The following is a 57,671-nucleotide window of genomic DNA, read 5'->3' on the forward strand; positions in this document are numbered from 1 at the left end:
GGGAAGAGGCTGTATATACGTTAGCCAAGCAGAATATAGATACAGAGGGCGAGCAAAGTAAAGCCCTGGAAATGATGAGTAAAATTAATGCCAAAACCCGTGCGGCACGCGGTCACATGCCCGTATGGTACTACTACACCGATCCGGTGACGATTACCGGGGAGAACTGGTTTAACTTCCAGTACACGACTTCGCTTGCTGGATATGCGATGGATGACTGGATTCGCCATCATGAGGACAATCACCGTGAGGAACAACAGCGGTTGTCCTATGCAGCTAAAATTGCCAATGTTGGAGCGATTAACTCCGGGCAAATCAGCTCCGACCCTGAAAACATCGGGGCGGTCGCATGGACGTATCAAGCGGAAAAAGGCAATAACGGCACGAACGGCACTGGCGGCGGTAAAAATGTTCCGCTCTTTAACGGCTGGCGCGGCATGAGCGGTGAGGCTGATCTCGGATTGTTCGGTGCGCTCAAAACATTAAGTGCTGATATTGCGATTGATCCTATTTTTGGATTGACGGGCTACGGTGCAGAGGTGAGCAAAAGCGGCAACGTGTATACGATCAAGCCACTGGACGGCCTGTTCAAGCGGGTCAATCTGATCACGGAAAAACTGTATATCGAGCTGGAAAAGGACCAATATACAGAAGCCAAGTTGGCAACATCCAAGGATTATGTATGGTTCCAACTGAAAAATCAAACGCCGGGCCAAGCCCATTCCACGTACGTTACATTTGACGGTTTGAAGAAAGGAACGTATCTGGTTAAAGTAGGCGGTCAATCGCAAGGAAAGTTTAATGCGTATGCGACCACCAACAAACTTAAATTGGAGATTGGTACAGCATCCTCCTATACGATAGAGCTGACACCGACCACACCTGATCCGAACAAAGCACCTATCGTGGATGCTGGCAAAGATTCGAAGGTAAAGCTGCCGGATCAGATCATTCTGAAAGGCACGGCTACGGATGATGGACTTCCACAAGGTAAGGTGACGAGCGAGTGGAGTCTGGTCGAAGGACCACAGGACGCGAAGGTCACATTCAGTAACAAAACATCGCTGCGCACGAAGGTGGACGTTTCCGAGCCAGGAACGTATGTGTTCAAGCTGACAGCCAGCGATTCTCAGTTGTCAGCGGAGGCCAAAGTAACGGTGGTAGCTGAACCGGCGGCTCCGTTACTTGAACAGCTTGCAGTTTACAAGTTTGATGAAACAAGCGGTTCTGTAGTTGCGGATTCATCGGACAGTGGCAATGATGCTGCCGTGAAGGGAACGGCTGCATGGGCTGCGGGTAAAACAGGCAATGCTGTCAGCCTGAACGGCAAGGACAGCTATGTGCAGCTTCCGGCGGGTATTGTCAGTCGGACACAGCAATTGACTGTATCCGGCTGGGTCAAAGCGAACAGCCTGAGCGATTATGTGCGGATTTTTGACTTTGGCTCCGGGACGAATGAATATATGTTCCTGACGCCTAAAGCAGGAAATACCATGCTGTTTGCCATTACCAACCAAGGCAACGGGCAGGGACAGGAGCAGACGATTGAAGGCCCTGTACTGCCAACAGGCGTATGGAAGCATGTTGCGGTCACGCTTTCGGGTTCCACAGGTATTTTATACGTGGATGGAAAAGAAGTGGGACGCAATACCAACCTGACCTTGAATCCTACCAGTCTGGGTCAGACCAAAAATAATTTCATCGGCAAATCTCAGTACCCTGATCCGTACTTCAATGGTCTGGTGGATGAATTCCGTATCTACAGCCGTGCTTTGAATGCAACCGAGGTGGCAGGACTGGCCTCTGGTACAGCACAGAATCTGGCGGCAACTGAGAAAATCACCGCGTTAAAAGAAGTAAACGTGACGACTCGTGCGGGTGAAAAACCCGAACTGCCAAGCGTCGTGGAAGCTACGTATGGAGAAGGCTTCACCAAATGGGTGGCTGTGGAATGGGAGGATATAGACCCTGCACAATATGCTGCTCCAGGTTCGTTTGAGTTGAAGGGTAAAGTAGAAGGGACAGAGTTAAAGGCAATTGCGAAGGTAACTGTGATTGAGGCAGGGACTGCGGCTCCATCGGTAACACCGGTTAGCCCGGAAACTTCAGTAACCCCGTCAACTACGACATCCCCGGTAACATCTGCCTTACCGCCTCGGCCTGTCAGCTCCGCTAAATCAGCGGGGGTATCCTGAATGGGAGGCAACAACGCATAGTCATGACTAACCTTTCCCATCGTCACTTTCCTCCTAATAAAGGGGAGAGTGGCGGTGGGTATCCTTGCATTTGAGGTGCAAATCCGCGAACAAAAAGGTGAATGGGGGAAAAAGTATGAGCAAGATTACATTTCTGGGTGCAGGCAGTACGGTATTTGCTAAAAATGTGCTTGGCGATTGTATGTTGACGCCTGCTTTGCAGGGCTTTGAACTGGCGTTGTTCGATATTGACCCTGTAAGGCTAAAAGATTCAGAAAATATTTTATCCAATTTAAAAAAAACAACAGGGAGTACCTGTGTGATTCGCTCCTACACTGACAGCAAGGAAGCACTGCGTGGGGCGACCTATGTGGTAAACGCCATCCAGGTAGGCGGCTATGATCCGTGTACAATTACGGATTTTGAAATTCCTAAAAAATACGGCCTGCGCCAAACGATTGCCGATACGGTTGGTATTGGCGGTATTTTCCGCAATTTACGTACGATTCCGGTGATGCTCGATTTTGCGGCAGATGTGTGCGAGGTGTGCCCGGATGCATGGTTTCTCAACTACACGAATCCGATGGCAGTGCTAACGAATGTGATGAACGTTTATGGCGGTGTCCGTACGGTAGGGCTGTGTCATAGCGTGCAGGCGTGTATACCGGAGCTGTTTAAAAGCCTCGGGCTGGAGCAGGAAGGTGTAAAGGCAAAAATCGCAGGCATCAATCATATGGCGTGGCTGCTCGAAGTGAGCAAGGACGGTGTGGATTTGTATCCTGAGATTAAAAAACGAGCCGCCGCTAAGCAACAGGAAAAGCATCATGATATGGTGCGCTTTGAAATGATGCTAAAATTCGGCTATTACATTACGGAATCGTCCGAGCATAATGCGGAGTATCATCCGTATTTTATCAAACGGGCATACCCTGAGCTGATCGAGCGCTTCAATATTCCTTTGGATGAATACCCGCGTCGCTGTGTGAGCCAGATTGCACGATGGGAAACGATGCGTGAAGAGCTTTTGGGTAATCAGGATCTGCGTCATGAACGGTCAAACGAGTATGCCTCTTATATATTTGAGGCGATTGAAACGGATCAGCCTTTTGCCATTGGCGGCAATGTGATGAACACAGGCTTAATTACCAATCTGCCGAAGGAAGCCTGTGTGGAGGTACCTTGTCTGGTGAATCGTAACGGGGTTACGCCAACCTTTGTCGGGGAATTGCCACCCCAATGCGCTGCGCTGAACCGGACGAATATTAATACCCAGCTGTTAACGATTGAAGCTGCAATCACCGGGAAAAAGGAGCACATTTATCATGCTGCTATGTTGGACCCGCACACGTCCGCAGAGCTGTCCATGGATGATATCGTTTCTCTGTGTGATGACCTAATTGCAGCCCACGGGACATGGCTCCCAGCCTATGTGTAAGGGAGGCAGATGAATGGGAGGCCGTGGTCGTCAAAAGTTCGCCGGGATTCCTACAATCCGTGGGAAATTCATTGTACTGACGCTGGTACTCACCGTCATTCCGATGGTGGTGCTGACCTTTACCTTTTACCGGATCGCGGCCCATTCCCTTGGTGAGAAGTCGGAAGCGCTGGCTATGCAGTCCCGGCAAATGAGTGAAAATTACGTCAATGCGACGCTCTCCGACTTGAATGATCTGACCAATGCCATTCTCAGCAATCCTGATGTGCAGTCTACGCTGGAGACCAAGCCGGAAGATGATTATGAATATTTACGGAACGATGAAACACTCAGTATGGTTGTCCGTACGCAAACCCAGACCAAGCCGTATATCACGTCCTCTCTCATATATGCCGCCAATGGCGGGCTCAAGCATTCTCTCTATCAGGGGAATGTTTCGGTCCGTTTTGGCGGCCTTCCTACATTAGAGGAAGCACGTGTGTACTATCGCCGCCTACTCGCCGAACGGCCCATGATGTGGATGGCACATTCGCCGTTTGAATCAGGACGCGGGATGGCGGAGGATCGCATCTATGTGGGGAAACTGCTCCGAAAAACGACTGGAGATTATGCACCACTCGGATTTTTGCTGCTGGAAATCGACAAGGCCAGTCTGTTTCGGGGGCTTGCTTTTCATGAAACAGATGGCAATACCCAGATGTGGGTGCTGGATCAGGAGGGCGAGCCTGTATACCGATTGCCGGAGCAGGGTGTCGCGGATCAAGCGCTATTGCGGCAGATTGCCAAATCGGCTGTGGATAGGCCTGTGCTTACGAAGGACTGGAGAACATGGAACGGCCGCCAGACGATGATCTCTTACGGCCCGTTAAATGAAGGACAATGGACGCTGCTGCAAAAAGTTGATCAGTCCGTGCTGTTCGAGGATGCGCGGAAAATCGGCGCCTGGACCATCTGGACTTTTTTGATTGCATTGATGCTGGGCTGGATGCTGTCTTATCGGCTGAGTGACACGATTCGTCGCCCCCTGCTTCAATTGAGCCGATTAATGGCGGTCGATGGGAGTGTGAGCGCTACAGGCTCAGCCCAAGCTTTCGAAGCTCCTACTTCCGTTGTTTTTAATCCTAAGGATGAGGTAGGGCAGATCGGGGAGCGTTTTCTTCATATGATGCAAAAAAATCATGAACTGTACGGTCAGGTCTACGAAGCATTGCTGTCGCGTAAGCAAGCGGAGTTCCGCGCGCTTCAGGCGCAGATTAATCCGCATTTTTTGTACAACACGCTAGAATCACTGAAGGGAATGGCATTGGCGAATGGGCAACGCGATATGGCAGAGGTAATCGGTGCCTTCGGTAAATGCTTTCGCATTTCGCTAAGTTATGGCCGAGAGCAAATCAGTTTGGGACAGGAAGTCGAGCATGTAAGCGCCTATGTGAAGGTGCAGCAGTTCAGGTTTAGGAATTCGTTCGAGTGGATTTGCGAGGTAGAGGAGGATATTTGCGGATTTTATGTACCCAAACTAATCCTCCAGCCGCTCGTCGAAAATGCTATTTATCACGGCTTAAAAGGGCGCACCGACCGTGGCTATATCATGTTATCCGGTACAAGGGAAGGGGATATGTTGCGTTTGACGGTCAGTGATGATGGGGGCGGTATTGGAGTCGAGCGTCTGAACGATATCCGGAAGTCGCTGGATGCGGAACGGGGGAGTGCTATTGGCTTTGGGCTGCGCAATGTGCATGAACGTCTTCGGCATTATGGTCCGCAATATGGACTGTCCGTGACAAGCGAGCCGGGTCAGTACACCTCGGTTACCTTACTGGCACCCATTCGAACCGAATAAGAAAGGGGAGATGGCATGTACCGGCTGCTGATTGTGGACGACGAATATCATATTCGGGAAGGACTGAAGCTGATGGTGGCGGAAAGTGGCCTGTCAGTGGAAGTCAGTGATGTGGCGGAGGACGGCACAACGGCATTACGTTTGTATACGGAGCAGCGACCGGACATGATTTTACTGGATATTAATTTACCGGATATGAGTGGACTGGACGTAGCAAAAACCATTCGGGAAAAGGATCAGCGGACCCCGTTATTATTTCTAACAGGGTACGAATCTATGACATATATTCGTCAGGCAGTTTCGCTTCAAGCGGTCGATTATTTGCTCAAGCCGGTGACCAGCGGGGATTTGGAAGCGGCTTTGAGCCGGGCTGAGGATCGCATTGCGCAATGGCGAAGAAGCGAGGAGGAAGCCATTCACCGCCATCGTTCATTGGAGCCATTGTACAGGGAGCATCTACTGCTGGATTTGCTCCAGCAGCGGCGTCCTGCAGCCGAGGTCATTCGGGAGATGGACGGGCTGGGATTTTTCGGCGAGACGAGTGGACCACCTTATACCGTACTGTGCTGCGAGCTGGAGGAGTCGTCGCAGCAGGAGGCAACCGCCACTAGCAAGCCACACGGTTCCATGCATAAAAGCAGCCATGTATTCGCCGGACTGACGGGGGAGGCTGCGGCAGCAGCCGGGGCGAAGGCGCATGGTGCGGCGGTTTCCCGCGATCGGCGTGTTGTGCTGCTGGCGGCAGCATCTTGCAGGGCGGCGGAACGGACGGCACAGCAGATTCGGCAGGCCGTGCAGGAACGATTGAGCCAGGGCGTGTCCATCGGGATTAGCCGTCCCGTACAACGGATGGAGCAACTTCCCGAAGCGTATGAGGAAGCTGTGCAAGCGGCAGAGCATCGGGGGTGGGTGGGCTATAGCCAGATCATCCCCTATGAGAGTATTCAGGCGGCCGAGCCGAACAGCAGTCAATTACTGGAGAAGGAACTGCTAATGATTACGGAAATTCGAGCAGGCAATGATGCTGCCGTACATGCGATTTTACAGGAATGGTCAGGACAGTTGGCAGGGTTGCCCGTCAAGCAGGTGAAAATGATTGTCACTCAGCTCGTGCTGTTCGTCATGCGGATCGTTCAGAGTGATGCATCTGTAGGACAAACGTCCATGCAGGAGCAGGACCCGTTGTTGGAGCTGTCCCGATTACGGCATGGACCCGAGATGATTGATTATGTATCGCGCTATTTTGTCCGAGTGGGTCGTCATGTCCGAGAATCACGTGAGAAGGGGATTCCACGCAAATTCCAACGGGCCAAGGAATGGATTCGAGAGCATCTTCAGGAGGATGGTGGGCTGAACCGTCTTGCAGAGTACATGAATATGAGCCCCAAATATTTGAGTGCCCGTTTCAAGCAAGTTACAGGTGAAAGCTTCGCCGACTACCAGACGCGTGTTCGCTTTGAGCGAGCCCGAGAACTGCTGCTGGACGCGAATCGCAAGGTGGCGGAGGTAGCGGAGGTTGTGGGATTCACAGATACCAACTATTTTAGCATTGCCTTTAAAAAGCATACCGGACTGACCCCGACGGAGTTTCGTAAAACATTTTTGTAAACGCGCTGTTAAAAAAATCATACCAAAACAAAGAGAGTCTGGAGTCGTTGGGTGGTCGGCTCTGGGCTCTCGGCGCATAATAGGCTTGTAAGGAGAAACCAGTTCAGGAAGGGGCCGGTTGATTTGCTGAAACGAAGGTTACGGACATGGATGGCTCTCGTGATGACGGCGATGTTGACAGGACTGACGGCTTGCAGTGGTAACGCTGGCGAACCGGCTAATCCCAATGCGGTCGAACTCAAGTTCATGTACTGGGGAAGCAATGACGAGAAGCAGGCGATGGAAAAAATGATTCAAAGCTTTAATGCTTCCCACCCGAACATCCGGGTGAAGGGCGAGCATGTCCCTGGTGACTACACGACGAAAATTAACACGTTAATGGCTGCCAATCAGCTTCCTGATATCGCCTACCTGGGCGATTCCCTCACGATGAAATGGGCAAGTGAAGGCAGACTCCTGGATTTATCCTCTTATTATGACGAATATCCCGAATTAAAAAACAAGCTCAAATCCTCCTATCTCTACAGCGAACCCGGCAAGTCTATCGGAAATTACACCGCATTGGAAGTGATGCAGTTATTTTACAACAAGGAGTTGTTTACAGAAGCAGGGGTACCCGTTCCTCCGGCTGATCCTCAAAAAGCGTGGACATGGGATGAATTTCTGGAAATTGCCAAAAAGCTGACCAAGGATCAGAGCGGCAAGCATCCGGGAGACAGTGGATTTGATCCGAAAAATATTGTGCAATACGGCTTTGCCTTTGGCAATGACCGCAGCTCCTGGGGGCCGCTTTTAGCGAGCAACGGTGGAGGTTTGACTGACAAAACGGGCAAGAAGTACACCCTGAACAGTCCTGAGTCGGTGGAGGTTTTTCAGAAGTTGCAGGATCTGGTTTTCAAGGAGCATGTTTCTCCTGATTTGATCCAGCAGCAGGACATGCCGTCCAATACGATTCGGCTTCAGACAAGAAAGGTCGCAATGGTTGTGGACGGGACATGGTCCCTGCTCGATTTTTCGAACAACAAGCAGCTGCAATGGAGTATCGGCGTTCTGCCGAAGCTAAAAGAGCCCAAAACGATGATTGTTGCGGGAGCCACGGTCATTTTCCAGAGCACCAAGCACCCGAAGGAAGCGCTCGAATTTTATTTGTACCATAACAATCCCGAAAAGGTGGATCTGTTCAAGTCTGGTCTTTGGATGCCTATCGAGGAAAAATATTATACCGATGAGCAGGCCATCCAGTCATGGACAAATAATGCCGCACATCCACCGGAATTTCAAAAGGCTGGCATTGAGTATGCCAGAGATTATGCGATCAAGCCGTCAACTTCGACCCTTCGCAACTGGCCTGATATCGGTTCCAAGCTGACCCCAGGGCTGGATCTGATTTGGACGAACAAGAAGACGCCGCAGCAGGCGCTGGATGAACTGGAGCCCATCATTCAGCCATTGCTTCAAGGAGTATACCCGGATGAATAATGCGGCGGGACAGCTGCGAAAGGAGAACAGCCCATGAAGCGACCAAAATCAGGAATGATGCGCATGGAGCGAAACTGGGGTCTGCTATTCGCGCTTCCTGCCATCTTCGGATTAATGATATTTACAATTGGACCGATTGCGGCCTCGTTCGTATTCAGCTTAACCGATTGGACGATTGGCGGACAGATGACCTTTATCGGATTGGACAATTACCGAACCATTTTGACCGAGGATGCTACCTTTTCCCAATCCATGTTCGTGACCACATATTATGCACTGGGTAGCGTACCTCTAGGCTTGGCGGCAGCTTTTATCATTGCGCTGTTATTAAATCAAAAGGTGAAGGGTTTGTCGGTGTTCCGTACGATTTATTATTTACCTACCATTGTACCGAGTATTGCCAACACGATGCTGTGGCTGTGGATGTTCAACCCGGATTTTGGTCTGTTAAATTCGCTGCTGGAGAGCGTTGGACTGCCGGGGAGCAAATGGATTTATGACGAGAGCACTGCAATACCCTCGCTGATCATGATGAGCACCTGGGGGATCGGGAACACGGTCATTATCTTTTTGGCGGGACTTCAGTCGGTTCCCACCCATCTGTATGAAGCAGCTGAGGTAGACGGCGGCAATAGGTGGCACAAATTTTTTCACATTACCATTCCTTCGATGACACCAACTATTTTCTTCAATCTGGTCATGTCTTTAATCAGCACCTTTCAGGCATTCAATCAGGCGTATGTTATGACCAACGGAGGGCCTAACAATTCAACCCTGTTCTATGTGTTCTACTTGTGGCGTACGGCCTTTACGGAGACTAAAATCGGCTACGCCTCAGCGCTGGCCTGGATCTTATTTTTCGTCATCATGGTCCTAACGGTTCTGATTTTCTCCACATCCAAAAAGTGGGTCCACTATGAAGGAGGGGAACGTTCATGAATCAGGTCACTTCTTCTGTCAATCCTTCAGAAACACCGCAACATCCGCTTCCACAGCCTGAACGCTCCCGAAGTCCTGCTACCGCCACCCGTTCCAAACCATTCCCAATCAGCCGTATTGTACTGTATGTCGTTTTAATTATAGGTAGTGTTTTAATGCTGTTGCCATTTGTATGGCTCATTCGTAGCTCTCTGATGGGGACATCCCAAATTTTCGTGTTCCCGCCAGAGTGGATACCCTCTCCTTTTCAATGGAGCAATTACCCGGAAGCGCTGACTTCAGTACCGTTCGGCAGGTATTTTATGAATACGTTCATCATTGAGGTATGTGTGCTGGCAGGAGTGATGTTGACCTCGATTGTATCGGCGTTTACTTTTGCCCGCCTACGCTGGCCTGGACGTAATCTGATCTTTTCTCTGCTGATCGGGTCGATGATGCTGCCTTACGCGGTGACGCTAATTCCCACTTTCGTGATGTGGCGTGAGCTGGGCGGTCTGAATACATTTCTGCCGCTGATTGTTCCTGCATGGTTCGGTGGAGGGGCGTTTAACATCTTTTTGATGCGACAATTCATGCTGACGATTCCACGCGATTTGGACGAAGCGGCTTATATGGACGGAGGTACGCCTCTGACTGTACTATGGCGCGTCATTATTCCTTTATCTTCGCCTGCATTAATCGTGATCGGAATATTTACATTTATTGATGTGTGGAACGATTTTTTGGGCCCGATTATTTACTTAAGTGACGAAAAGCATTTTACGCTAGCGCTGGGGCTGGCGACTTTCCGGGGATTGAACAATACCAACTGGCCTTACCTGATGGCGGCTTCCAGCACGATTTTGGCTCCCATCGTCCTGATATTTTTTATCGGACAGCGCTATTTTATCGAAGGCATCACATTGACAGGGATAAAAGGCTAAAAGGAAGCTGAGACGCGCTGGTGTGCTTGAAAAAGAGACGGAGAATTGGGTGCAGGACTTACGGGAAAGCGGCAGCGAGAAGAGCATACATGTGTTCAAAAGCAAGTGGAGAGTATGTTCTAAGGCATATGCCCTGAAAAGAGATGTGGAATAAGGAGGCGTACGAGTGAAAGAGGAAGAGAGTCAAAAGACAAAACCGTTACAGGGTGTTCCTGGCAGACTGGCCCGGTTACGCTCGGAATTCCCGGCTCTAGGGATAGATGCACTGCTTATTACACATGGGCCTAATCGAAGATATATGACCGGATTTACAGGCTCCGCTGGAATTGCACTTGTTACGCAGGAAGAGGCTTTTTTAGTGACGGATTTCCGCTATATGATGCAGGCAACAGATCAGGCAGTGGAATATTCAGTGATTCGGCATGAGGCGCAAATCTTCCAAACCGTGGCCGATCTCACAAGTAAATTGGGTGTCCACAGACTGGGTTTGGAGAGCGGGCATGTTTCACTTCAACAGTCGGGACAGCTACAAGCCGCGCTGGGCTCGTTGGAGTACGTACAAACGGAGGATGTCATTGAACGGCTGCGCGATGTGAAAGACGAAGAAGAGATTCGCACCATTAGCGAAGCTGCGCGTATTACCGATGCCGCCTTCACGGAGGTGCTGAATTGTATTCAGCCTGGGGTTACAGAGCGGCGGATTGCGGCAGAGCTGGAATATCAGCTTCGGCTCGCAGGCGCGGAATCAGGCGGTTTTGCGTTCATTGTCGCTTCAGGTGAGCGTTCGGCGCTGCCGCACGGACTGGCCAGTGACAAGGAAATTGGTCAGAACGAGTTCGTCACAATGGATTTTGGCGCAAATGTGCGTGGTTATCTATCCGATATCACGCGTACCGTATTCGTAGGCCAGCCTTCAGAACGACATGAGAAATTGTATGCCATTGTGCTGGAAGCAAATATGAAGACGATTGCAGGACTTCGTCCCGGCTTAAGCGGTCGGGAGGGAGACAGTCTGGGGCGGGATGTGATTGCTTCTTACGGCTATAGGGAGCAGTTCGGTCACGGGCTGGGCCACGGTTTTGGTCTGGAAATTCACGAGCAGGTACGGCTGTCCCGCGAAAGCAAGTCGGTGCTCGTACCGGGTCACGTCATTACCGTGGAACCGGGAATTTATATCCCAGGCTTCGGCGGGGTTCGCATTGAGGACGATGTGCTGATCACAGATGACGGTGTCAAGGTACTGACCTCTTCGCCTAAGGAACTGCTTTTATTATAAAACGCAGTGGCGTTATAGGTAACTGTCCATAGTTTGCAAGTCATTCAAAAATGAGATGGAGGGATCGAATGAACACGCATAAAAGGCACACCAAAATATGGCTGACTGCGCTGGCGGCTTCTCTCATTGTGGCTTTGACACCAGCTATTCCGGGTCAACAGGCTTATGCCGAGGCGGAGTCGGATGTAAAAGTCATCGACATCTTTAGTCGGACGGTGAACGATTATGGTATAGATCTGGTTGATTGGCAAGGATATCTGGCGAACCCGTATGTGAAGCTAAAAGTGAAGCCGCCAGCGGATGCCGCTTTTCCGTTAACGGTTACGTTAAATGCGCAGGGCACGTCCCGGCTGATGATGGATTTGCCTAGTACGTTGTCGGCGCAAGGTGCAAGCAAAACGCTGACTTTTGCCAATGCACAGGAGGAAAAAGATTTTCGGCTAGCCATCCATCCTGACCGGATTGGAGGAAACGGTGAAATAGAGAACTATACGCTGTCTATGTCCGTTGCCGGAAATGATGGTCACACGACCACTCAGTCCATTCCAATTCGCGTGTTGGATCAGGACGATAATGAAGAGCCCACAGTCCCTCTCCATTTTGATTACCGCTTCGATACGATCAAGCCTTATTTCAATGATGCGGCTACCAAAAAAGCCGCAGAACTGGCGGTAAAGGACTGGTTCTATTTCTTTGATCTGGCTCCTTTCGATGAGGTTCCTGCCAACGCGGAGGTAAACCATCTGCCAGGAGACGATTGGCAAAATGAAATACAGGTGACAAATGACAAACCCTACAAAGGCATGTGGGTGTTTATGAGAGGGCTGAACGGGCCTTATTCTACGGGCTTTCCAGCCACGAACGGCAATTATCATACACGTAACGGTGTGACCGTCCCGGGGAACCTGAACCGTTCCTATAGTTTGATTCTGGATTTCTATGATGATGCGATTCCATTCACATCCGTAGATGATGAAGAATGGTATCAATCCGATCTGTCCAAGGTGACGGATGTGCATGGGCTGATCATGCATGAATTCGGTCATGCCATTGTGTTCAGCGACACATTCCCGGGTGTCAAAGCGTTGAAGGAAGCGGCGGGCAATGACCCGGATATTATGGCTTATCAGCACAGACCGACTGCATTGGACGACAGCTATCATCTCTCCGGAGAGCTTGCAGAAGTCGACCGATTGAGCGGTCAAAATGGAGGCTGGCGCCATCTGTTCCCGACCCGGCGCTGGATGAACACGAAGCTTTCGCTGCTGGTAGCAGAAAAAGCAGGCTGGCCGCTGCGTAAGGACCTGACTCCTTTCCTCGCGCCAGAAATCATGACGAAGGAATTGCCAGCACCCGTCAAAGGTAAAGCGTACACGGCCAAGCTGGAGGCCAAGGGAGGCGTTCCGTTTTACGATTGGACGGTGACAGGCGGTCAACTGCCCGCAGGGTTCACACTGGACCGCTTTACAGGAATGATTAGCGGAACAGCAGGCAGCGGAGCAGGCAACAAGACGTATACGTTCACCGTACAGTTGCGGGATTATGATGAGCTGAGCAAGCCTGTGAAACAAAGCTTTACGCTCAAGCTGTAAAGAATACCTCACAAACAGATTAAAACGGTCGAAGGGAGGGAAGCGAATGAAACATGATGCCGCGGATCTGGTCATTGTAGGCGGCGGAATCATCGGTACAGCCATCGCTTATTATGCGGCTAAGTCCGGTATGAAGGTCGTGCTGGCTGAGCGAGGGGAGATTGCTGGAGGCACTTCGTCCCGTTGTGATGGGAATATATTGGCAATCGATAAAGAGCCCGGGTTTGACAGTCGAATGTCGTTGGTATCGCAGGAGCTGGTGGCAGAGCTGGCTAGGGAACTGGACGATGAGTTTGAGTATCGTGCGCCTGGCAGTATTCTGGTCTGTGAAAACGATCAGGAGATGCAAGCGGCTGAGCAGTGGGTAGCCCGCCAGCAGCAGGAAGGACTTCCGTTTCGCATGCTGGATCATCAGGATTTGCGAGAGGAATGGCCGCATTTAGCCAAAGATTTGCCGGGCGGGCTGGAATGTGCGACAGATTCCACTGTGAATCCGGTATTGATGACGTATGCACTGGCCGAGGCCGCGCGTCGGATGGGGGCCAAGTTATTACCGCGTATGCCGATACAGTCCATCCTTCAGGACGAAAGGGGGAACGTTCGCGGGGTGGAGACGCCTACTGGCGTTATCCATGCAGGTGCAGTGGTATTGGCGGCAGGTGTGTGGACACGCAGCATCGGTCATTCACTCGGCTTGGACCTTCCGATCATGCCGCGCAAAGGACATATACTGGTGTCTGCTCGGATGCCTTCCATTGGGAACCGCAAGGTAATGGAGTTCGGCTATCTGATGAGCAAGTTTGGCGGTCAGCGGAGTGTGGATGAGCTTTATGAAAAATACGGTGTAGCGCTGGTGTTCGAGCCAACCGCATCCCAAAACATTCTGATCGGCAGCAGCCGTCAGTTTGTCGGTATGGACACACGTGTCGATCAGCAAGTGATTCGCTTAATCGCCCGCAGAGCCATTCGTTTTTTTCCTGCTTTAGCCAATGCCCCGCTGATGCGGGCGTATACCGGCTTGCGTCCATGGACACCTGATCATTTGCCAATTGTATCAGCGGTGGACGAAGTACCGGGGTTGTTTATCGCTTCTGGCCATGAGGGGGATGGCATTAGTCTTGCGGCGGTTACGGGTAAGCTGGTGACCGAAATGGTACGCGGTGAATCCACTTGTATTCCGGTGGAGCCGCTGCGATATGACCGATTTGGGGAGGCTTTTACCAGCCACGAGGTTCACGGGGAGGTAACCGGATGAGTGTACCGGGCAGAATTACTACCATTGATACCCATACGGGAGGCAATCCGACGCGGACGGTCATTCACGGTGCGCCTAAGCTGGTAGGTCGTACGATGCTGGAAAAAATGACTTATATGGCAGCACATCATGATGATTTTCGCCGTCTGCTGATGTTCGAGCCGCGAGGGCATGAGGTGATGTCGGGCTGCATTTTAACAGAACCTTGTCATCCAGATGCAGATATGGGTGTGGTCTTTATAGAGACTGGCGGCTATTTACCGATGTGCGGTCACGATACGATTGGAGTATGTACGGCGCTGATGGAAGGCGGGCTGATTGCTGCGGATAAAAAATCGATATTACTGGACACTCCGGCAGGCCCGGTTCAAGTGCGGCTGGAGGTGGATGCGGGCAAGGTGCGACAAGTAACGTTCACAAACATCCCTTCTTTTGTGTACCGCCGTGAGGTTGAGGTCCAGGTAGAGGATATCGGTCAAGTCACGTTGGATATTGCGTATGGAGGCAACTTTTACGGCATTGTAGAGGCGGCTTCCATCGGTCTTGCACTGGAGCAGAGCAATGGGGCAAGAATTGTACGAACAGCAGTGCAGATTCGGGAGGCAGTGAATGCTGTTGTTAAGGTAGTACATCCTGAAAATCCGGTTATTCAAGGATTGACGCATATTGAATTCTACGGGGAGCCTGTGGCTCCACAGGCCGATTGCCGCAATGTCGTCGTCATCCCACCGGGAGGTATCGATCGTTCTCCTTGTGGCACAGGAACCTCGGCCAAGGTAGCGGTGCTGCACGCCAAGGGAAAACTGGGCTTAAATGAGCCGTTTGTACATGAAAGTATCACAGGTTCCATGTTTCGGGCTGAAATCGTGGGCGAGACGCAGATAGGTCCTTATCCGGCAGTCATTCCACAAATTACAGGCTCGGCTTGGGTGACGGGACATCATCAATTTGTGTTGGACCCCGAGGACCCGCTTAAAGAAGGTTTTTTGCTGATGTGAGCATTTTACATCATTCCCGAATGCTGAATATGAAAATAAAGATGGGAAAGGGTTGGTGAGCATATGGCACGTTTTGAAGGTGTATATGTGGCCTTGGTTACACCGTTCACGGCAGAGCTGGAGGTAGACCATAAGCGTCTGACCGAGCTGTGCGAGCATCTGATTGCAAGCGGCATTAGCGGACTGGTTCCTACGGGATCGCTGGGAGAATATGCGGCTTTGTCCCCGGAGGAACGGTCGCAGGTTGTGCACACCGTAATTGACGCTGCGGCAGGGCGTGTCCCGGTTGTTGTCGGCTCGGCGGCTCCGTCCACCAAACAGGCGGTGCATTGGATTCAGCATGCGAAGGATGCCGGGGCAGCGGGTGTCATGGCACTGCCGCCCATTAATTACAATCCACTGCCTCACGAAGTAACGGCCCATTATGAAGCATTGTCAGAGGTGGGCTTGCCGATCATTGCGTATAACAACCCTCATGATTACAAGGTTGACTTGACTCCAGATATTCTTGCGGACTTGTCGCGAGTTGAAAATATCGTAGCAGTCAAGGAATTTTCCGGTGATGTACGGCGTATTCACGCTATTTTGGACCAGACAGAGCTGGAGGTCATGGTCGGAGTAGATAATCTGGCGATGGAGGGGGCATTATTCGGCGCGACAGGCTGGATTTCGGGGGTACCTAATGCGCTGCCCAAGGAAGGGGTAGAGCTGTTCCGACTTGCGCAGGCGGGAAATATGGCGGAAGCGTCCGCGTTGTATCGCAGGCTGCTGCCGCTGTTCCACTATGATGCCAGCCCGCAATTGGTACAGTCCATCAAATATATGATGGAGCTGGCTGGATTTCCGGTCGGTCCGACACGTCCGCCCAGACTTGCGCTGCCGCAGGCGGATTATGACCGCATTCGCGAAGCATTTGAGGTGGCGGTTCGTCCAAGCGAAGTTTCATCCTGAATGGAGGTGAAGACGATGGAGAGCCGAAATTGGATCGGCGGTGAGTGGCAGAACCCTTCAGGCGAGGAAATGGTGGTTCACAATCCTTCGGCCTTGAAGGAGGAGGTCGGAGTCGTCCATTTTTCAGAAACGGGCGATATTACACAGGCCGGGGATGCGGCACGGCTGGCTCAGGCGGGTTGGGCCGCGTTAAGTCCCGCAGCACGGGGAGTTTATCTGTTCAAAGCAGCCGGGTTACTAGAGGCAGCATTACCTGAATTGGCTGAGCTGGCTAGCCGTGAGATGGGCAAGCCGATTACCGAGATGCGCGGAGAGGTCATGCGAGGTGTCCATCTGCTCCGATACTACGCGGCAGAGGGCGTACGATCCATCGGTACAGTCATTCCTTCGAATGAGCCGGGAGTGCTCCAATACACGAAGCGCATTCCGCTGGGTGTAACGGCAGTCATTACGCCGTGGAATTTTCCGGTAGCTATTCCGCTATGGAAAATCGCCCCTGCACTCTTGTGCGGAAACACGGTCATCTGGAAGCCTGCCGAACATGCTTCATTAACTGCAGTACGGGTCGCCGAGCTATTCGAGGCGGTGCAGCTTCCGCCCGGCGTGCTGAACTTAGTCATTGGGCAAGGTAACCGTATTGGCGATGCCTTACTGGAGCATCCGGTACTGGATGCGGTCAGCTTCACGGGTTCTACTGCTACAGGTTTGGGCATTGCGGGACGGTGCGCACGCCGTAATATCAAGTACCAGACCGAGATGGGCGGTAAAAATGCCGCTGTGGTGCTGAAGGACGCGGATGTGGCGCAAGCAGTAGCGATGATTGTTAGCGGAGCTTTCCGTTCAGCCGGGCAAAAATGCACGGCCACCAGCCGGGTAATTGTGGAACAGTCTGTCTATGAGACGTTCACGGAAGCCTTACGCCAAGCGGTGGAAAAAATACAGATCGCTCCGGCGCTTGACCCCGGTGCGTATCTTGGACCTGTGGCATCGGCAAGTCAGTATGAGAAGGTCATGTCCTATGTATCACTCGCCCGCCGGGAAGCCGATATTTTAGCCGAAGGTGGAGCCGCCGCCGGGACGGATAACGGATATTATGTGCGTCCGATGGTGGTGACTGGACTTGATTCGTCCCATCCATTGATTCAGGAGGAGATTTTTGGACCTGTGATGGGGGTAATGCAGGCGGACGACTTCGAGGATGCGATTCGACTGTGCAATGATTCTATTTATGGATTAAGTGCCTCTCTATTCACCCGCGATTTGCGGTTGGCTCACCGGTTTCTGGATGAGGCGAACGCCGGTATGGTCCGGGTTAATCAGGAGACGGCTGGTGTCGAATACCAGGCTCCGTTCGGCGGTCTGAAGCAATCCAGTTCACATACCCGGGAACAGGGCCAGGCGGCGCTGGATTTTTATTCAGCGATTAAAACCTGCGCGATCAGCTATGAGTAAGCGGGCGACGGGACGAAGTGAGACGGTTGAGAGCGCATCAGGTCATTTGCTCGTATGTCGCTGTGAAGAAGTGAGTATCGCACAGATGGAGCAGGCCTGCCGCATGGGCGTGGACACCGTGCGCCAGCTTAAAATGGCTACGCGGGTGACGATGGGGGCATGTCAGGGCAGGGTATGCCGACAATTGGTGGAGTCATGGTTTTACAATCAGGTTCCTGCTGCCCGCCGGGAGGCGGAGCTGTTATCACAAAGGCCCCCCGTACGTCCCGTAACGTTCGGGCAGCTGGCAGAGGGAGGTTCCTTATGAGCCGCATGCGTATTGTAAATCACCCTATTTTGGGACCAAAGCCGGAACGTCGGCAGGTATCTTTCATTTTTGACGGTCGTCCTATGCAGGGATTGGCCGGAGAGCCATTGGCAGCAGCGCTGCTGGCCAGCGGTGTCCGTTTGCTGAGAAGGCATGAGGAATCCGGTACGGCCAGAGGTGTATACTGCGCCATTGGGCATTGTAACGAATGCCGCCTGACGGTTCATCCGTTTGGTACCGTCCGTTCCTGCCTGACCAAGCTGGAGGAAGGTATGGTGGTGGAAACCGGACGGCAACTTTCGAATGAAATCACAGGGAGAATTGTGACATGAATGAAATGGCGCATCTCATCGTCATTGGGGCGGGTCCCGCCGGATTGTCCGCAGCGGTATCGGCTGCTGAGCAAGGATTGCCAGTCACGGTACTGGATGAGTTTACAGAGCCGGGTGGACGCATGCCCGGGCAATATCATGAGGAAGGCAGTCAAGGCTGGTGGGTTGGAAAACACGTTTCGGATGAGCTGATTACCCGTTGCAGGGAACTTGGGGTGGACATTCGCTGCGGCGTTTCCGTACATGGTATGGAATATACAACGACGTGGGAAATTTCCACTTCCTGTGGATTGTTCACTGCGGATTATGTATTGCTGGCGACTGGAGCTGCTGAAATTCCCGTTCCGCTGGATGGCTGGACGCTGCCGGGCGTGATGTCCATCGGGGCCGCGCAGGTGATGACCAACGTTCATTACGTTAAGCCAGGAGAGCGAGGCATCATAGTGGGCATGAACGTATTGTCGATGGCGATTGCCCGCGAGCTGTCTGTCGCCGGGGTGAAGGTGGCGGCGATTACACTGCCGTGCGCTAATCCGCTGGCTGGTGCGGCGGCAGATCCGACAGCCTCCGCGAAGCTGCTGCTTCAGCTGTCGGGGCTGGCCCCTGCCGCCTGGATGCGTGCAGGCGGCAGGCTCGCAGCTGCGATGCGGATGGAGAAACTCATCGCGTGCTGCTATCCCCACAAAGGCTTCCGTCTGTGGGATATCCCGATCCGGTTGCGGACGGCGGTGCTGTCCGTCAACGGGCAGGACCGGGTCGAATCTGTGACCCTGATCCACGTTAAACCGGACGGCTCGCCTATTCCCGGCAGCGAGCGCGTCGAACCCGCCGACTTCGTGGCGTTGAGCGGCGGCTTGTACCCGCTCGCTGAGCTGGCGGCGGTAGCCGGGTGCAAGTTCGTGTACAGCCCTGAGCTAGGTGGGCATGTTCCACTGCATGGTGAGCGAATGGAAACCTCGCTCAAAGGGCTGTACGTTGCCGGCAATATTACCGGCATCGAAAGCGGGCTGGTCGCGATGGCCCAAGGTCGATTAGCCGCCGCTTCCATGCTCCATGCCGCTGGACTCGGCGGAGCAGGCGGGGAACAGCGGGTGCAGGAGGCGATCTGTGAGGTCCATTTTGCACGCAAGCATGCGCTGATTCAGTTTCATCCCGGCATTACAGAGGCGAGAACGCAGCTGTACCAGCAGTGGGGGCAAACCTCTGGCAGCGGCGCGTAACGGCTCATTGTGTTTGATATGCATTTTTTTATCCCAAATTCGCCTTAAAGGAGGAACGGAAAGTGACTCTTAAAGCAAAAGCCCATATGAAAGCAAGGCCGTTCGCACTGAATGAGGTGGTATTGGCTGAAGGTCCCTTCAAACAGGCGATGGAGCTGAACCGATCTTATCTGTTGGAGCTTCAACCAGACCGCCTGCTGGCGCGTTTTCGGGAATATGCCGGACTTACGCCCAAAGCGCCTCAGTATGAAGGCTGGGAAGCGATGACTATTTCCGGTCATACACTGGGACATTACTTGTCCGCTTGCTCCATGATGTATGCTTCAACGGGCGATGAGCGTTTTAAAGAAATTGCTCATTACATTACGGATGAACTAGCCGTTTGTCAGGCGGCGCATGGTGACGGATATGTATCCGGTATTCCAGGGGGGAAGGAACTTTTTGAAGAGGTGTCTGCTGGAAATATTCGCTCGAAGGGCTTTGACCTGAACGGTGCCTGGGCACCCTTGTATACACTGCACAAGTTATTCGCTGGCCTGCGGGATGCGCATCATTTGACAGGCTGTGATAAGGCATTAGATGTAGAGCGCAAGCTGGCGGACTGGCTCGAAGGAATTATGAAGCCGATGAGCGATGAGCAGCTCCAGCAGATGATGTTTTGCGAATATGGAGGCATGAATGAGGTATTGGCCGATTTGTATGCGGATACCGGGGAAGAGCGCTACTTGTGGCTGGCTGAATGCTTCTGGCACAAGCTGGTGCTGGACCCGCTTAGCTCGCAGGAAGACTGTTTGCAGGGCATTCACGCCAATACACAGATTCCGAAGCTGATCGGGCTTGCCAAGGAATATGAGCTGACCAATGATACGAAACGCCGGGCAACGGTGGAGTTTTTTTGGGAGCGGGTGGTGGATCATCATTCGTATGTCATTGGCGGGAATAGCTTTGGAGAATATTTTGGCGCGCCAGATGGCTTGAATGATCGCATCGGGCCTCATACGACGGAGACGTGCAATACCTATAACATGCTTAAGCTGACCAATCATCTGTTTCAATGGAATGCTTCCGCCAAGGAAGCGGACTTTTATGAGCGAGGTCTATTCAATCATATTTTGGCTTCGCAGGACCCGGTTCACGGGGGCGTAACGTATTTTCTGTCGCTGGCGATGGGTGGGCACAAGCATTTTGAAAGCAAATTTGATGATTTCACGTGCTGTGTCGGCACAGGGATGGAAAACCATGCGAGCTACGGCAGCGGCATTTATTTTCACGATCACGATAAGCTGTATGTCAATCAGTTCATTGCCTCCACGCTGGAATGGAAGGACACAGGTGTTACGTTAAATCAAAATACTTCCTATCCAGAGACAGATCATACGACGCTGGAGATTCAATGCGATCAACCTGCCTCATTTATGCTGCTCATCCGTTATCCATATTGGGCTGAAAAAGGAATTACCATTCGTGTAAATGGCAAGGAGCAATCGGTTGTATCGGAACCGGGCAGCTTTGTCTCCATCGCCAGAACGTGGATTGACGGTGACGTTGTAGAGGTGACGATTCCGATGTCGCTGAGACTGGAGCAGATGCCAGATAACCCGGATCGGGCGGCTATCATGTATGGACCGTTGGTGCTGGCAGGAGACCTTGGACCCTTAGAAGATCATAAAGCCAAGGATTTCCTGTACACACCGGTATTCATCCCCCAAACGGAAAAGCTGGATGCCTGGATACAGCCCGTGGAAGACAAGACCAATACGTTTCGTACCTTGAATGCAGGGCATCCCCGGGATGTGGAATTGTCTCCTCTGTATAAAATGCATGACCGTACGTATTCCGTATACTGGGACATTTTTACCAAGGAAGCGTGGCAGGAGGCGGAACAGGAATACACAGCGGCACGCGAAAAGCTGGCGATTCTGGAGCAGTGCACGATTGATTTTGCCCAACCCGGAGAAATGCAGCCGGAGCGAGATCATAACTTCCAGGGAGATGCTTCGACTCGCACCGGATATGTGAATAACCGACCTTACCGGAATGCGGGAATTGACGGCTGGTTTTCTTTTGATCTGAATACAGATCCGTCTGCTCCGATGCTGTTGGTCATTACCTACACAGCTACACTGGAAATGCCTAACTGCGGTTTTGATATTTTGATTAACGGTCATCCGCTTGAGCATTTTAGTGAAGGTTTTGATGAGGCCGATAAGTTTTACAACGTTAATACTGCTATTCCGGCTGCATATCTGGAGGGTAAGGATCAAGCGACAGTAACCTTCAAGGCCAAGCCGGGACAGCGTATCCGCAGATTGTTTGGGCTGAGGATGGTCAACAAGGACGTATATGAGCAACGCTATCAAGCTGGAAGTTCAGGTATACATGAATGATCTTTGAAATGTTTCGTGAGAGAAAAGTAACGTTTGATTTTTAGTCCGGTATGATTTATGATGTAAGAAATATTGGATGATGCTGGAATAATCCATATGGTGGTATGAGCTGATATATTCATAGTTTTGTTGCGCGTGAAGCACACGGGCTGTTTCTTCCTTCATAGGGAGAGGCAGCCCTTTTTTGTTGATATTTTGCGGAAATATAAACTTTTTTAAAGAGTCAGTTCTATGATTTAGGGGGAGGGATTGCTCAATAGAGTCTATTTGTTAGGAATGCTTTGTATTAGAAGTTTTTCTTATAGATTTTGTAATAGGGAAACTCTATAATATATAAGTTGTATCCAGTATTTTCCGAAAGTGGGGATGCGATAAGTTTATGAGATTAGAGATGATATACATAGTTTAAAGTTTAAGCTGACAAAGGGGATAGAGAGATGAGTATGAAAAAATGGATGTTGAGTTTGACCGCAGTCACGTTGCTATGGGGCGCGACAAGTACGATTCCAACGACGGAGGCAGCAAGCAGCACCAAACCGATTGAAGTCTTGTTAAACGCGAAAAAAATACAGTTTCCAGATGCTAAACCTTTTCAGGATAGCAACGATTATGTGATGGTTCCGATTCGTTTTGTATCCGAGGCATTGGGGGCTAAGGTTGGCTGGGAGAAAACAGACGGCCAGTTGGCTGTGTCGATTAAAAATGATGCACATGCTGTTAACATGACAGTGGGTCAAAACACCGCTACCGTGGATGGGCAGACCAAAACGTATGAAACGAAGATTATTTTGAAGCAAAACCGTACTTTTGTGCCGCTGCGGTTGGTAAGTGAAGGCCTGGGGCAGACGGTGGAGTGGGATAAGATCAGCCGCTGGGTCTGGATTGGGAAGAAGGAAATTACTGCGCTGGAGGATACAGGGCATCAGGCGGTAAGTATCGAGCCGTATAAAAAGGCGTTCGGCACAATGCCTGGTCTTCTAAACAATGTTGTTGGTCAGCCGTATGACAAAGTGGTGATCTTTAAACTGTCCGACTTGCCTATTAAGTTGTTGCGCGATATTTATTCAGTCGAGCCTTATACGAGTCCAAAGGGAGTTCCATACCTGAAAGTGCGGGCCAAAACAAAATCTACGGCAGGCAGCCTTTTTTACTTGACTAAAAACAAGGATGTGCGCCTTCGCCCTGCACTAGATGAATTGACGCAAGACAATGGAGACGGTACAAAGATGCTCTATTACAAAATATATTCGTATGCTGACGCTAACCTTTATGGCAACAAGGATTATAAAACTTTTAAGCTGCAAGACATTGAGTACATTGGTTTTGATCTTGCATCGAGAGACTACATCCCAATAATGGTTAACCCGTGGAAAGGTAATTAAGAAATGGGGAAAACTGAACGCATTCTGGCCGTATTGCTGGTGGGGGTACTGCTTTTGTTGCAGCTCCCGCCTTTTTCTTTCCCTATCGATAAGGCGGCAGCCGATACAGAAATTACTCCGCTGTCCTACTATGCAGACAAGAATAATCGTTACTTTGTCGGTATGATGTATTTCGATATGTGGAAGAATATCGCAGGGACGTGGGTCACAAACGGTGGTAAACAGCCTGGAAAAGGGATGCATGGTGAGGCTACTTTTACTTACAAATTTAGTTTCCCGGGTAGAAAAATAAAAAGTGTTGAAGCATCACTTTATAAACCTAATGATGAGAACAACAAACTAAACCCTGACTATATCAAATATTTTGAGAAATCTCGTTCTGATAGCTATGAAGAATACGTACGTTACATAAGTAAAGGCACAGTGAAGGACGATATTCGTTCCTACCAAATACAGGGGGTTGGAACGGACTCCACCATTATTCCGATTACAGTAAACATGATGCTTAATGCGGAAGTCATAGCCAAAGATATTAAGGAAGAGAGTTGCCCTACCTGTGCCAAAGAGGTAGAAGCCTGGCGTATCTTTCAGCCCATCCTATTCAAGATCGAACTGGAGAGCAGTCTAATCGTCAAGCATTTTACCACTGATGGAAAATCACTTAACAACGTATTTTCACCAATAGAAGATGAACTAAAAGCTGATCAACTGTATGATTTTACCCCGCCAACCAACCCGAAATATGAGTATGTGGGTTATAAGAAAAGCACGACCGGTAAACCGCCAAGCGGAGATATTTTGCCGGGAATTGTACCCGGATTTACCTATGACGGTTCTTTTGAGCAGTTTACCGCTTATTTGTATTACAAAGAAGCTCAGGGCTGTCCTAAGCCTGGAGAAAGTCAAGAGGGAGCACCCTCAGATTGCCAAGATAATGAACAGCCAACAAAAGGTGTTGTCTGCTCCCGCCCCGTTCCAGGTCTGCGCTTGGAAACTGCCGAACTGGACCCGACAGTATCTGCCGTTATCAAAGCGGACCAGCGTGGTCGGGAACGATTTGACGTATCCAAAGGTATTCCTACATCTGAAAGCCTATACGGTCATGTGCAAGCGAAGAGATACCTTTTTCAACATAAGTTTGTGAACATGACAGGCCAGTGTACATATACGGTGAACGTAAAACGGGAATATCGATTGACCTGGCGGCCTAAGAAAAAATCTCGGCGGAGTGAGACCGTGAAGCGAACCTATACTTACCAAATCGTCCGTCCATACTCATATTGGACGATAGATAATTTGGAGGTGTACGGAATTAAGGAGGCTACGCTCCGAAATTATGCGTTACCTAATGAAACAATCACTTTGCGTCCGCAATCCTATACACCCCCTTCCTATATTGCAGCGACTCAGGGCAATTTTTATCCGCCCCCTGCACCCGGGACAGTGGATGGCGGTAGCCGTAGCAAAAACGGTGGCAGCAGCAAGCCGAGTGTACCTGATGACCGTAGTGCACTGAAATCCAAGGCAGAGGGGGCTGTTAAGGAAATCGAAGTGGAAAACGACACTCTAACCTTTGAAAACAAGATCATTATGAATCCGGAGCGCGTTAAGGTGAATGGCCCTAGGCCAGGCGTTATACCCTCTTCCGGAGCAATTGGGCCGGATGTGCTGTACAGTCCGGATCATGTGATTGATAAGTATAAGATAAATAAGTCCAATACGCCCAGCAGCGGTGACATCACTTACGCTATTCTCAAAGGAAATATCAATGGAGGAGCGGATAAAACGTTTACGATACAGGGAATTAATACGGTGACTGTTCACACTCCCGTAGTGAATCTGTCTAAAGTGTCGGACGATGCTGCTCATAACCAGAAAACCCAACCTACGAAAGGACGATCTGCGCTTATTTTGGAGCGCCCTTTCCGGGTGACGATCTCGACAGCAGGCCCACATTTAAATATTCCTGGCTATGGTGATCGGGAGTATGCCAAATATGTACGAACCAAGCAGGTGCGATTTCCGTTCGATGTCTACGACAAAGGGAAGACACAATTTTATCCGCGGGGTACCTGGATCGACATTCCGGTGCAGCAGCTCGACACAGACTTTTATTTGCCCGTATGGGTGGATGAAGGCAACTATACAGTTGTGTTCCGTACCATTGCCGAAAATGCACCGGACGGGTTCACCGAACAACGCCATGCCAACACGGATATCGCCCATCATGTTGCCAATGATGTGGTGAATATTGAGGTCATCGGACGGATGTACGATTTTCATATCACGGATATTGCTGATTACCATTGGGAGCGGGTGTTTCGGCAACGAAAAGGAAGCTCGATGCATAGCGGTTTGTCCTATTGGACGGGGCTTGGCAATATTGACGGGTTGCCTAGAGGGAACCCGGAGCCATTCACCTTGCCTGTTCGTCCCGGCAGTCACCCATATGAAGGTTATGCAAATGTGGCGGTCAAGACAGGCTATCATTTCAAGTTTGACCTCAAAACCAAAGGCAATATGTTTAGCGCCAAGGACGGTATTCGCATCACGCCATCGTTCTATTGGGTGAGCAAAGATGGGCGACAGCGGGAAGAGGTGGATCTGTATACACATTCCGGCAGTCGAAAATTTATCCGTTTGGGATCGGCGGAGGACCGGGAAAAGCGATATGTTATTTTGAATGAACGGCTACGCAATGTGCCGATGGAGGAAATGCAGGACACGTCAGCCTACCAATACAAGCATGAGCTGAGTGAAGCACAGCAAAGCCAGTTGACACTGGAACGTTATGTTTCCCTGTATGCCCACCGTATTGCACGCAGCAAGACCTGGATTGGACGTTACGACTGGCTGGTACTGCCTGCGGCTGTGCGTACCTTGATTGGTCCGAAGACAGACCTGCCAGATGGGGTCAACGTGGATCGCGCTAATGCGTCGATTCAGCGCTGGTATGGTGAATATAGCCTGCCTGCTGATGTGTACGCAGTCACCAAAGGCACGGATTTGCGCGAGGTCAGTCGCCGTCAGGAGCTAAACGAGCATACAGATATATTCAAGAAAACGGGCTTTATCGTCGTCAACTTTAATGTGGAGTCACTGCGTCAGGGGGACACGGAGCATCCGCATTTACAGTATATAAATGGTCCGCTATTGAACCAGTGGCAACTGGAGGGTTACCGCCGAGAGATAAAAGACCCGTACGGGCATATCTTTCATTTACAGGACGGGGATGTAGTATTTTATCATGCGGATCAGTCCAGTCGGGACGATTTCAGTTCATTTGTCCCTCACTAGCTTGCAGTAATCAAGACGAATCCTAATCCATAACTAGCGCGAAAAATACGAAAACGGACAATGGAACAATCCACTGTCCGTTTTTTTTATGCCTAAGTTTTCATACGTTATAATAGACCGATATATCTGGGCTTTTTTTACGGAGAACAAAGGAACGGCTAAACAAAGGAATGATTGAATTGAAGGAGTGATCATGGTGGATGAAAAGGATTGTTTAATGTTGTGCTACATTGCAGAAGAACAGAGCATGAAACGTGCCGCCGAACGTCTATATATTACACAGCCTGCCTTGACCTACCGTCTGAACCAATTGGAAAAGGAGTTCGCTGTACCTCTCATTGTACGCGGGAACAGAGGAACGAAGCTGACCATGGAAGGGGAGCGACTGGTGGAGTATGCCAAACGGAATTTGAGGGAACTGACCGAATTAAAAGAAGCTGTCATTCACCTGAGAGGGGAAGTAAAAGGTACGCTGCGCTTGGGGATTTCAAGCTATTACGGACATTATCGGCTACCGCCGATTCTTAAAAGCTTTAAAGATATTTATCCTGACGTGCAATTTTCAGTCACCTGCGGACTCAGTGCGGAAATCTATGAGATGCTGCGCGGGGATGAAATTCATCTGGGTGTTATCCGCAATGATTACCCTTGGTCTGAGGGAAAGCATCTTCTTCATGAGGAGCATATCTGCGTGATCTCCAAAGAAGCTGTAGAGCTTGAGCAATTGCCGGAGCTTCCAATGATTCGTTATAAGGACCCGGGGAAGCCGCAACTTTCCGGTCATATGTATTCCTCGTTCAACGAATCGGTACAGGCATGGTGGAGTGAGAGAATAGGCCGTGCACCACGAGTTTCTATGGAGGTGGATAGCTACGAAACCTGCAAGGAAATGGTTCGGCACGGACTGGGATATTCAATCGTACCCGAAATATTTATCTCTCCCAAGGATGAACTGTATGCATTTAATTTGATTCGTAAAAATGGAGATCCTGTCCTGCGTAGAACATGGATGTTGTATAAAAATAAATCCAGCCGTCCTATGGCAGTGGAAAGATTTGTAGAATGGATGCTCCAGTCTTGAGGCTGTAAATACATTGAATATACGTAATTAATGGTGAAAAATAGCGTATATCAAGGACAAATATGTCATATATAAAATAATTTTAAGGATAAAGCCAAAAAATATTAAATTTACTTCACTGGTCTTCGCTTATACAATGTTGAATATTGGTTGTATAATTATTCGTTATTGCGAATGAAAGGCGGTATTCCATTGATGGATTTAACAACGAACGGACATAATGGCAGAACGTCATCCCATGAAGAGATTTTGAAGGCTGTAGATGCAAAGGATCATGAGTTGCGGGAGCTTGCCCGAACAATACATACCCATCCTGAATTGAGCTTTCATGAATATCAGGCTCAGGGATGGCTCACGAGTACACTGGAGCAAGCTGGTTTTGCTGTGGAAAAGGGGATTGCAGGACTGGAAACCTCCTTCCGCGCCGAATGGGAAGGGAAGCCCGGCGGACCGACAATTGCTTTGCTGGCAGAGTATGACGCACTTCCGGTGATCGGACATGCCTGCGGTCACAATCTGATCTGTACCGCATCGGTCGGAGCAGCCATAGCCCTAAAAGAAGCGATATCGGACCTACCCGGACGTATTGTGGTATTGGGCACACCCGCCGAGGAGGAGGGCGGCGGCAAAATCATGATGTGCGAGCATGGTGTGTTCGACGGCGTGGACGCCGTGATGATGGTGCATCCACAGAATAAAACGATGGTTTTACGCGGGGGACTGGCCTGCGTGGACGCCACCTTCACGTTTCATGGCAAGCAGGCTCATGCTGCATCCTCCCCGGAGAAAGGCATTAGCGCGCTGGATGCTATGATCAATGCCTTTGTGGCGATTAATTCGGTTCGCCAGTTCGTTACCAGCGACGTACGTATCCACGGCATTATTACCAAAGGCGGGGATGCTCCCAATGTCGTGCCGGAGCTGTGCGAGGCTGTGTTTATTTTACGGGCGCAAACCGTCGTCGGTCTGGCTGAGGTGAGGGACAAGGTGTATCGTGCTGTTCGTGCGGCGGCAGAAGGTATGGGCGCGACGGTGGATATTGTCGAGGGGCTTATTTATGCGGAGCGCAATACCAACAAGAAGCTGGCGGCTTTGTTCCAGAGCAAGTTGGAGCAGTTGGGTTTGGAGGTTCACGAGCCGCCTGCGCAGGGAGGGATCGGCTCGTCGGATATCGGCAATGTCAGCCAGATTACTGCAGCGATTCATCCTTATATCCGATTGGGTGACGCGTCCACGCACACGCCGGAATTTGCCCGGCTTGCAGGAGCAGAGGAAGGCATGATTGAAATGAATTATGCCGCCAAAGCGCTGGCGCTGACCGCTTATGATCTGGTAACCGATCCGGTGGCTTTGAGAGAGGTACGGACTGAATTTGAACAATGGCAAGCGTTGAGAAACGGGGGAGCATCCGAATGAGTAGCAACACGACCGTACCGAGGGGTCCGAAGAAATGGCTGAAAATGCCGCACACCTTTGTCATTCTTATTTTTCTGACCTTAGTGGCTGGAATATTGACTTATGTCGTTCCCGCTGGAGAGTTTGAACGGGTTAAAAATGAAACGACCGGCAAAACGCTGCTCGTTCCCGGTTCGTACGCTCATGTCGATCCGAATCCGGTTACGCTGTGGGACATCCCAAAATCCATCGTATCCGGTCTAGTCGATTCGGCTGATGTTGTCTTTTTCATTCTAATCATTGGCGGTGTCTTTCAGATTATTACTTCCTCGGGCACAATTGAGGCGGTGACCGGAAGAGTTGCGAGGTCTTTTTCCAACAAGGGGTTATGGGTCATTCCCGTGTTTATCACCTTGTTTTCCGTAGGTGGTTTTACCATGGGAATGTCCACTGAGGTGATGGTATTCGTGCCGATTGGTATTGCCATCGCCCGGGCGTTGAAATTTGATGCGTTGACGGGTACGGCCATGATTTCGCTGGGAGCCTCCTGCGGGTTTACCGCCGGGCTGCTGAACCCGTTTAATGTGGGATTGGCACAGGCGATTGCGCAAATTCCTATTTTTTCAGGGCTGTGGCTTCGTGCCATCCTGTTGGTCATCCTGATCGTTATTACGAGCTTATATATTATGCGTTATGCCAGTAAAGTGAAGACAAGCCCGGAAAGCAGCCTCGTTTACGAATTGGAAAAGAGCGCTGAAGACAAGCCGGTGGATCTATCCAATCTGCCTTCCATACAGCTTAAGCATATCCTGATCATTTTGACCGTTATAGTAAGCTTCGCGATGTTAATCTGGGGAGTGTCCAAAAAAGATTGGTGGATGGAGGAACTGGCTGCCCTGTTTCTTTCGATGGGAGTCATTTCCGGCTTTTGTGCAGGCTACGGGCCAAGTCGCATTGCGACAGAGTTTGCCAAAGGGGCCAAAGATATCACCTATGGTGCCCTGATCATTGGTTTTGCACGTTCCATCGTCGTCGTGCTGGATCACGGCAATGTGATTGATTCGATCGTTAACAGCCTTGCGATCGTGGTGGGACATCTGCCGGAATCCGTGCAAGTGCTGGGTATGTATGTGTTCCAAAATGTCATGAATGTATTTATTACCTCCGGTTCGGGGATGGCAGCGACGACGATGCCCATTATGGTGCCGCTGTCCGATCTGTTGGGTATTACACGGCAGACCACAGTCCTTGCATTCCAGTTGGGAGATGGATTTTCGAATATGATTTTGCCTACTTCCTCTGCCTTAATGGGGAGTTTGGCGGTGTCGGGTATTCCATATCAGAAATGGGTTCGCTTCTTTTGGCCGTTACTGGCCGCTTGGTTCGTACTGGGTGCAGTATTCGTGGTTGTAGCTCAAATTATTGGGTATCACTAAAATATAAAAGGAAAATTAGATATATATTGAGTCCTCAGTATGCCGTTAACAGGCTTGGTGAGGGCTGTTTTATTTGGAATGAGTAAACAACACGGTTTTGTGTAGAGAAATCCTCGGATATTTAAACGCGTTTGGGGGAACGGCAAAACTATAATAATAGGGAATTTAATTTATGTAAGCGCAATCATTTCGGGTATTTGCTTGTCATCACAATACATTCGAGGAGGACGACCTGGATGGCTCAAGGGAAAGGCGCATGGCGAAAGGGAAGCTTGACCGCCGCGTTGGCAGCGATGCTGGCGATGACGGGGACGACTGGAGGAGTGGCTGCGGAAGACTTGTCCGAACCGACGCTGCAGGCGGAATCAGCAATCGCAGTTGAACAGAACCGTAGCGGCAGCATTCAGCTGGAAAAGCTGGATCGCGGACTGGTAGCTGCGGCAACGCAGGAGGGGGTATTTTTAAGCTGGCGGTTATTGGCTCAAGAAGTGAACGGTTACGGTTCAACGGGGCTGACAGGAGCGGACTTTAACGTATATCGTGACGGTAAGAAGATCGCGACAGTGACCGACAGTACCAACTATGTGGATAAGGAAGGGAATGGGAAATCGGTATACAGAGTAGCTTCAGTCGTTAATGGGCGGGAAAAGGATCGTAGCGCCAAAGTGAAGCCATGGCAGCAGGGTTACTATGAACTTCCTCTCCAAAAGCCTGCCGATGGCGTAACACCAGCAGGTGAATCCTATACTTATTCGGCCAATGATATGAGTGTGGGAGATGTGGATGGAGATGGGCAATATGAATTTTTTGTAAAATGGGACCCGTCGAACTCCAAAGATGTATCTCAGAAGGGGTATACCGGAAATACGTATGTCGATGCGTATACGGCCGAAGGCAAGCTGTTGTATCGGATTGACCTGGGCGTGAATATTCGATCAGGTGCGCATTATACACAGATGATGGTGTACGATTTTGACGGCGATGGTAAAGCCGAGCTGATGTTCAAAACGGCTCCAGGGACCAAAACGATTTCTTTTGATAAGAAGGGCAAGCCGAAAAAAGAAAAATATATTACTCTGCCACGTGAGGATCGCAAAGCAGGGATTACACATGAGGACGATTACCGTTTGAGTCGCTCGGATTATTATGAGCATGTGGTGAACATGTTTATGAACTGGACGAAGCATGAAGAAGTGGTCAAGGGACAATGGCCTGCTACGCTGGAGGAATGCTTTGGTATCGCTCCGAAGTACAATTATCCGTTATCCCGAAAGGATGCGGAAAGCCTGACAGACTACTTTATGGACGTATACGCACCTTCACGGAGCGACAAAAACAAGCTTAGAGAGTTCGAGGGCTTCATCGTCGATGGACCGGAGTATTTGACGATTTTCAAAGGGAAAACGGGAGCTGAGCTGGATACCATCCGCTATGAGCCGGAGCGTCATGACGATGGCCTCATGTGGGGAGACTACGCCATGGCCCGAATTGAACCCGCCAATCGTGTAGACCGCTTCCTGGCAGGTGTGGCTTACTTGGACGGACGCAAGCCGTACGCCGTATTCGCACGCGGCTATTATACGCGTTCCACTTTGGCCACCTACACATGGGATGGTCGCCATCTCCAAAAACATTGGATGGTGGACAGTGGCTGGACACCGATGACCAATCCATTTAACGATAGTCCGCACGGGCGTGATGGAACGGACCCGAAATTTGGCACCTTGACCACACAGGGAGCGCATTCTTTGAGCGTGGTGGATGTGGACGGTGACGGCAAGGACGAAATCGTATACGGTTCCGCCACGATTGACCATGATGGCAGCCTGTTGTACAGCTCATTTGATGTCATGCCTCCTGAAAGCGCAACTCCAGGTCAAACCGCCAGATTGGGACATGGCGATGCGCTGCATGTGACCGATATTGACCCGGATCGCCCCGGCAAAGAAATCTTTATGGTACATGAAGGTGGCACCTACGCTCCATATGGCTATTCTTTGCGGGATGCCAAAACGGGTGAAATCATTTACGGCGCATATTCCGGCAAGGATACAGGTCGGGGAATGGTCGGTGACATAGATCCGGATCAGCGAGGTCTGGAGACGTGGGCCATAGGCCTGTGGACCGCAGCGGGTAAACAGCTGGATACGAAGATGCCAGGTACCAATATGAGTATCAAATGGGCAGCTGATATGACCACACAAATCGTAAACGGTGCAATTGATGTAACCCCAACCATTGAGGATTGGAAACGAGGTACATTGATGACCGCCACTGGAACCAAAACGAACAACTATACGAAAGGAACTCCATCGCTGGTAGCCGACATTTTCGGAGATTGGCGGGAGGAAATGCTCGTCCGCACAGCGGATAGCTCAGCAATCCGTATCTATCTGAGCACAGAGCCTACGACGCATAAATTGTACACGTTGATGCATGATCCGCAATATCGCACGGATGTGGCGCGTCAAAATACCGGGTATAACCAACCTTCCTATACGAGCTTTTACTTTGCGTCCGATATGGATTGGGCGAATGTGCCGATTCCCAAGCTCTACACGCCAAAAGCCTTGATGGAGGAAGAGAGCAGTGATGAGGTGGATGAGGCAAAGACAGCGGAGGTAGATGAAAAAGAAGTCGATGAAACGAAAATCGATGGGGCGGAAATAGATGCGAAGGAAATAGAGGGAGAGCCAGTAGTTCCAGCAAAGGATTTATAAACCAATAGTTGAAGACTAAGATTCTATTTCGGCGTATAAATTAGTTAATGGATTTAGAAAAAGGCAAGCCTCTGGATGATTTAGGGGTTTGCCTCTTTGCTTTCTTAGAGCTTTCACAGTAGAGGTAGCTCTATTCAGGGTCTGTATTGATGGTTAGAAAAGCCTTAATAGTGAGGGAAACGCTGAAAGCAGCGGAGAGGACGGAACGATTGCGAAAAAGCGTCAGCGGTCGCCTTTGTATCCGGATTTTTACCACTAGGCTATTTAATAAAATCCGGATACAACAGCGATTGGAGCAACGTTCCGTTCACGTAGCGTCGTCAGAACACCTTTTTACTTTTCTATTTGTAACACTGGAGTGGATTCTCTAAATATCGGCTCTGTTCTGATATGCGTGATCTGATAAGGTCTAGAAGGATTTTTGACCCGTGCCAATAGCATCTCAGCCGCTGTAATGCCCATCTCGTTGTTGTAGATATGCACGGTGGACAAATGAGGTTCCACAATCCGGGATTCAGGAGCGTTATCAAACCCAAACACGGCAATATCGTCAGGAATTTTCAAGTTTTTATTTTTGAGCGCTTTCATGACACTGACGGCAATAAAATCATTGGCGCACACGAACGCAGACGGTAGCACGTTCATGCCTTCCAATTGTTTATCCATCCAATCCGACTCGGAGAAAAAATTCCGGTCCTGATCGATAATACAGCAAGATAAATCCACATTTAGACCTGCTTCGATTAAAGCTCTGTTATATCCAACCCACCGCTCGTTGAAGCTTTTGCAATGCTTATAATCCCCAGCAAACCCGATCCGCGTAAATCCACGATGAATCAGGCTTTTGGTGACAGAATAAACGCTATGTTCATTTTCCATCAGCAATAAATCCGCTTTCAAATCAGGATAAGAAATGTCCACAGAACAATCAATAAAGATCGTGGGCAGTCCCAAATCCGTAATAAGCTCACTATATTGTGGATCAAACATTTCAATACAAATAATTCCATCCACCTTGGAGGCTTCAAAATTGTTAGGAAGTGTTCCTGCATGGATTTCATTTTCCCGCACAATATGAATCGACAGATTATACCCTTCTGCGCTTATTCTTTTCTCCAAACCACTGATGAGTAAGGAGCCAAAATGTGAGCTGTTCGGCAGATTGCATGTGACCAGGGCAATGTTACCTTGATTTTTCGGGATGATGCTCTCCGTTTCCACATAGGCAAATTGCTTATATTTAAGTTCTATCGCTTTTTTAATGACCTTGTTCCGAGTATCAACCGGGATGCTATCATTACCGTTAATCGCTTTGGACGCGGTATTTCGAGAGATTCCCAAAGCGTCAGCAATGTCTTGAATGGTGACTTTTTCTTTCTTCATAGACAGGTTCCACCTTCACTAATAATGGATTGCCTGAGAGGTACAGTTGCCTCTTACAGCTCTCCGTTTAGACCTTAAATGTATCTTAAATGTATAATAGTTCGCATGAAATAGCAATGTTTGCATTACAAACGAACAAATAATATTTACATTTGTAAATCTTGTTTGGTAACTTATATTTATCTCCATCGGATCGACAAATAAATTTAAATCCAATCTTATATAAGCTGGACAAAAAAAGTGCGCATGGGAAACAGAGAGAACAGATCCATGCTGTATAAGTAAAGCGGTCATTGTTAATGGGTAACTTTCAAAATTGGTTTATATACTATGACTGTTATCATATCTTCTTGCAAAAGCATAATTTATTAATGCTATATTTAGTCAAATGTAAATGGATCTTTTACAAAAATAATTGACGAGTGACATTTTGATTTGGTAAATTGAAGATGGAAAATGTAAGCCTTTTCAAATTTGTTGTACAGACGATTTATTACAGATTGGGGGAATTGCGAGTATCAGAAAAACAGGAGATGCTCGTCGGTTATGCTTCCGATACGCTAGAAGTATATGTAGACCGGACACGGTCAGGCTGTTCGGATTTACATGAGGACTTTGCGGGAAGACACGCAGCCCCACTGGAAACAGTAGAAAACCGATTGGACATTCATATCTATGTGGATCGTTCGCCGCTGAAATGAGACGTTCTCCATGACGATCTAAACAGCTGATTTTCCAATTATTTTGTAGTGGATGCGCGGTGTTGATCCGTACTAGAAGGTAGGGGGTTGGGGATGAAGGTGGAGTTTACTAACACGCGAACGAACCTGACCGATTGGCAGATTAAGGGACAGGGGCACAAAGAAGATAACATCCAGGGACTTTTGCTAAGGTCGGAGCCACAGGAAAATGTGATGGCTATGTCCGGAACAACGTCTCAGGATTTTACTTTTGAGGCGGATGTGATGGTCACTGACACACAGGCGGATGCTACGCTAGTATTCCGTTCCAGTGAGGACGGGTGGTCTTCCTATATGCTCCAGATCGTACCAGCTGCCGGATTGCTGCGGCTGCGGGATGCTGCCGGGGATATTGGAAAACTGAAAGAGGAACGTCAGGTCAATTTAAAAAAAGGAGCTATTTATCATCTCAAGGTGAGCGTAGAGGGTTCCCATCTTAAAGTGTTCTGGGATGAGGAATATAACCCGATTATAGATGTGTTCGATACGACTTATACATCAGGATATTTGGGGCTGAATGTTTGGAATGGATCGGCGTTATTTCAGAACATTCAAGTCAGTGATATGAATACGAATCTAAGCGGACCGCTCCTGATCCGTGGAAAATGGCAACCTGACCTGAAAGGGCAAAGGGCTGAGGGAACAAGTGCAGAAGATGCGTTGAAAATATATAGCTCCGCAGCTACAGACCTGGTGCTGGAAGGCGGTGTGACGCTGAATCCTTCTGAACCGGGAATGGAAGCAGGACTATTTTTCAGAGGGAGTCAGGATGGGAAAAATGGATATGTTGCTTCTGTGCAAGGCGAAGGCAATCAGGTTCGCGTACAACTGAAGAAGGCGGACGGAACGTTGATTACAAAGTCGGCGCAGACATATCCGGGTGGGTTCAGCAGCAAACACCACTTGGAAATCATCGCTCATGGAGAGCGGATTCAGGTATTTATAGATGGATATACTCCTGCGGCAATTGATATCATGGATAGCAGCAATACCAACGTCTTTGCAGGCTTGAAAGTGACCGGGGGAACTGCTTATTTTCAGGATATCTACCTTACCTCTGTCTCGAATTACTATACAGAAAAATATCGCCCGCAGTATCATTATTCTCCTGCCAGAGGCTCGGCGAGCGATCCGAACGGATTGGTTTATTTCGAGGGGGAGTATCACCTGTTCCATCAGGATGGTGGACAATGGGCGCATGCGGTCAGCCAGAATTTGCTGGATTGGAAAAGGCTTCCGTTTGCATTGAAGTGGAATGATCTTGGTCATATCTGGTCAGGCTCGGCTGTAGCCGATCTAACCAATACTTCCAGCTTGTTCGGTGACTACGGAGGAGCAGGGCTGATTGCCTATTACACTTCCTTCAATCCCGATCAGCTCAAGGGCAACCAGAGAATCGGCCTTGCTTACAGCACAGACCGGGGACGTACATGGCAATACCCGAAAGACCGTCCAATTGTAATAGAGAACCCGGGTCAAAGTGAAAACGATCCTGGCAATTGGGATTTCCGTGATCCTAAAGTAGTGTGGGATGAAGCCTATCAGCGCTGGATTATGGTAGTGTCGGGAGGCGATCATATTCGTTTTTTTACCTCCACCAACCTAATAGATTGGCACTGGACGGATAACTTTGGTTATGGTGATTATATACGTGGTGGAGTATGGGAATGCCCGGATCTATTTCAGCTTCCGGTAGACGATGGTAATACTTCTAAATGGGTGCTGATGATTAGCACTGGAGCCAGCACAAACACTCAAGGCTCGGATGCGGAATATTTTATCGGTGAACTGACGTCTGATGGCAAATTTCAAAACGATCATTCACCGGGGAAGGTGTTGAAAACCGATTGGGGCAAGGAATTCTACGCCTCAATGTCCTTCTCCGATGTACCCGACGGGCGGCGTATCATGCTGGCATGGATGACGAATTGGGACTATCCGTTCAGCTTTCCGACTTCTCCCTGGAAGGGACAGTTTAGCATCCCGAGAGAGTTATCGCTAAAAACAACTCGTGAAGGCATCCGTTTGATACAGCATCCGATATCCGAGCTGACTTCGCTGCGTTCCCGTTTATTTGCGATAGAAAATCAAAGTGTGACGGAATCTTCTCCGAATATACTGGAAGGTTTGGATGCAGGTGCCTATGAGATTGAAGCGGTGTTCGAACTGCCTTCTGTTGGGGCTGCTTCAGCATTCGGGTTTTACGTGCGGGATGGCGGTGAGCAAAGAACGGCGGTCGGCTATACAACAGACATACAACAAATGTTTGTAAACCGTGCTGATTCAGGGCTTACAGATTTCTCTACTCTATTTTCAACGCTTCATAAAGCATCACTTGCACCTATCGGAAATCGAATCCAAATGCGTATATTTGTGGACGAATCCTCGGTTGAGGTGTTTGGGAATGATGGAGAGGTCGTATTTTCGGAGATTATTTTGCCCGATTCGGCGCGAAGAGGGATGGGCTTTTACACCCAGGGTGGTGAGGTGAAGGTTGTTTCCCTCCATGTTTATGCCTTGCGGAACAGCTGGAGGCTACCAGATGCTTCGTCTGCCAGTGTGATCATGGATCACACTTATGTGGAGCTTGCGAGGGAGCAGACGAAGCGTCTGTACGCGAGTGTGGGGGATGAGTCTGGAGAAAAAGAAATCTCGCTGATTTGGGTTTCTAACAATCCTGAGATTGTAAAGATCAATGCGTCCGAGGACGGGAGTGCGTTAATGGAGGCAGTTGCCCCGGGAGAAGCTGTTGTTACGGCTTCCGATTCGGAGGATAAGGTCTGCGGTAGTACCTTGGTTAAGGTGCACGGTGGGGTGTTTCATACCAACCTTACAGGTTGGAAGCCGGATGTTTCCGCATCGCGGTGGATCGTGACAACGGATGGGATACGAGGAAGCTATATCAGCGATGCGAATTATATGGCTGCTGAGCAGGCGGAAGATTTTACGTATGAGGCTGATATGAAGCTGCATGGAAATGGAAGTGCTGGATCCATGATTTTCCGCGCCAATGCTGACGGATCGAGTGGCTATTATCTGAATTTGGACCCCAATCTGAAATCGATTCGCCTATTTTTTAAAAAAGAGGGTCAATTTGAGGAGCAGCAGGTGCTTGCCAAGGTTCCAAGATTCGTTTTGCCGGAAATGTTTCATCATATTAAAATCGTGGCGGAGGGCCTGCGCATTCGCATTGATGTAGACGGTGAGCAGGTCATCGACCTGGAAGATAGTACGTTCACCGAGGGACTTGTGGGTGTGAATGTATTTGGAGGGCAGGCGTTTTACCAACATGTAAGGATCGAGCCAATTTGAATTTCTTATTTCAAAAGGAGAGCCGTCTTAACGGACTCTCTTTTTTTACGTCTTGATGTTATTGAGAATATATAATGTAACCGCACACATGTAAATAGTATGATATATTACCTAACGTAAAATTTGACACATATGTGAAATGAGGATAAATGTCAGAGATTTCATGGAGAAGCGAATTGACTGGATTTATCCCTGTCTCTAAGATGTAATTATATTCCAGACGAAAACAGAGATTTGTGTAAGGGAATATAACGTGGAGAGGAGGGAATGAATGGACTCTTTAGCTGATCTCTCGGAAACCCCCTTAGCATTGGAAACCCTCAGACGACATCCCTGTTATAACGAAGAGGCACATCGCTATTTTGCGCGCATTCATCTTCCAGTAGCCCCGGCATGCAATATTCAATGCCATTATTGCAACCGCAAATTCGATTGCGTCAATGAAAGCCGTCCCGGCGTTGTTAGTGAACTGCTCACGCCGGAGCAGGCGGCGAGCAAGACCTATGGCGTAGCGGCACAGCTGATGCAGCTGTCCGTTGTCGGCATTGCGGGACCTGGAGATCCGCTGGCCAATGCGGAGGCAACCTTCGATACCTTCCGCCGGGTCCGTGAGACAGTTAAGGATGTCATATTCTGTCTCAGCACAAATGGCCTTACCTTGATCAGGCATATCGGCAGGATTGTAGAGCTGGGTATTTCGCATGTCACGATCACGATCAATGCTGTAGATCCAGTGGTGGGGAGCCGCATTTATGGATGGGTCTACGATGAAGGAAAACGCTATGCAGGAGAGGAGGCCGCGCGGCTGTTGATTGACCGCCAGCTGGCAGGCTTGAAGATGCTGGCTTCGAGAGGCGTATTGTGCAAGGTGAACTCGGTGCTGATTCCCGAAGTCAATGATGCCCATCTGCCGGAGGTAGCCAGGGTGGTCAAGGAGCACGGTGCAGTGCTGCACAACATTATGCCGCTCATCATCGCACCTGGTAGCCGGTATGAGCAGGAAGGGATGCGGGCTCCCCGTCCCCGTCTGGTCCGGCAGCTGCAGGAGCAATGTGCTGAAGCGGGGGCTGTCATTATGCGCCATTGCCGTCAATGCAGGGCGGATGCGATTGGACTGCTGGGCGAGGATCGCAATCAGGATTTTACATGGGAGAACATAGCGGCTGCTCCTCCCATGGATGAAGGGGCAAGGGCACAATTTCAGAAAGAACTGGATGAGAAGGTGAGAGTGAGAATGGAACGCAAGGAGGGACAATCACACCACAAACAACCGTCAACCGGGGCTGGCTGTAGCTGCCCGTTATCGGGAGATAAGCCTGAAGCGAGCTTCACCTCAAAGCCAGTCCTAATCGCAGTGGCCAGTCGTGGTGGAGGGAAGGTGAATCAGCATTTCGGCCGTGCCAAGGAATTTATGATCTATGAAAGCGACGGGACCATCGTAAATTTCATAGGCATTCGTAAGGTGCAATCCTACTGCCACGGGAAAGCCGATTGCAATGGGGACAAGGTCGAGACGATGAAGGAGATCCTTTCCATGGTGCATGACTGTGCATTGCTGCTGTCGTCCGGCATAGGCGAAGCCCCCAAAGAGGCATTGCAGGAAGCTGGCGTGCTGCCTATTGTATGCGGCGGGGATATTGAGGAATCGGTTCTGGAATATGTGAAATTTCTGCGTTATATGTATCCTGTGCAGAGCAATAAAGGAAGTAAGCGCAATAAGGGAGTTAAGGGCAATCATTCGGATTTACCCATTGAACATTTTGGAGGCTGAGAAAATATGAGACAAATTGCGTTTTACGGTAAGGGCGGTATCGGCAAATCGACAACCTCGCAGAATACACTGGCTCAGCTCGCGACCAAATTCAAACAAAAAATTATGATCGTAGGCTGTGATCCCAAGGCAGACTCCACCCGTCTTATTCTGAATACGAAGGCCCAACAGACAGTGCTACATCTGGCTGCTGAAAGGGGCACGGTAGAGGATTTGGAGCTGGAGGATGTTGTCCAGAAGGGCTTCGGTGACATTCTGAACGTGGAATGCGGCGGGCCAGAGCCCGGTGTCGGCTGTGCAGGACGCGGCATCATCACAGCCATTAATTTTCTGGAGGAAGAGGGCGCCTACGAAGGGCTGGATTTCGTATCCTACGATGTACTGGGGGACGTCGTGTGCGGGGGCTTCGCCATGCCTATCCGGGAGAAGAAGGCTCAGGAAATCTACATCGTATGCTCAGGCGAGATGATGGCTATGTACGCTGCCAACAATATTGCGCGCGGGATATTGAAGTATGCCAACAGCGGCGGGGTGCGTTTGGGCGGCTTAATCTGCAACAGCCGGAATACGGACCTGGAAGCGGAATTGATTACAGAGCTTGCGAGAAGACTGAACACGCAGATGATCCACTTTTTGCCGCGTGACAATGTTGTACAGCACGCTGAGCTGCGCCGTATGACCGTTACCCAATATAACCCGGAACATAAGCAGGCTGCGGAGTATGAAGAGCTGGCAGGTAAGATTTTGAATAACGATATGCTAACGGTTCCCACTCCCATTTCCATGGAAGATCTGGAGGATCTGTTGATGGAATTCGGCATTATTGAGGATGAAGAAACCGCAATTAACAAAGCTGAGGCGTCCGGGCAGTAGGCTCCAGCTAGAAGGCTTAATGACGGAACCAACGTGTGATGATGGGGGGAGCTGAACGCGTAGCTCGCAGGAGGGAGGAATAGGCCAAATGAGCAGTATTGTGGATAAGGGAAAGCAGATCGTAGAGGAGATACTGGAGGTATATCCCAAGAAGGCCAAGAAGGACCGGACCAAGCATTTTGAGATCGCGGATGAGGAGCTTGTGAACTGCGGAACCTGTTCCATTAAGTCCAACATGAAATCACGGCCCGGCGTCATGACAGCAAGGGGCTGTGCTTATGCAGGCTCCAAGGGTGTGGTATGGGGCCCGATTAAAGACATGGTGCACATTAGCCATGGTCCCATCGGCTGCGGGCAATACAGTTGGGGTACCCGACGCAATTATGCGAATGGGGTATTGGGAATCGATAATTTTACCGCCATGCAGATTACAAGCAATTTTCAGGAAAAGGATATCGTGTTCGGCGGAGATAAGAAGCTGGAGGTGATCTGCAGGGAAATTAAGGAGATGTTCCCGCTGGCTAAGGGCATCTCCGTGCAATCTGAATGTCCGGTCGGACTGATTGGTGATGATATCGGGGCCGTGGCTAAGAAGATGACAGAGGAGCTGGTCATTCCGGTCATTCCTGTACGCTGTGAGGGCTTTCGCGGGGTGAGTCAGTCTCTGGGCCATCACATTGCCAATGATGCTATCCGCGATTTTCTGATGGGGCGCCGCGAGCTAAAGGAGTCCGGGCCTTATGATGTCTCCATTATCGGGGACTACAATATCGGCGGTGATGCCTGGGCCTCGCGCATTTTGCTGGAGGAAATGGGACTGCGGGTTATAGCGCAGTGGTCGGGTGACGGTACGATCAATGAGCTGGGGATTGCCCATAAATCCAAGCTCAATCTAATCCATTGTCATCGTTCCATGAATTATATGTGCACAACAATGGAGCAGGAATACGGAATTCCTTGGATGGAATATAACTTCTTCGGCCCGACCAAGACGATGGAGAGCCTAAGAGCGATTGCTGCCCGCTTTGACGAGACGATTCAGGAAAAATGTGAGCAGGTCATCGCCCAATATATGCCGCAGATGGAGGCGGTCATCCGTAAATACCGCCCACGTCTGGAAGGCAAAAAGGTAATGCTTCTGATTGGCGGACTGCGGGCAAGGCATACTATCGGTGCCTATGAGGACCTGGGGATGGAAATTGTGGCTACAGGCTATGAATTTGCCCATAAGGATGATTACGAAAAGACGTTTCCCGATGTAAAAGAAGGCACCATTCTGTACGATGACCCAACTGCCTATGAGCTGGAGGAATTGGCCCAGCGGCTGAATATTGACTTAATGGGCGCCGGAGTCAAGGAGAAATACGTGTATCACAAAATGGGCATTCCCTTCCGTCAAATGCACTCCTGGGATTACAGCGGGCCTTATCATGGTTTTGACGGCTTCAAGATTTTTGCACGTGATATGGATATGACTATAAACAGTCCAGTATGGAGCCTGCTGCCGTCCCGGCAGACTGCGGAGGTGCCGGTATGAGCGAGCGTCTGAACATTGTCGATCACAATCAGCTGTTTCGGCAGGATAAATATGTGCGCCAGCGTGAGGAGAAACGGGCCTTCGAGGCCCCTTGCTCGCCAGAGGAGGTTACCGCCACCCTAGAGTACACCAAGACCAAGGAATACAAGGATAAGAATTTCGCTCGTACAGCTGTAGTCGTGAACCCGGCCAAGGCTTGTCAGCCGCTGGGAGCGGTTATGGCTGCGCTGGGCTTCGAAAAAACGCTCCCGTTCATTCATGGCTCACAGGGCTGTACGGCTTATTTCCGTAGCCATCTTGCCCGCCACTTCAAAGAGCCTGTTCCTGCCGTCTCCACCTCGATGACCGAGGATGCCGCCGTATTCGGCGGCATGCGCAACCTCATTGACGGTATAGAGAACTGTATTGCCTTGTATCAGCCGGAGATGATTGCGGTATGCACGACCTGTATGGCAGAGGTGATCGGAGATGATCTGTCTGCCTTCTTGGCTAATGCCCGTCAGGAGGGAGCCCTTCCCGAGGATATGCCGGTTCCTTTTGCCAATACCCCCAGCTTCTCCGGTTCACATATTACGGGCTATGACGCCATGCTGCGCTCTGTACTGGAGACGCTGTATAACAAGTCAGGCCGGACGCCGCAGCCTGGTCATGAATTGAAGCTGAATGTACTGCTCGGGTTTGACGGGTATACGGGCAATTTTGCGGAAATGCGGCGCATACTGGGGATGTTCGGCGCTACGTATACCATTCTGGGTGACCACAGCAGTAATTTTGATTCAGGGGCCACTGGAGAGTACAGCTACTATTACGGGGGAACGCCGCTTAAGGATGTGCCCGAGGCCGCAGATGCTGCCGGCACGTTGGCGATCCAGCAGTACTCTCTTCGTAAAACATTAGGCTATATGAAGCGAACCTGGGGGCAGCAGGTGTCTTCCATCTCCACGCCGCTGGGCATCCGCGCTACTGATTGCTTGCTTGAAGAGATCAGCCGTCTGTCTGGAAAGGAAATTCCCGAGGCATTGAAGCAGGAGCGCGCCCGAATTGTGGATGCCATGATGGATTCGCATGCTTATCTGCACGGCAAACGAGTGGCTATGGCGGGAGACCCGGATATGCTCATCGGCCTGATTGGCTTTTGTCTGGAGTTGGGCATGGAGCCGGTGCATATTGTTTGCTCCAATGGGGACCGGAAATTTGAGAAGGAAGCAGAGCTTCTGCTGAAGTCCAGCCCTTACGGTGCAGAAGCCACGGTTCATTCCGGTCAGGATTTGTGGCATATGCGTTCGCTGCTGTTCCAGGACCCGGTGGACCTGGCTATTGGCAGCTCCCACCTGAAGTTCGCGGCCAAAGAGGCGAAAATTCCTTTGCTCCGTGTGGGCTTTCCGATCTTCGACAGGCATCATCTGCATCGTTATCCGATTATCGGCTACCAGGGTGCGCTGAATCTGCTTACCCAATTCGTGAATACCGTACTGGATGTCATGGAAGAGCAGGCTCCGGATCATAGCTTTGATCTGGTGCGCTAATTGCTGTACCGCGTAGATGGAAGTTGGCAGCTATTTCAATGGATTCTATCTGAAATAAGGGGGGGTGTGCGGATGGAGCCGGCTGTGTCTAACGGAAGGCTGGAGGTATCCTGCGGCAACAAAATTCCCAAAAGCACGCCCTGTCCCCGGCCTGTGCCGGGGGAGGCTTCGGGTGGCTGCTCCTTTGACGGGGCCCAGATTACACTGATCCCCATTGCAGATGCGGCTCATCTGGTGCACGGGCCGATTGCCTGTCTCGGCAATAGCTGGGAGAGCAGAGGCAGCCTGTCCAGCGGCCCGGAGCTGTCGGCGTATGGCTTCACTACTGATCTTGGAGAACAGGACATCATTTTTGGTAGTGAACAGAAGCTGCATGAATCGATTCGCTACATTGTCAGCCGCTTTGCTCCTCCCGCTGTGTTTGTCTATACAACATGTGTCACAGCCCTCACCGGTGAAGATATCGAGGGGGTCTGCAAGGCTGAATCGGAGCGGCTGGGGACGCCGATCATTCCGGTGAACAGTCCGGGATTTGTGGGCAGCAAGAATCTCGGGACCCGGCTGGCCGGAGACGTGCTGTTCCAGCATATTATCGGCAGCACCGAGCCGGAACAGACAACCTCCCATGATATCAATCTCATTGGGGAATACAATATTGCGGGCGAGATGTGGCATATCGAGCGGCTGATGCAGCAGGCGGGAATGAGTATCCTGTCCCGAATTACCGGGGACGGTCGGTTCCGTGAGGTGGGATGGGCGCATCGTGCCAAGGCCAACATGGTCGTATGCAGCCGGGCTTTGCTGGGCCTGGCAGTCCAAATGGAGCGTAAATACGGCATTCCTTATTTTGAAGGTTCATTTTATGGAGCAAAGGAGACGAGTTATTCCTTGCGGCAGATGGCTTACCTGACCGGAGATCGTGATGTAGAGCGACGGGTGGATAAGCTGGCCGCACGGGAGGAAATGAGGCTATCGCTGGAGCTGGAACCCTACCGCAAGCAGCTGAAAGGAAAGCGGGCAGTGCTCTATACCGGAGGGGTAAAGAGCTGGTCTGTCATTACGGCTTTGCAGGAGCTGGGCATTAAGGTAGTTGGTGTAGGCACGAACAAGAGTACTGCCGAGGATGTATCCCGGATTGCTGACCGTATCGGAGATGATGCGGAATACATCCCGGAAGGCGGCGCCCGGCAGATTCTCAAGACCGTACGGAGCCGCAAGGCAGACATGGTCATTGCCGGGGGCCGGAACATGTATATGGCGCTTAAGGAACAGATTCCTTTTGTGGACATCAATCAAGAACGGCACAAAGCCTATGCGGGCTATGACGGGCTGTTGTCTCTAGCGAAACAGCTTGTGCATACGCTGCAGCATCCGGTATGGGAGCTGGCCGCCAAATTGGCTCCATGGGAGGAGGAGACGGAATTTGCCGATTAAATCCGCCACGAAGCCTGTCAGTGTCAACCCGCTCAAGGTAGGACAGCCTCTGGGCGGCGTGCTGGCTCTGCAGGGGATGTATCGCTCAATGCCTTTGCTGCACGGCGCTCAGGGCTGCTCGGCCTTCTCCAAGGCGCTGCTGACTCGCCATTTTCGAGAGCCGATTGCCGTTCAGACCTCTGCGCTGCAAGAGATGGACGTTATATTTGATGCAGACCGGAATCTGGAGGAGGCGCTGGATCATATCTGGTCTAAGCATCATCCAGATGTCATCGGCGTTATCAGCACGGCCCTCACTGAGGTGGCAGGTGTTGATTTTCAGTCCAGGGTAAAAGCGTTCAAGCGAGAATGGGCCTTGAAGGAAAGTCTGCTGTTTTCTGTATCGCTGCCTGATTTTCACGGTTCTCTGGAGACGGGCTACAGCAGTACAGTAGAGTCGCTAATGGATGCCGTACTCGGGTTAGCCGGAGGCAAGTCCCCCAAAAAACAGCGCCGGACGCAGGTCAATCTGCTGCCGGCTTCTTATCTGACTGCCGGAGATGTCATGGAAATCAAGGATATTATCGCTTCCTTCGGCCTGGAGGTTATCACACTTCCCGATATCTCCACTTCCTTGTCCGGTCACCTGCTGACAGGTTTTTCCCCTTTGACGAGAGGGGGGACTCCGCTGGATTCAGCCTGCCAGATGCTGGAGTCTTCCTGCACCATTGCCATTGGCGCGAGCATGGAGCGTCCGGCGCGCAGGCTGACTCATGCCGCAGGCATTCCCTACCACTTGTTCACGGGTCTGTCTGGCTTGGCCGCGAGCGATGCGTTCATACATTTTCTGCAGAAAATCAGCCGCGAGCCAGCCCCTGTTCGCTTCCGCTGGCAGCGTGAAAATCTGTTGGACAGCATGCTGGATGCCCATTTCTATTATTCCGGCGCTTCCGCTGTAGTGGCGCTAGAACCGGATCATATGCTGTCGACCGCAGCCTGGCTGGAGGAGATGGGAGTGGAACTGAAACGGCTAATTACACCCTGCAGCACGCCCGCACTGCAAAACACAGAACGGGAAGTCTGGATCGGTGATCTGGATGATGCAGAGGAGAGCGCGCAGGGCGTTGATTTGTGGATCAGCAATTCACATGGAAGAAAGGGAGCGGCACGGGCTGGGGCCTCATTCGTACCGGCAGGCTTGCCGGTGTATGACGAGCTGGGCGCCCACACATCGGTAAGCGTCGGATACCGTGGAACCATGGAGTGGGTGAACAAGGTGGGCAATGTATTGCTTACCGAGAGGGGGAGGGGAGGATGAAGGTTGCATTTGCGACGGAAGACGGTGTGCATGTGAATGCTCATTTTGGGCAGAGTCCCATGTTCACTGTATTCGAAATTCGGCACTCAGGCGTCCAGTTCCTGGAGCATCGGCGGATAGCCCTGGGGAGCGATGAGAATGAGGCGGGCAAGATCGCCAGCCGCATTGGCCTGATCGAGGATTGTGCCTTGATCTTCCTGGTACAGATTGGCGCTTCGGCCGCCGCCCAGGTTACCAAACGGACCATTATGCCTGTGAAGGTGGCCTTCGGTAGCACCATTGAGGAGCAGGTCCAGCGTCTCCAGAATATGCTGGCTCGTAATCCGCCCATGTGGCTTGCCAAAATCCTGCACGCTGAGGAGGGCAGCGGCAAAGCCGAATCATGAGCCTTCTGTAAGGAAGAGCAACCGTATATGATGTCAAGATCCTGCGGACCGAATATCTTAAAGGCGGGAGCCGCACATGGAGGGGTGGACGAATGGTACAGCTGCTGGAAGACAGTAGATACGGACGCCAGTTGAAGCTGCTGGGAGTGGAAGGTCAGAACAGGCTAAAGCAGGCTACTGTTATGGTTGCAGGCATCGGAGGATTGGGAGGGACAGCGGCCATGTACCTGGCCGCTGCTGGAGTGGGAAAGCTGATATTGGCCCATGAGGGCGTAATCCATCTGCCCGATATGAACCGGCAGGTGCTGATGGACAGCGGACGAATCGGGGAGGAACGGATAGAAACGGCATTGCAGCATTTGCATCGTATCAATCCGGAGACCCAGCTTGAGGGCCACGCCGACAGAATCACGGAAGAATCCTCTCGACCATGGGTAGAAGCGGCAGATATCGTGATTGATGCACGATATGACTTTCCGGAAAGATATGCGCTGAACAGACTATGTGTTCGACATGGCAGACCGATGATAGAGGCGGCCATGTACGCCTATGAAGTATCATTGATGACCATTGATCCCGGTAGGACGGCGTGCCTGGAATGTCTCTACCCAGAAGGCGGACAGCCTTGGGAGCCTCTGGGATTCCCGGTCCTGGGAGCCACCTCCGGCTTGATTGGCTGTATGGCTGCACTGGAAGCGGTCAAATGGATTACAGATGCGGGCAATCTGTTCACTGACCGCATGTACCGAATGAATGTGCTGGATATGAGCAGCTGCACCATAGCGGTCAAACGCAATCCGCGTTGTCCGTGCTGCGGAACGGGAGGGAATACAGATGAGTCGATTGCATATTTGTGATACGACACTTCGTGACGGAGAACAGGCTCCGGGCGTTGCCTTTTCGGCCGAGGAGAAAACTGAAATTGCCATCATGCTGGACTCGGCGGGGGTGGAGCAGGCTGAGATCGGAATTCCGGCAATGGGAGAGGCGGAGTGCAGGTCTATTGCCAGGATTGCTGCTCTCGGACTTCAGATGAAGCTAATGACCTGGAATCGCGCGGTGTTCACGGATATTGATGCAGCTGAATCGACAGGTGTCGGCTGGGCCCATATTTCGGTTCCCGTGTCGACGGTGCAGATGAAGGCCAAGCTGGGTATGAACCCTGAGCAGGTGACTGAGCTGATCCGCAAGTCTGTCGATTACGGTCTGTGTAAAGGATTGACTGTTTCCGTAGGCTTTGAGGATGCTTCAAGGGCAGATGACCTGTTCCTTGAGCAGTTGGCGAATCAGCTCTATAGGGATGGTATCCGGCGCTTCAGATATGCCGACACGCTGTCCGTTCACCATCCCGCTGCCATAGCTGCCCGTATAGAAAGATTTGTATCGCGTGTGCCGCAGGATGTGGAGCTTGAGATTCACTGTCATAATGATTATGGCCTAGCGCTTGCCAATACTTTGGCAGCTTTGCAGGCGGGAGCTGTCTGGGCCAGTACCACAGTGTCGGGCCTTGGGGAAAGGGCAGGTAATACGGCGCTGGAGGAAGTGGTGATGTCGTGGAGGGACCTATATCAAGGAACCTGCAGTGTCCGTCCCGAACTGCTGAACCCGCTGGCTGCACTGGTGTCCAAAGCCTCCAACCGAATCATTCCCGAAGGTAAGCCAATTGTGGGAGACATGGTATTCGCCCATGAATCCGGCATACATATCAACGGTCTGCTAAAGGAGCGCGCCGCCTATCAGGCCCTTGATCCGACCGAGCTGGGCGCTGACCATTCGTTTGTACTCGGCAAGCATTCGGGCAGAAGTGCAGTTCAATATATGCTGGAGCAGGAAGGAATCGAGGCAGGCTCCGGTGAAATCAAGTTCCTGCTGGAGCGACTTCGCCTAGTCGGTGAAGATCCCAAGCGTGTCATTCATAGCGCGGATTTAAGGCGCTGGCTGCAGTATTATCCGGCAGAGCTGCCGAAATAACCGAAAAAGCGTTCCCGTCCGGTGAGTGTGACCGTGACTGGAACGCTTTCTTGCATATCTTTTAATTTCACAACCGGAGTCTCCAATTTGCTGGTTAAACGAAGCCGTTCAGAAGGGTATAATAAAATATAGTGCTGTATAAAGTGCGTATATATGGTTTTACAGCAGACAGGTTCGAATCTTATAACCATTACACGCTGATCTGGAAGGACGGCTATGGGCAATTGGAGGAATGCTTGTGGGAATGATGTTTTCTTTTCTAAAAAAATATCGGGTTCCAGCCATCGCAGCGCTTGTGATGATGTTGCTGGAATTGACGGTAGAGCTATCACAGCCATATTTGATCTCTAAAATCATTGATGAGGGCATCCGACAGCAGGATTTGTCCGTCGTCTGGTTATGGGGCAGTGTATTGGTGGGGAGTGCCGTTATCGCTTTTATGGCGGGGATATCCAGCTCTTTTTTTGCTTCACATGCAAGTCAGGGCTTCGGCTATGATTTGCGGGAAAAGCTGTACCGTAAAGTGCAATCCTTTTCGTATCCTGTGTTTAAACGTTTTGCCACTTCGTCGCTGATTACGCGCCTGACCGGGGATGTCACGCAAGTACAGGATACGGTGTTTATGAGCCTGCGGTTTATGACACGGGTTCCGCTTGTAGTCATCGGCAGTATTGTGATGGCACTGGTTGTACATTTCAGGCTTGGGCTGCTATTGGCGGTTATGGCCCCAGTGCTGTTCGTGTTTGTGTTGGTGATGATGCGGAGGACGGTCACTTTGTTTAAAGGTGTCCAGCGACGCTTGGATGACGTTAACGGAGTGATTCAGGAGAATCTGACAGGTATCCGTCTCATCCGGGTTTTTGTGCGGATGCGGCATGAAATCGAACGTTTTGCCCATTACGGAGGCGAGTTGATGAAAGGGACGGTGTCCGCTCTACGCTGGACAGAAACGACGATGCCGTTCATTTTGTTTACGATGAATGCAGGGATTATTGCAGTACTTTGGTTCGGACGCGGCCAAATTTCCACTGGGGATGCCAGTGTAGGACAGGTGGTCGCAGTCGTCAATTATTCACTGCGGACAATTGGAGCCTTGTCTGCCTTATCAGGTATCGTTGTTGTATTTTCCCGGGCAACTGCATCTACGGGGCGGATTCGAGAGGTATTGGAAACATCTAATGAAGATGAGCAAGAGCTGGAGCCTGTTTCAACGCATCATATACGAATTGAGGGACAGGTGGAAATGGACCGGGTGAGCTTTCATTATCCGGGCAGTGATTTGGCTGTCCTAAAGGATATATCTTTTAAGGCGCGATCAGGCGAGCGGATAGCTATTATGGGGGCCACTGGCTCGGGCAAATCCTCACTTGTGCAGTTGATTACGCGTCTGTATGAAGAAGATGAAGGTTATGTGCGCTTTGACGGAAAGGATGCTCGTGAACTGGATGCGTCCATATTGCGAGAGGCTATTGGCTATGTGCCTCAGGAGGTACTGCTATTCACCGGCTCGATTCGGGATAATATTGCTTGGGGGCTGGAGAATGCCAGCCTGGAGCAAATTAAGGAAGCTGCACGGATGGCGCAAATCCATAATATGATTGAACGCTTGCCGCAAGGCTATGACACGATGCTCGGGCAGCGTGGCGTCAATCTGTCTGGCGGACAGAAACAGCGGCTTTCGATTGCCCGCGCACTGGTGCGCCAGCCGACAGTGCTGATTTTGGACGACAGCACAAGTGCATTGGATGTAGGGACAGAAGCAGCACTACTGAATGCACTCGATGGCCTGTCCTGCACGACATTTCTCATTACGCAAAAAATCAGCTCGACGGCCTCAGCAGATCAGATTTTACTGCTGGATGAGGGTCGCCTGATGGCAAGTGGAAGTCATGAGCATCTCATGGATAGCTCGGATCTGTATCGGCGTATCTATGAATCACAATACGGAAAGGAGGAGTCGCATGTTCAAGGAACTCATTGAACCGTTCCGTCAGCCTACACCGCCGTCCGGTGTGCTGCGAAATCCGGTGGGAGCGGAAGGACGCCGCAAGGCCAAAGCGAAGAACTGGTCTGGCACGTTAGGACGGATATGGGCTTATTTGGCCCGCCGTAAGGCCAAACTGATGCTGGTGCTGTTCATGGTACTGCTCAGCTCCGGGCTGGCTTTGCTGGGTCCATATCTGGTCGGCGTAGCGGTGGATGATTTTCTCGAAGGTCCGGGTGGACGCACGTGGATTTATTTTCTCATCGGATTAGGAGCTGTATATCTGCTCAACTCGCTGACCTCCTGGTTGCAAAATATCTGGATGATTGAGATTGCCCAAGAGACGGTGTACCGCATGCGTTTCGATCTGTTTTCACATTTGCATCGACTACCGATTCCTTTCTACGGCAAACGTCAGCAGGGAGAGATTATGAGCCGTCTGACCAATGATATCGAAAATGTCAGTTCTACGCTTAACAGTTCCGCCATTCAGATTTTTTCGAGTATATTGACGTTAATCGGTACACTCACGGTGATGCTGTGGTTAAGCCCGCTGATGACCCTGCTGACCTTTATCGTGGTGCCGCTAATGGCTGCCGGGATGCGCTGGATTACACGTCGCACCGGGCCCTTATATAAGGAACGCCAGAAGAATTTAGGCGAACTGAACGGATACATCGAAGAAACACTGTCTGGGCAGCAGATTATTAAAGCATTTTCGCAGGAAAAGAGAGTCATCCGTGGTTTTGGCGAGCGTAATGACCGTATTCGGCTATCGGGCTTCTGGGCACAAACGATTTCAGGCTTTATACCGAAGCTGATGAACGGACTGAATAATCTCAGCTTTGCTATTGTAGCGGGGATCGGTGGGATTTTGGCCATTCGCGGCTCCATCACTATAGGTACAATTATTGTATTCGTAGAATATGCCCGCCAGTTCACCAGACCGTTGAATGATTTGGCTAACCAGTGGAACACCCTGCTGTCCGCTATTGCCGGAGCTGAACGAGTATTTGAAATATTGGATGAAGATGAAGAGTCCAAGGATGAACGCGGCGCAGTGGAGGTAGAGCATGTGGAGGGGGCGGTGCGGTTTACGGATGTTTCCTTCGGTTATGATGAGGGAAGCGCTACGCTGGAAGGTATCTCTTTTGAAGCCAAACCTGGTGAAATGATCGCACTAGTCGGCCCGACCGGGGCAGGAAAAACGACACTGATCCAGCTCCTCTCCAGATTTTATAGCCCCGACCAGGGAATGATTACGGTGGACGGGCGCGATATCACCACCATACAGCGTGAAAGCTTGCGCTCCCGCATGGCATTTGTGCTACAGGACTCCTTCCTGTTTCAGGGGACGATTCGTGAAAATATCCGCTTCGGCAGACTGGACGCCACCGATGAGGAGGTTGAACAAGCATCGAAACTGGCCAACGCCCATTCCTTTATCATGCGGATGAAGGACGGATACGACAAGGTGCTGGAAGCGAACGGCAGTGGCATCAGTCAAGGGCAAAAACAACTGTTGGCTATTGCCCGTGCTATTTTGGCCAACCCTTCCATCCTTGTACTCGACGAGGCAACAAGCAGCATCGACACCATTACCGAGATGAAGATACAAGAAGGACTGGAGCGGCTTATGCAGGGTCGAACAAGTTTCGTCATCGCGCATCGGCTGAATACCATTCGTCAGGCTGATCGGATTCTGGTCTTAAAGGATGGCCGTTTGGAGGAGCAGGGTTCTCATGATGAACTGCTGGCTCACAAAGGCTTTTACAGTAATTTATATTATGGTCAATTGAGTAAGCAAAGCTTTTAAGCAGGCTCGCGATCTACAGATTTACAGGCATACTTAAAAGGACTACCTCGGGGGTGGCCCTTTTTAAGTATGCCTTTTTACAGGTACCTACTATTAAAGGTTTACATCATCGAATATACCCATACCCCGTATATGTATGTTAGTATGGATGTGCAAGAATAAAATCCCACTTCAAAGGAGAGATCATCATGAAAATCGCAATCATGCTTTTCGATGGAATTACGGCATTAGATGCAATGGGTCCATACGATGTATTTGCTGCTACACTGAAATGTGAAGTGAAGTTTGTCGCTAAGAAAAAAGGGTTAATCAAGCTGGACTCAAATATGGGTTATTTGCATGCCGATTACAGTTTTTCTGAAGTTAGTTCAGCTGATATTCTTGTTGTTCCAGGTTGCAGTCCGCCAAATTATAAAACTCCAATGAATGACGAAGAAACGTTAAATTGGATTCGCCAAATACATGAAACTACGAAATGGACCACGTCGGTTTGTAACGGCTCTTTGATTTTGAGCGCCGCAGGCTTGTTAAATGGAACCGTAGCCACCAGTCATTGGGGTTCCTTAGACCTGCTCCAATCTCTTGGAGCCATTCCAACAGATGAGAGAGTGGTTCGTCAGGGCAAAATCGTTACAGCAGCCGGTGTCTCCTCTGGTATTGATATGGCACTCCAGCTATTGGCATGGGAATTGGGAGAAGATATGAGTAAAGGAGTTCAGCTGATTTTGGAATACGATCCTCAGCCTCCGTTTGACACGGGTTCACCAAAGAAAGCACCTGCTATATTGGTAGAACAAATAAGAGGTATGTTACAAGAGTTTGCAAAACAGGAGCCTAATGTGTAACTCAAGAATAACAAGATCTCTTTCCGGTATTAGCTTGGCTTAATAGGTGTGTAATTTTATTTACAAGGGTCCCTATTTCAACTAATATAGTTTACACACAGTAAAGGATTACATAGTGTAAATGGTTGAAGGGGGTTACAAACATGAGCAGCTTACCTAAGTCTGCTACATTTCCACTTTTCATTCTGATGCTGAATTTGTTTATTGCTTTATTGGGTCAAGGTATGGTGATTCCCATTCTGCCTGAATATCTGAAACAATTTAATGCGGCAGGAGCTGCTGCGGGGTATCTTATTGCCGCTTTTGGAGCAGCACAGTTTATTTTTTCGCCCCTAGGTGGGCAGCTTTCGGATAGATGGGGTCGGAAATCCATGATCATCACCGGTCTGTTTTTAACCGTCATCTCGGATCTAATGTTTGCTGTTTCTACGACATTGCCTCTTCTATATATAGCCCGATTTATCGGGGGGATAGGTATTGGATTAATGGTTCCTTCCAATATGGCCTACGTCGCTGATATTACCACTTCTGAAACCCGAGCAAAAGGAATGGGATACTTGGGTGCCTCCATGAATTTGGGTATGGTGCTTGGTCCGGGGTTAGGCGGTATGATCGCTGAGTTTGGCATAAGGGTGCCCTATTTTTTTGCTGGTGGACTTGGACTTGTAGCTACGCTGCTTAGCTTGTATATGCCAGAGACACTACCTAAGGAAAAACGAAAACCCGCTAGCCAATGGGTCCGCCGGGAGCCAATTCGCAACCAAATCCTAAATTCATTTCGGACATCCTATTTTCGTTATCTTCTCCTCATTCTGATCATGACATTAGGTTTGATGAATTATGAAACGGTGTATGCTCTTTTTGTGGAACGAAAATATGGTTTTGATGCCACTAAAATCTCAATGATCATTACGGTTGGTGCAATTATAGGCATCGTAGTACAGATATGGCTACTTGATTATCTCATCAAGAGACTTGGTGAGATGAAGCTTATACGTCTTTCTTTGATCATGACAGCCATCGCTTTACTGTTAATGATAATTAAGATCAATTTAGGTTATCTGCTGGCGGTATCGGCGCTGTTTTTTGCTTTTAATGCCTTCCTAAGGCCAACCGTAAGTACAATGATCGCGAACTCAGCTGGTGATCGTCAAGGATATGCCGCCGGATTGAATACGACGTATACCAGCCTAGGCAATATATTGGGACCCATTTTAGCGGGTTTGATGTTTGACAAACACATTCATATTCCTTATATTTTTGGTGCACTTATCCTTGCATCTGCCCTTTTCTTAACCTTACAAAAATCGAAAAATGAGAAACGGATGGTTGTTAATGACTGAGAACTGGCACCAGAATTTGAAAAACAAAAATCGGGAAGAACTCATTGCGGCTGCCAAGGAACTTTTTATGAAGCAAAGCTTTCTCAAAGTTAATATTAAGGATGTATGCAACGTGGCTGGTGTAAGTCGGGTCACATTCTATAAGCACTTTCAGTCCATGAACGAACTGATCTTTGAGGTTCAGATGGAAATCCTTGAGAGCATGACCGAATTTGTTAGAAGGGCACCTTCAGCCGAAATGAGCGGTAAGGAGATGCTTACTTCGATGCTTGATGCATGGATTGATTACGCTCGGCAACATCCAGAATACATCAAGTTTATTCTTCTATTCGATCTGCATTACGAAGCTTATGATTCAAATCAAGAACTCAAAGAACAGTACAAAAATTTTGTTAGCCGGGAAAAGGAACGACATTTCCTGATGGATGCTCTGGAAGTTGGATTCCAAGATGGATCATTAAAGTCCGACACAGAACCCTTGAAGACCGCTCATTTTATCTTCACGTCTATGATGGGTATACTCCAGAAAATGAGTCTGACGTCCAAGGACGATTGGAATAACGAACTTGATGATATAGAAATTGCTAACCGATTTGCGGGAATGTTGATTCAGTATTTAAGTCCAAAAAGTGATAAATCCCCAACCTTTTAGGCAAGAGTCGCCTGCCGTATTCCAAAGGATTTCAGATCGTCCGATGGAGTGAAATAGAAGTACAGGACTCAGTCTGTTAAACTGTGAAAATAGAGCGGTTGCAGATACGTTGTCGTGTTAGCCTTATCTATTTTTGTGGAGGTGCGGGGATGAACGGAAGTCTGTTTGAGCCACGGCTGCGTGACGGGGATTATATTCCCCGTTTTTTTGCTTACTATTACAAGCAATGGCATGACTACACCATGTCTTACCACGATCATCATTCTACCGAAATTATGTACATGATTTCCGGCTTTTGCAGGGTAGATGTACAAACGGGAGAGAATGTGGAAGAAAGCATCACGCTGCGTAAAGGCGAGTTTATTATGCTGGACGCAGGTGTACCTCATCGACTAGTGGTGGAAGGAGAACAACCGTGCCGGATGCTAAATGTAGAGTTTGGTTTTACGGAGGGAGTGAGGGTAGGGCCGTCTATCCGACAAATGGCAGCAGAGGAGCAGGAGGTCACGACTCTCATGTCACGTCCGTTCCCGTATCTGGTACTATCGGACCCGGAAGAGGTATATTATGCGCTGAAAAGTCTCGTGCTGGAGCTGGACCAACGAAAAGAACAGCCGGGTGCAATGGCAGAGATGCTTTTTATGCAATTGCTAGTACGAATTGCACGTCTACGGGAAGAGGCAGAGCGCAGTAACACGCAGCAAACGGATATGTACATCAAACGATGCATTGAATTTCTCCATCTGAACTATGACCGAGATATTGTGGTTAAGGACATGGCGGCAGCCGTGAATCTGCACCCAGGTTATTTGCACCGTATTTTCAAAAAGCATACTGGGCTAACACTCACCGCGTATTTAACGATGCTGCGAATGGACAAGGCCCGTATGCTTCTTCAGCAAACGGACATTCCCATTCAAGAGATTGCCGATTATGTAGGCGTGGCCAGCAGGCAGTATTTTCATATGTTGTTCAAAAAGCACACAGGCAAGACGCCTGTTGAATACCGCTCTGCTGTAGAGCGCAATGTGAGGAACTATGCGGAGGAGGATGGGAGCTGATAATAAGAAGCCTCTGAACCATTGCCGATTTAAGGTCGGTATGACTCAGAGGGCGTGTGTTTTGAAGCATTATAACATGTGTCCGGGCTTCTTGAGAGCTAAAGTGGGGTCATTTCCCAAGCCACATATTTTCCATCTGTTCAAGTGATCTCCCCTTGGTTTCGGGAACCTTGCGCCATATAAAGACTACGACGAACAACGAGATGGCTCCGAATAACCAGAAGGTATTGGACGGGCCGG

The 57,671-nt window shown here is 50.1% G+C and carries 42 protein-coding genes (2 of these 42 running past the window's edge); 40 read left to right on the forward strand and 2 right to left on the reverse strand.

What is annotated here, in order from left to right; genetic code table 11:
* From JOE49_RS10745 to JOE49_RS10855, 23 genes are all read left to right on the forward strand, one after another.
* Positions 1–2,195, forward strand: partial view of a DUF5695 domain-containing protein gene (locus tag JOE49_RS10745; RefSeq protein WP_209941055.1) — the 3' portion only. The gene continues 1,831 nt to the left of window position 1, outside the view; the window shows 2,195 of its 4,026 coding nt (coding positions 1,832–4,026); the start codon falls outside the window, past its left edge; its stop codon occupies positions 2,193–2,195.
* Between the two features lie 136 nt (positions 2,196–2,331).
* Positions 2,332–3,630, forward strand: a complete 1,299-nt coding sequence (gene melA / locus JOE49_RS10750; protein ID WP_209941056.1) for an alpha-glucosidase/alpha-galactosidase — start codon at positions 2,332–2,334, stop codon at positions 3,628–3,630.
* 13 nt (positions 3,631–3,643) lie between these two features.
* Positions 3,644–5,470 carry a cache domain-containing sensor histidine kinase gene (locus JOE49_RS10755; protein ID WP_025722017.1) on the forward strand — a complete coding sequence of 609 codons (1,827 nt, stop codon included), beginning with the start codon at positions 3,644–3,646 and terminating at the stop codon, positions 5,468–5,470.
* A 15-nt stretch (positions 5,471–5,485) separates the two neighbouring features.
* Complete coding sequence (locus JOE49_RS10760; protein WP_209941057.1) at positions 5,486–7,078, forward strand: response regulator; 1,593 nt, start codon at positions 5,486–5,488, stop codon at positions 7,076–7,078.
* A 123-nt stretch (positions 7,079–7,201) separates the two neighbouring features.
* A complete protein-coding gene (locus tag JOE49_RS10765; protein ID WP_235322371.1) occupies positions 7,202–8,557 on the forward strand; it encodes an ABC transporter substrate-binding protein in 1,356 nt (451 codons plus the stop codon).
* Between the two features lie 33 nt (positions 8,558–8,590).
* Complete coding sequence (locus tag JOE49_RS10770; protein WP_209941058.1) at positions 8,591–9,496, forward strand: carbohydrate ABC transporter permease; 906 nt, start codon at positions 8,591–8,593, stop codon at positions 9,494–9,496.
* Complete coding sequence (locus tag JOE49_RS10775) at positions 9,493–10,419, forward strand: carbohydrate ABC transporter permease (RefSeq protein ID WP_209941059.1); 927 nt, start codon at positions 9,493–9,495, stop codon at positions 10,417–10,419. The genes JOE49_RS10770 and JOE49_RS10775 overlap by 4 nt, the downstream gene beginning before the upstream one ends.
* A gap of 166 nt (positions 10,420–10,585) precedes the next feature.
* Positions 10,586–11,695: a M24 family metallopeptidase gene (locus tag JOE49_RS10780; protein WP_209941060.1), complete on the forward strand. Its 1,110-nt coding sequence runs from the start codon at positions 10,586–10,588 to the stop codon at positions 11,693–11,695.
* A gap of 68 nt (positions 11,696–11,763) precedes the next feature.
* Complete coding sequence (locus tag JOE49_RS10785; RefSeq protein WP_209941061.1) at positions 11,764–13,287, forward strand: Ig domain-containing protein; 1,524 nt, start codon at positions 11,764–11,766, stop codon at positions 13,285–13,287.
* Positions 13,288–13,333: 46 nt separating this feature from the next.
* Positions 13,334–14,542, forward strand: a complete 1,209-nt coding sequence (locus JOE49_RS10790; protein WP_209941062.1) for an NAD(P)/FAD-dependent oxidoreductase — start codon at positions 13,334–13,336, stop codon at positions 14,540–14,542.
* Positions 14,539–15,540, forward strand: a complete 1,002-nt coding sequence (locus JOE49_RS10795) for a proline racemase family protein (protein WP_209941063.1) — start codon at positions 14,539–14,541, stop codon at positions 15,538–15,540. The genes JOE49_RS10790 and JOE49_RS10795 overlap by 4 nt, the downstream gene beginning before the upstream one ends.
* Before the next feature lie 63 nt (positions 15,541–15,603).
* A complete protein-coding gene (locus tag JOE49_RS10800; protein WP_209941064.1) occupies positions 15,604–16,491 on the forward strand; it encodes a dihydrodipicolinate synthase family protein in 888 nt (295 codons plus the stop codon).
* A gap of 15 nt (positions 16,492–16,506) precedes the next feature.
* On the forward strand, positions 16,507–17,943 hold the full coding sequence (locus JOE49_RS10805) for an aldehyde dehydrogenase family protein (protein ID WP_209941065.1): 1,437 nt from the start codon (positions 16,507–16,509) through the stop codon (positions 17,941–17,943).
* A complete protein-coding gene (locus tag JOE49_RS10810) occupies positions 17,936–18,250 on the forward strand; it encodes a (2Fe-2S)-binding protein (protein ID WP_068938458.1) in 315 nt (104 codons plus the stop codon). Before JOE49_RS10805 ends, JOE49_RS10810 begins: the two co-directional genes overlap by 8 nt.
* Positions 18,247–18,582 carry a (2Fe-2S)-binding protein gene (locus tag JOE49_RS10815; RefSeq protein ID WP_023987257.1) on the forward strand — a complete coding sequence of 112 codons (336 nt, stop codon included), beginning with the start codon at positions 18,247–18,249 and terminating at the stop codon, positions 18,580–18,582. The genes JOE49_RS10810 and JOE49_RS10815 overlap by 4 nt, the downstream gene beginning before the upstream one ends.
* Complete coding sequence (locus tag JOE49_RS10820; protein WP_080751603.1) at positions 18,579–19,802, forward strand: NAD(P)/FAD-dependent oxidoreductase; 1,224 nt, start codon at positions 18,579–18,581, stop codon at positions 19,800–19,802. Before JOE49_RS10815 ends, JOE49_RS10820 begins: the two co-directional genes overlap by 4 nt.
* 86 nt (positions 19,803–19,888) lie before the next feature.
* Positions 19,889–22,189 carry a glycoside hydrolase family 127 protein gene (locus tag JOE49_RS10825; protein ID WP_209943595.1) on the forward strand — a complete coding sequence of 767 codons (2,301 nt, stop codon included), beginning with the start codon at positions 19,889–19,891 and terminating at the stop codon, positions 22,187–22,189.
* A 437-nt stretch (positions 22,190–22,626) separates the two neighbouring features.
* Complete coding sequence (locus tag JOE49_RS10830) at positions 22,627–23,571, forward strand: copper amine oxidase N-terminal domain-containing protein (protein ID WP_209941066.1); 945 nt, start codon at positions 22,627–22,629, stop codon at positions 23,569–23,571.
* 3 nt (positions 23,572–23,574) lie between these two features.
* On the forward strand, positions 23,575–26,868 hold the full coding sequence (locus tag JOE49_RS10835) for a DUF5704 domain-containing protein (protein WP_209941067.1): 3,294 nt from the start codon (positions 23,575–23,577) through the stop codon (positions 26,866–26,868).
* A gap of 193 nt (positions 26,869–27,061) precedes the next feature.
* Complete coding sequence (locus tag JOE49_RS10840; protein WP_048481493.1) at positions 27,062–27,949, forward strand: LysR family transcriptional regulator; 888 nt, start codon at positions 27,062–27,064, stop codon at positions 27,947–27,949.
* Positions 27,950–28,144: 195 nt separating this feature from the next.
* Positions 28,145–29,365: a M20 family metallopeptidase gene (locus tag JOE49_RS10845; protein WP_071559118.1), complete on the forward strand. Its 1,221-nt coding sequence runs from the start codon at positions 28,145–28,147 to the stop codon at positions 29,363–29,365.
* On the forward strand, positions 29,362–30,780 hold the full coding sequence (locus JOE49_RS10850; RefSeq protein ID WP_209941068.1) for a YfcC family protein: 1,419 nt from the start codon (positions 29,362–29,364) through the stop codon (positions 30,778–30,780). The genes JOE49_RS10845 and JOE49_RS10850 overlap by 4 nt, the downstream gene beginning before the upstream one ends.
* Before the next feature lie 236 nt (positions 30,781–31,016).
* Entirely contained in the window at positions 31,017–33,500 is a 2,484-nt protein-coding gene (locus tag JOE49_RS10855) for a rhamnogalacturonan lyase (protein ID WP_209941069.1), read from the forward strand.
* Between the two features lie 333 nt (positions 33,501–33,833).
* On the opposite strand, the gene JOE49_RS10860 is transcribed toward JOE49_RS10855, so the two are convergent.
* Entirely contained in the window at positions 33,834–34,883 is a 1,050-nt protein-coding gene (locus JOE49_RS10860) for a substrate-binding domain-containing protein (RefSeq protein ID WP_209941070.1), read from the reverse strand.
* A 449-nt stretch (positions 34,884–35,332) separates the two neighbouring features.
* Between JOE49_RS10860 and JOE49_RS10865 the strand changes: the two genes are divergently transcribed.
* The 17 genes from JOE49_RS10865 (at position 35,333) to JOE49_RS10945 (ending at position 57,431) form a co-directional block, all read left to right on the forward strand.
* Entirely contained in the window at positions 35,333–35,584 is a 252-nt protein-coding gene (locus JOE49_RS10865) for a GH32 C-terminal domain-containing protein (RefSeq protein ID WP_209941071.1), read from the forward strand.
* Between the two features lie 93 nt (positions 35,585–35,677).
* Positions 35,678–38,935 carry a glycoside hydrolase family 32 protein gene (locus JOE49_RS10870; protein ID WP_209941072.1) on the forward strand — a complete coding sequence of 1,086 codons (3,258 nt, stop codon included), beginning with the start codon at positions 35,678–35,680 and terminating at the stop codon, positions 38,933–38,935.
* 271 nt (positions 38,936–39,206) lie between these two features.
* Entirely contained in the window at positions 39,207–40,706 is a 1,500-nt protein-coding gene (nifB, locus tag JOE49_RS10875; protein WP_209941073.1) for a nitrogenase cofactor biosynthesis protein NifB, read from the forward strand.
* Between the two features lie 6 nt (positions 40,707–40,712).
* Positions 40,713–41,579, forward strand: a complete 867-nt coding sequence (nifH, locus tag JOE49_RS10880; protein WP_023987270.1) for a nitrogenase iron protein — start codon at positions 40,713–40,715, stop codon at positions 41,577–41,579.
* 88 nt (positions 41,580–41,667) lie between these two features.
* Positions 41,668–43,116 carry a nitrogenase molybdenum-iron protein alpha chain gene (gene nifD / locus JOE49_RS10885; protein WP_209941075.1) on the forward strand — a complete coding sequence of 483 codons (1,449 nt, stop codon included), beginning with the start codon at positions 41,668–41,670 and terminating at the stop codon, positions 43,114–43,116.
* Positions 43,113–44,642, forward strand: a complete 1,530-nt coding sequence (gene nifK / locus JOE49_RS10890) for a nitrogenase molybdenum-iron protein subunit beta (protein ID WP_071559110.1) — start codon at positions 43,113–43,115, stop codon at positions 44,640–44,642. Before nifD ends, nifK begins: the two co-directional genes overlap by 4 nt.
* A gap of 72 nt (positions 44,643–44,714) precedes the next feature.
* Positions 44,715–46,076: a nitrogenase iron-molybdenum cofactor biosynthesis protein NifE gene (nifE, locus tag JOE49_RS10895; protein ID WP_209941077.1), complete on the forward strand. Its 1,362-nt coding sequence runs from the start codon at positions 44,715–44,717 to the stop codon at positions 46,074–46,076.
* The gene (gene nifN / locus JOE49_RS10900; RefSeq protein ID WP_209941079.1) at positions 46,066–47,373 is read left to right on the forward strand and encodes a nitrogenase iron-molybdenum cofactor biosynthesis protein NifN; all 1,308 of its coding nucleotides are present in this window, start codon (positions 46,066–46,068) and stop codon (positions 47,371–47,373) included. Before nifE ends, nifN begins: the two co-directional genes overlap by 11 nt.
* A complete protein-coding gene (locus JOE49_RS10905) occupies positions 47,370–47,759 on the forward strand; it encodes a NifB/NifX family molybdenum-iron cluster-binding protein (protein WP_028543220.1) in 390 nt (129 codons plus the stop codon). Before nifN ends, JOE49_RS10905 begins: the two co-directional genes overlap by 4 nt.
* A gap of 92 nt (positions 47,760–47,851) precedes the next feature.
* Positions 47,852–48,616: a HesA/MoeB/ThiF family protein gene (locus tag JOE49_RS10910; protein ID WP_209941081.1), complete on the forward strand. Its 765-nt coding sequence runs from the start codon at positions 47,852–47,854 to the stop codon at positions 48,614–48,616.
* Entirely contained in the window at positions 48,594–49,730 is a 1,137-nt protein-coding gene (locus tag JOE49_RS10915; RefSeq protein ID WP_023987277.1) for a homocitrate synthase/isopropylmalate synthase family protein, read from the forward strand. Before JOE49_RS10910 ends, JOE49_RS10915 begins: the two co-directional genes overlap by 23 nt.
* Before the next feature lie 244 nt (positions 49,731–49,974).
* Complete coding sequence (locus JOE49_RS10920; protein WP_209943596.1) at positions 49,975–51,711, forward strand: ABC transporter ATP-binding protein; 1,737 nt, start codon at positions 49,975–49,977, stop codon at positions 51,709–51,711.
* On the forward strand, positions 51,692–53,530 hold the full coding sequence (locus JOE49_RS10925; protein ID WP_209941083.1) for an ABC transporter ATP-binding protein: 1,839 nt from the start codon (positions 51,692–51,694) through the stop codon (positions 53,528–53,530). The genes JOE49_RS10920 and JOE49_RS10925 overlap by 20 nt, the downstream gene beginning before the upstream one ends.
* 188 nt (positions 53,531–53,718) lie before the next feature.
* Positions 53,719–54,375, forward strand: a complete 657-nt coding sequence (locus JOE49_RS10930) for a DJ-1/PfpI family protein (protein WP_023987280.1) — start codon at positions 53,719–53,721, stop codon at positions 54,373–54,375.
* 143 nt (positions 54,376–54,518) lie between these two features.
* Positions 54,519–55,718, forward strand: coding sequence for an MFS transporter (locus JOE49_RS10935; RefSeq protein ID WP_028543215.1), 1,200 nt, complete (start codon positions 54,519–54,521; stop codon positions 55,716–55,718).
* Complete coding sequence (locus tag JOE49_RS10940) at positions 55,711–56,370, forward strand: TetR/AcrR family transcriptional regulator (RefSeq protein WP_053324767.1); 660 nt, start codon at positions 55,711–55,713, stop codon at positions 56,368–56,370. The genes JOE49_RS10935 and JOE49_RS10940 overlap by 8 nt, the downstream gene beginning before the upstream one ends.
* 149 nt (positions 56,371–56,519) lie before the next feature.
* Positions 56,520–57,431 (forward strand): AraC family transcriptional regulator, encoded by a 912-nt coding sequence (locus tag JOE49_RS10945; RefSeq protein ID WP_160789129.1) that lies wholly within the window; start codon positions 56,520–56,522, stop codon positions 57,429–57,431.
* 109 nt (positions 57,432–57,540) lie between these two features.
* On the opposite strand, the gene JOE49_RS10950 is transcribed toward JOE49_RS10945, so the two are convergent.
* Positions 57,541–57,671 carry the 3' portion of a sugar porter family MFS transporter gene (locus JOE49_RS10950; protein WP_209941085.1) on the reverse strand. The gene runs 1,270 nt beyond the window's last position, so only the last 131 of its 1,401 coding nucleotides appear in the window; the start codon falls outside the window, past its right edge; its stop codon occupies positions 57,541–57,543.

Origin of the sequence: Paenibacillus sp. PvR133, assembly GCF_017833155.1 — a bacterium.
In the GTDB taxonomy this organism is placed as follows: domain Bacteria; phylum Bacillota; class Bacilli; order Paenibacillales; family Paenibacillaceae; genus Paenibacillus; species Paenibacillus polymyxa_B.

Bases quoted from the DNA above. Each gene is read 5' to 3' on its own strand.
- JOE49_RS10910 (WP_209941081.1), top strand. From the start codon at position 47,852: ATGGTACAGCTGCTGGAAGACAGTAGATACGGACGCCAGTTGAAGCTG.
- nifE (WP_209941077.1), top strand. From the start codon at position 44,715: ATGGAGCCGGCTGTGTCTAACGGAAGGCTGGAGGTATCCTGCGGCAAC.
- JOE49_RS10800 (WP_209941064.1), top strand. From the start codon at position 15,604: ATGGCACGTTTTGAAGGTGTATATGTGGCCTTGGTTACACCGTTCACG.
- JOE49_RS10925 (WP_209941083.1), top strand. From the start codon at position 51,692: ATGTTCAAGGAACTCATTGAACCGTTCCGTCAGCCTACACCGCCGTCC.
- JOE49_RS10805 (WP_209941065.1), top strand. From the start codon at position 16,507: ATGGAGAGCCGAAATTGGATCGGCGGTGAGTGGCAGAACCCTTCAGGC.
- JOE49_RS10930 (WP_023987280.1), top strand. From the start codon at position 53,719: ATGAAAATCGCAATCATGCTTTTCGATGGAATTACGGCATTAGATGCA.
- JOE49_RS10835 (WP_209941067.1), top strand. From the start codon at position 23,575: ATGGGGAAAACTGAACGCATTCTGGCCGTATTGCTGGTGGGGGTACTG.
- JOE49_RS10825 (WP_209943595.1), top strand. From the start codon at position 19,889: ATGAAAGCAAGGCCGTTCGCACTGAATGAGGTGGTATTGGCTGAAGGT.
- JOE49_RS10905 (WP_028543220.1), top strand. From the start codon at position 47,370: ATGAAGGTTGCATTTGCGACGGAAGACGGTGTGCATGTGAATGCTCAT.
- JOE49_RS10915 (WP_023987277.1), top strand. From the start codon at position 48,594: ATGAGTCGATTGCATATTTGTGATACGACACTTCGTGACGGAGAACAG.
- nifB (WP_209941073.1), top strand. From the start codon at position 39,207: ATGGACTCTTTAGCTGATCTCTCGGAAACCCCCTTAGCATTGGAAACC.
- JOE49_RS10775 (WP_209941059.1), top strand. From the start codon at position 9,493: ATGAATCAGGTCACTTCTTCTGTCAATCCTTCAGAAACACCGCAACAT.
- JOE49_RS10815 (WP_023987257.1), top strand. From the start codon at position 18,247: ATGAGCCGCATGCGTATTGTAAATCACCCTATTTTGGGACCAAAGCCG.
- melA (WP_209941056.1), top strand. From the start codon at position 2,332: ATGAGCAAGATTACATTTCTGGGTGCAGGCAGTACGGTATTTGCTAAA.
- JOE49_RS10855 (WP_209941069.1), top strand. From the start codon at position 31,017: ATGGCTCAAGGGAAAGGCGCATGGCGAAAGGGAAGCTTGACCGCCGCG.
- JOE49_RS10870 (WP_209941072.1), top strand. From the start codon at position 35,678: ATGAAGGTGGAGTTTACTAACACGCGAACGAACCTGACCGATTGGCAG.
- JOE49_RS10860 (WP_209941070.1), bottom strand. From the start codon at position 34,883: ATGAAGAAAGAAAAAGTCACCATTCAAGACATTGCTGACGCTTTGGGA.
- JOE49_RS10850 (WP_209941068.1), top strand. From the start codon at position 29,362: ATGAGTAGCAACACGACCGTACCGAGGGGTCCGAAGAAATGGCTGAAA.
- JOE49_RS10920 (WP_209943596.1), top strand. From the start codon at position 49,975: ATGATGTTTTCTTTTCTAAAAAAATATCGGGTTCCAGCCATCGCAGCG.
- nifK (WP_071559110.1), top strand. From the start codon at position 43,113: ATGAGCGAGCGTCTGAACATTGTCGATCACAATCAGCTGTTTCGGCAG.
- JOE49_RS10830 (WP_209941066.1), top strand. From the start codon at position 22,627: ATGAGTATGAAAAAATGGATGTTGAGTTTGACCGCAGTCACGTTGCTA.
- JOE49_RS10790 (WP_209941062.1), top strand. From the start codon at position 13,334: ATGAAACATGATGCCGCGGATCTGGTCATTGTAGGCGGCGGAATCATC.
- JOE49_RS10820 (WP_080751603.1), top strand. From the start codon at position 18,579: ATGAATGAAATGGCGCATCTCATCGTCATTGGGGCGGGTCCCGCCGGA.
- JOE49_RS10795 (WP_209941063.1), top strand. From the start codon at position 14,539: ATGAGTGTACCGGGCAGAATTACTACCATTGATACCCATACGGGAGGC.
- JOE49_RS10810 (WP_068938458.1), top strand. From the start codon at position 17,936: ATGAGTAAGCGGGCGACGGGACGAAGTGAGACGGTTGAGAGCGCATCA.
- JOE49_RS10770 (WP_209941058.1), top strand. From the start codon at position 8,591: ATGAAGCGACCAAAATCAGGAATGATGCGCATGGAGCGAAACTGGGGT.
- JOE49_RS10865 (WP_209941071.1), top strand. From the start codon at position 35,333: ATGGAAAATGTAAGCCTTTTCAAATTTGTTGTACAGACGATTTATTAC.
- JOE49_RS10785 (WP_209941061.1), top strand. From the start codon at position 11,764: ATGAACACGCATAAAAGGCACACCAAAATATGGCTGACTGCGCTGGCG.
- JOE49_RS10840 (WP_048481493.1), top strand. From the start codon at position 27,062: ATGGTGGATGAAAAGGATTGTTTAATGTTGTGCTACATTGCAGAAGAA.
- nifH (WP_023987270.1), top strand. From the start codon at position 40,713: ATGAGACAAATTGCGTTTTACGGTAAGGGCGGTATCGGCAAATCGACA.
- JOE49_RS10935 (WP_028543215.1), top strand. From the start codon at position 54,519: ATGAGCAGCTTACCTAAGTCTGCTACATTTCCACTTTTCATTCTGATG.
- JOE49_RS10760 (WP_209941057.1), top strand. From the start codon at position 5,486: ATGTACCGGCTGCTGATTGTGGACGACGAATATCATATTCGGGAAGGA.
- JOE49_RS10940 (WP_053324767.1), top strand. From the start codon at position 55,711: ATGACTGAGAACTGGCACCAGAATTTGAAAAACAAAAATCGGGAAGAA.
- JOE49_RS10845 (WP_071559118.1), top strand. From the start codon at position 28,145: ATGGATTTAACAACGAACGGACATAATGGCAGAACGTCATCCCATGAA.
- nifD (WP_209941075.1), top strand. From the start codon at position 41,668: ATGAGCAGTATTGTGGATAAGGGAAAGCAGATCGTAGAGGAGATACTG.
- JOE49_RS10945 (WP_160789129.1), top strand. From the start codon at position 56,520: ATGAACGGAAGTCTGTTTGAGCCACGGCTGCGTGACGGGGATTATATT.
- JOE49_RS10755 (WP_025722017.1), top strand. From the start codon at position 3,644: ATGGGAGGCCGTGGTCGTCAAAAGTTCGCCGGGATTCCTACAATCCGT.